This is a genomic window from Bacillus sp. 7705b, from assembly GCF_002289525.1.
Lineage (GTDB): Bacteria > Bacillota > Bacilli > Bacillales > Bacillaceae > Bacillus > Bacillus halotolerans.
Map to the genome: position 1 here is coordinate 57672 of NZ_NSDH01000048.1, position 57671 is coordinate 115342.

62 protein-coding genes, 1 riboswitch and 1 other annotated feature (2 of these 64 cut by a window edge) are annotated in these 57671 nt (G+C 44.2%); of the genes, 19 read left to right on the plus strand and 43 right to left on the minus strand.

The genetic code is table 11. The features are described from left to right. The 10 genes from CJU60_RS18300 to CJU60_RS18345 all read right to left on the minus strand — a co-directional run. Window positions 1–13, minus strand: the 5' end (the start) of a protein-coding gene (locus CJU60_RS18300) for an extracellular solute-binding protein (protein ID WP_024122547.1). Its footprint begins 1478 nt before the window's first position; only the first 13 of its 1491 coding nucleotides appear in the window; its start codon is at window positions 11–13; its stop codon lies off the left edge, out of view. A 23-nt stretch (window positions 14–36) separates the two neighbouring features. Further along, the gene (locus tag CJU60_RS18305) at window positions 37–897 is read right to left on the minus strand and encodes a carbohydrate ABC transporter permease (protein ID WP_081638357.1); all 861 of its coding nucleotides are present in this window, start codon (window positions 895–897) and stop codon (window positions 37–39) included. 204 nt (window positions 898–1101) lie between these two features. Continuing rightward, window positions 1102–1872: an NAD-dependent epimerase/dehydratase family protein gene (locus CJU60_RS18310; protein ID WP_095714547.1), complete on the minus strand. Its 771-nt coding sequence runs from the start codon at window positions 1870–1872 to the stop codon at window positions 1102–1104. Window positions 1873–1958: 86 nt separating this feature from the next. Next, on the minus strand, window positions 1959–3143 hold the full coding sequence (bioI, locus tag CJU60_RS18315; RefSeq protein WP_095714548.1) for a biotin biosynthesis cytochrome P450: 1185 nt from the start codon (window positions 3141–3143) through the stop codon (window positions 1959–1961). 89 nt (window positions 3144–3232) lie between these two features. Next, window positions 3233–4240 carry a biotin synthase BioB gene (bioB, locus tag CJU60_RS18320; protein ID WP_095714549.1) on the minus strand — a complete coding sequence of 336 codons (1008 nt, stop codon included), beginning with the start codon at window positions 4238–4240 and terminating at the stop codon, window positions 3233–3235. 2 nt (window positions 4241–4242) lie between these two features. Beyond that, window positions 4243–4938 (minus strand): dethiobiotin synthase, encoded by a 696-nt coding sequence (gene bioD, locus CJU60_RS18325; RefSeq protein ID WP_095714550.1) that lies wholly within the window; start codon window positions 4936–4938, stop codon window positions 4243–4245. Beyond that, complete coding sequence (bioF, locus tag CJU60_RS18330; protein WP_095714551.1) at window positions 4935–6107, minus strand: 8-amino-7-oxononanoate synthase; 1173 nt, start codon at window positions 6105–6107, stop codon at window positions 4935–4937. Before bioF ends, bioD begins: the two co-directional genes overlap by 4 nt. Beyond that, window positions 6097–7443 carry an adenosylmethionine--8-amino-7-oxononanoate transaminase gene (gene bioA / locus CJU60_RS18335; protein ID WP_095714552.1) on the minus strand — a complete coding sequence of 449 codons (1347 nt, stop codon included), beginning with the start codon at window positions 7441–7443 and terminating at the stop codon, window positions 6097–6099. Before bioA ends, bioF begins: the two co-directional genes overlap by 11 nt. Continuing rightward, window positions 7415–8209, minus strand: a complete 795-nt coding sequence (bioW, locus tag CJU60_RS18340) for a 6-carboxyhexanoate--CoA ligase (protein ID WP_095714553.1) — start codon at window positions 8207–8209, stop codon at window positions 7415–7417. The genes bioA and bioW overlap by 29 nt, the downstream gene beginning before the upstream one ends. 267 nt (window positions 8210–8476) lie before the next feature. Continuing rightward, window positions 8477–9376, minus strand: a complete 900-nt coding sequence (locus CJU60_RS18345; protein WP_095714554.1) for a dienelactone hydrolase family protein — start codon at window positions 9374–9376, stop codon at window positions 8477–8479. Window positions 9377–9622: 246 nt separating this feature from the next. Here CJU60_RS18345 and CJU60_RS18350 point away from each other — a divergent pair, with 246 nt between their 5' ends. Genes CJU60_RS18350 through melA form a run of 5 tightly spaced genes read left to right on the plus strand, consistent with a single transcriptional unit; the run spans window position 9623 to window position 15020 of the window. After that, window positions 9623–10681: a LacI family DNA-binding transcriptional regulator gene (locus CJU60_RS18350; RefSeq protein ID WP_024122556.1), complete on the plus strand. Its 1059-nt coding sequence runs from the start codon at window positions 9623–9625 to the stop codon at window positions 10679–10681. A 10-nt stretch (window positions 10682–10691) separates the two neighbouring features. Further along, window positions 10692–11969 carry an ABC transporter substrate-binding protein gene (locus CJU60_RS18355; RefSeq protein WP_095714555.1) on the plus strand — a complete coding sequence of 426 codons (1278 nt, stop codon included), beginning with the start codon at window positions 10692–10694 and terminating at the stop codon, window positions 11967–11969. Continuing rightward, entirely contained in the window at window positions 11962–12873 is a 912-nt protein-coding gene (locus CJU60_RS18360) for a carbohydrate ABC transporter permease (RefSeq protein ID WP_095714556.1), read from the plus strand. Before CJU60_RS18355 ends, CJU60_RS18360 begins: the two co-directional genes overlap by 8 nt. Beyond that, a complete protein-coding gene (locus CJU60_RS18365) occupies window positions 12870–13700 on the plus strand; it encodes a carbohydrate ABC transporter permease (RefSeq protein ID WP_095714557.1) in 831 nt (276 codons plus the stop codon). Before CJU60_RS18360 ends, CJU60_RS18365 begins: the two co-directional genes overlap by 4 nt. Before the next feature lie 21 nt (window positions 13701–13721). Further along, a complete protein-coding gene (melA, locus tag CJU60_RS18370; protein WP_024122560.1) occupies window positions 13722–15020 on the plus strand; it encodes an alpha-galactosidase MelA in 1299 nt (432 codons plus the stop codon). Between the two features lie 24 nt (window positions 15021–15044). Here the strand turns inward: melA and CJU60_RS18375 are convergent, their stop codons facing one another. The 3 genes from CJU60_RS18375 to CJU60_RS18385 form a co-directional block, all read right to left on the minus strand. Next, the gene (locus CJU60_RS18375; protein WP_024122561.1) at window positions 15045–15356 is read right to left on the minus strand and encodes a rhodanese-like domain-containing protein; all 312 of its coding nucleotides are present in this window, start codon (window positions 15354–15356) and stop codon (window positions 15045–15047) included. 116 nt (window positions 15357–15472) lie between these two features. Then, window positions 15473–17887: a leucine--tRNA ligase gene (gene leuS / locus CJU60_RS18380; RefSeq protein WP_095714558.1), complete on the minus strand. Its 2415-nt coding sequence runs from the start codon at window positions 17885–17887 to the stop codon at window positions 15473–15475. 110 nt (window positions 17888–17997) lie between these two features. Then, window positions 17998–18212 (minus strand) — a binding site (T-box leader). 103 nt (window positions 18213–18315) lie between these two features. Continuing rightward, window positions 18316–18651, minus strand: coding sequence for a DUF4257 domain-containing protein (locus CJU60_RS18385; protein ID WP_003223352.1), 336 nt, complete (start codon window positions 18649–18651; stop codon window positions 18316–18318). A gap of 402 nt (window positions 18652–19053) precedes the next feature. Between CJU60_RS18385 and ytvA the strand changes: the two genes are divergently transcribed. Further along, window positions 19054–19839, plus strand: a complete 786-nt coding sequence (gene ytvA, locus CJU60_RS18390) for a YtvA family blue-light photoreceptor (RefSeq protein ID WP_095714559.1) — start codon at window positions 19054–19056, stop codon at window positions 19837–19839. A 30-nt stretch (window positions 19840–19869) separates the two neighbouring features. Here ytvA and CJU60_RS18395 read toward each other — a convergent pair whose 3' ends face one another. Beyond that, window positions 19870–21063 (minus strand): MDR family MFS transporter, encoded by a 1194-nt coding sequence (locus tag CJU60_RS18395; protein ID WP_095714560.1) that lies wholly within the window; start codon window positions 21061–21063, stop codon window positions 19870–19872. A 189-nt stretch (window positions 21064–21252) separates the two neighbouring features. On the opposite strand from CJU60_RS18395, the gene CJU60_RS18405 reads away from it, so the two are divergent. Continuing rightward, window positions 21253–21999 (plus strand): LMBR1 domain-containing protein, encoded by a 747-nt coding sequence (locus CJU60_RS18405; RefSeq protein WP_095714561.1) that lies wholly within the window; start codon window positions 21253–21255, stop codon window positions 21997–21999. 36 nt (window positions 22000–22035) lie between these two features. Here the strand turns inward: CJU60_RS18405 and bceB are convergent, their stop codons facing one another. The 12 genes from bceB to CJU60_RS18460 form a co-directional block, all read right to left on the minus strand. After that, window positions 22036–23976: a bacitracin ABC transporter permease BceB gene (gene bceB, locus CJU60_RS18410; RefSeq protein ID WP_095714562.1), complete on the minus strand. Its 1941-nt coding sequence runs from the start codon at window positions 23974–23976 to the stop codon at window positions 22036–22038. Next, entirely contained in the window at window positions 23966–24727 is a 762-nt protein-coding gene (bceA, locus tag CJU60_RS18415; RefSeq protein WP_095714563.1) for a bacitracin ABC transporter ATP-binding protein BceA, read from the minus strand. The genes bceB and bceA overlap by 11 nt, the downstream gene beginning before the upstream one ends. 101 nt (window positions 24728–24828) lie before the next feature. Next, complete coding sequence (locus tag CJU60_RS18420) at window positions 24829–25833, minus strand: sensor histidine kinase (RefSeq protein WP_095714564.1); 1005 nt, start codon at window positions 25831–25833, stop codon at window positions 24829–24831. Further along, window positions 25826–26521 (minus strand): two-component response regulator BceR, encoded by a 696-nt coding sequence (bceR, locus tag CJU60_RS18425; protein WP_095714597.1) that lies wholly within the window; start codon window positions 26519–26521, stop codon window positions 25826–25828. Before bceR ends, CJU60_RS18420 begins: the two co-directional genes overlap by 8 nt. 99 nt (window positions 26522–26620) lie before the next feature. Beyond that, window positions 26621–27931, minus strand: coding sequence for an ABC transporter permease YtrF (gene ytrF / locus CJU60_RS18430; RefSeq protein WP_095714565.1), 1311 nt, complete (start codon window positions 27929–27931; stop codon window positions 26621–26623). Next, window positions 27921–28616, minus strand: a complete 696-nt coding sequence (gene ytrE, locus CJU60_RS18435) for an ABC transporter ATP-binding protein YtrE (RefSeq protein WP_095714566.1) — start codon at window positions 28614–28616, stop codon at window positions 27921–27923. The genes ytrF and ytrE overlap by 11 nt, the downstream gene beginning before the upstream one ends. A 14-nt stretch (window positions 28617–28630) precedes the next feature. Next, window positions 28631–29608, minus strand: coding sequence for an ABC transporter permease YtrD (gene ytrD / locus CJU60_RS18440; protein ID WP_095714567.1), 978 nt, complete (start codon window positions 29606–29608; stop codon window positions 28631–28633). 28 nt (window positions 29609–29636) lie between these two features. After that, the gene (gene ytrC / locus CJU60_RS18445) at window positions 29637–30623 is read right to left on the minus strand and encodes an ABC transporter permease YtrC (protein ID WP_095714568.1); all 987 of its coding nucleotides are present in this window, start codon (window positions 30621–30623) and stop codon (window positions 29637–29639) included. Continuing rightward, entirely contained in the window at window positions 30617–31495 is an 879-nt protein-coding gene (gene ytrB / locus CJU60_RS18450) for an ABC transporter ATP-binding protein YtrB (RefSeq protein ID WP_095714569.1), read from the minus strand. Before ytrB ends, ytrC begins: the two co-directional genes overlap by 7 nt. Further along, the gene (ytrA, locus tag CJU60_RS18455) at window positions 31488–31880 is read right to left on the minus strand and encodes a GntR family transcriptional regulator YtrA (protein WP_024122575.1); all 393 of its coding nucleotides are present in this window, start codon (window positions 31878–31880) and stop codon (window positions 31488–31490) included. Before ytrA ends, ytrB begins: the two co-directional genes overlap by 8 nt. A 33-nt stretch (window positions 31881–31913) precedes the next feature. Next, on the minus strand, window positions 31914–32051 hold the full coding sequence (locus tag CJU60_RS21470; protein ID WP_141243802.1) for a hypothetical protein: 138 nt from the start codon (window positions 32049–32051) through the stop codon (window positions 31914–31916). 156 nt (window positions 32052–32207) lie between these two features. Next, window positions 32208–32480, minus strand: coding sequence for a YtzC family protein (locus CJU60_RS18460; RefSeq protein WP_010331570.1), 273 nt, complete (start codon window positions 32478–32480; stop codon window positions 32208–32210). 161 nt (window positions 32481–32641) lie between these two features. Between CJU60_RS18460 and mnmL the strand changes: the two genes are divergently transcribed. Next, entirely contained in the window at window positions 32642–33610 is a 969-nt protein-coding gene (mnmL, locus tag CJU60_RS18465) for a tRNA modification radical SAM protein MnmL/YtqA (RefSeq protein WP_024122577.1), read from the plus strand. Beyond that, entirely contained in the window at window positions 33607–34191 is a 585-nt protein-coding gene (mnmM, locus tag CJU60_RS18470; protein ID WP_095714570.1) for a tRNA 5-(aminomethyl)-2-thiouridylate-methyltransferase MnmM, read from the plus strand. Before mnmL ends, mnmM begins: the two co-directional genes overlap by 4 nt. Here the strand turns inward: mnmM and tbcS are convergent. Together tbcS and CJU60_RS18480 are read right to left on the minus strand one after the other, a co-directional pair. Further along, window positions 34181–35284, minus strand: coding sequence for a tetraprenyl-beta-curcumene synthase (gene tbcS / locus CJU60_RS18475; protein WP_095714571.1), 1104 nt, complete (start codon window positions 35282–35284; stop codon window positions 34181–34183). The two genes, mnmM and tbcS, sit on opposite strands and share 11 nt — an antisense overlap. An 18-nt stretch (window positions 35285–35302) precedes the next feature. Continuing rightward, the gene (locus CJU60_RS18480) at window positions 35303–36082 is read right to left on the minus strand and encodes an alpha/beta hydrolase (protein WP_095714572.1); all 780 of its coding nucleotides are present in this window, start codon (window positions 36080–36082) and stop codon (window positions 35303–35305) included. 50 nt (window positions 36083–36132) lie between these two features. Between CJU60_RS18480 and CJU60_RS18485 the strand changes: the two genes are divergently transcribed. After that, entirely contained in the window at window positions 36133–36648 is a 516-nt protein-coding gene (locus CJU60_RS18485) for a gamma carbonic anhydrase (protein WP_095714573.1), read from the plus strand. A 255-nt stretch (window positions 36649–36903) separates the two neighbouring features. Here CJU60_RS18485 and alaP read toward each other — a convergent pair whose 3' ends face one another. The 3 genes from alaP to metK all read right to left on the minus strand — a co-directional run bounded on the left by alaP (window position 36904) and on the right by metK (window position 41682). Next, window positions 36904–38295, minus strand: coding sequence for an alanine permease AlaP (gene alaP / locus CJU60_RS18490; protein WP_095714574.1), 1392 nt, complete (start codon window positions 38293–38295; stop codon window positions 36904–36906). Window positions 38296–38431: 136 nt separating this feature from the next. Next, window positions 38432–40330, minus strand: coding sequence for an asparagine synthase (glutamine-hydrolyzing) (gene asnB, locus CJU60_RS18495; RefSeq protein WP_095714575.1), 1899 nt, complete (start codon window positions 40328–40330; stop codon window positions 38432–38434). Between the two features lie 149 nt (window positions 40331–40479). Then, complete coding sequence (metK, locus tag CJU60_RS18500) at window positions 40480–41682, minus strand: methionine adenosyltransferase (RefSeq protein ID WP_010331578.1); 1203 nt, start codon at window positions 41680–41682, stop codon at window positions 40480–40482. Window positions 41683–41850: 168 nt separating this feature from the next. Then, window positions 41851–41990: riboswitch (SAM riboswitch) on the minus strand. Window positions 41991–42187: 197 nt separating this feature from the next. On the opposite strand from metK, the gene pckA reads away from it, so the two are divergent. Then, entirely contained in the window at window positions 42188–43771 is a 1584-nt protein-coding gene (pckA, locus tag CJU60_RS18505) for a phosphoenolpyruvate carboxykinase (ATP) (protein ID WP_095714576.1), read from the plus strand. Between the two features lie 39 nt (window positions 43772–43810). On the opposite strand, the gene CJU60_RS18510 is transcribed toward pckA, so the two are convergent. Together CJU60_RS18510 and CJU60_RS18515 are read right to left on the minus strand one after the other, a co-directional pair. Beyond that, window positions 43811–44053: a DUF2584 domain-containing protein gene (locus CJU60_RS18510; RefSeq protein ID WP_024122585.1), complete on the minus strand. Its 243-nt coding sequence runs from the start codon at window positions 44051–44053 to the stop codon at window positions 43811–43813. 51 nt (window positions 44054–44104) lie between these two features. Next, the gene (locus CJU60_RS18515; RefSeq protein WP_095714577.1) at window positions 44105–44878 is read right to left on the minus strand and encodes an alpha/beta hydrolase family protein; all 774 of its coding nucleotides are present in this window, start codon (window positions 44876–44878) and stop codon (window positions 44105–44107) included. Between the two features lie 149 nt (window positions 44879–45027). Between CJU60_RS18515 and CJU60_RS18520 the strand changes: the two genes are divergently transcribed. The 3 genes from CJU60_RS18520 to CJU60_RS18530 are packed head-to-tail and all read left to right on the plus strand — an operon-like array spanning window position 45028 to window position 47614. Further along, the gene (locus tag CJU60_RS18520; RefSeq protein WP_095714578.1) at window positions 45028–46032 is read left to right on the plus strand and encodes an ABC transporter substrate-binding protein; all 1005 of its coding nucleotides are present in this window, start codon (window positions 45028–45030) and stop codon (window positions 46030–46032) included. Between the two features lie 12 nt (window positions 46033–46044). After that, window positions 46045–46827 carry an ABC transporter ATP-binding protein gene (locus CJU60_RS18525; protein ID WP_024122588.1) on the plus strand — a complete coding sequence of 261 codons (783 nt, stop codon included), beginning with the start codon at window positions 46045–46047 and terminating at the stop codon, window positions 46825–46827. Continuing rightward, window positions 46802–47614, plus strand: a complete 813-nt coding sequence (locus tag CJU60_RS18530) for an ABC transporter permease (protein WP_024122589.1) — start codon at window positions 46802–46804, stop codon at window positions 47612–47614. Before CJU60_RS18525 ends, CJU60_RS18530 begins: the two co-directional genes overlap by 26 nt. 23 nt (window positions 47615–47637) lie before the next feature. Here CJU60_RS18530 and ytkD read toward each other — a convergent pair whose 3' ends face one another. The 3 genes from ytkD to CJU60_RS18545 form a co-directional block, all read right to left on the minus strand. After that, window positions 47638–48114, minus strand: coding sequence for an RNA deprotection pyrophosphohydrolase (gene ytkD, locus CJU60_RS18535; protein ID WP_024122590.1), 477 nt, complete (start codon window positions 48112–48114; stop codon window positions 47638–47640). 212 nt (window positions 48115–48326) lie between these two features. After that, window positions 48327–48731 (minus strand): phage holin family protein, encoded by a 405-nt coding sequence (locus CJU60_RS18540; RefSeq protein WP_024122591.1) that lies wholly within the window; start codon window positions 48729–48731, stop codon window positions 48327–48329. Between the two features lie 158 nt (window positions 48732–48889). Then, on the minus strand, window positions 48890–49327 hold the full coding sequence (locus CJU60_RS18545) for a Dps family protein (RefSeq protein ID WP_010331587.1): 438 nt from the start codon (window positions 49325–49327) through the stop codon (window positions 48890–48892). Between the two features lie 124 nt (window positions 49328–49451). Between CJU60_RS18545 and ytzI the strand changes: the two genes are divergently transcribed. Then, entirely contained in the window at window positions 49452–49601 is a 150-nt protein-coding gene (gene ytzI / locus CJU60_RS18550) for a YtzI protein (protein ID WP_044153683.1), read from the plus strand. Here the strand turns inward: ytzI and CJU60_RS18555 are convergent. Together CJU60_RS18555 and CJU60_RS18560 are read right to left on the minus strand one after the other, a co-directional pair. Further along, window positions 49595–50038, minus strand: coding sequence for a FixH family protein (locus CJU60_RS18555; protein WP_095714579.1), 444 nt, complete (start codon window positions 50036–50038; stop codon window positions 49595–49597). The genes ytzI and CJU60_RS18555 overlap by 7 nt on opposite strands. A 121-nt stretch (window positions 50039–50159) precedes the next feature. After that, a complete protein-coding gene (locus tag CJU60_RS18560; protein WP_010331590.1) occupies window positions 50160–50633 on the minus strand; it encodes an S-ribosylhomocysteine lyase in 474 nt (157 codons plus the stop codon). A 127-nt stretch (window positions 50634–50760) separates the two neighbouring features. Here CJU60_RS18560 and yidD point away from each other — a divergent pair, with 127 nt between their 5' ends. After that, entirely contained in the window at window positions 50761–50988 is a 228-nt protein-coding gene (yidD, locus tag CJU60_RS18565; RefSeq protein ID WP_010331591.1) for a membrane protein insertion efficiency factor YidD, read from the plus strand. On the opposite strand, the gene CJU60_RS18570 is transcribed toward yidD, so the two are convergent. Together CJU60_RS18570 and CJU60_RS18575 are read right to left on the minus strand one after the other, a co-directional pair. Continuing rightward, entirely contained in the window at window positions 50985–51548 is a 564-nt protein-coding gene (locus tag CJU60_RS18570; RefSeq protein WP_024122594.1) for a beta-class carbonic anhydrase, read from the minus strand. The two genes, yidD and CJU60_RS18570, sit on opposite strands and share 4 nt — an antisense overlap. 110 nt (window positions 51549–51658) lie before the next feature. Then, the gene (locus CJU60_RS18575; RefSeq protein WP_010331593.1) at window positions 51659–51907 is read right to left on the minus strand and encodes a type B 50S ribosomal protein L31; all 249 of its coding nucleotides are present in this window, start codon (window positions 51905–51907) and stop codon (window positions 51659–51661) included. Window positions 51908–52108: 201 nt separating this feature from the next. Between CJU60_RS18575 and CJU60_RS18580 the strand changes: the two genes are divergently transcribed. Genes CJU60_RS18580 through CJU60_RS18590 form a run of 3 tightly spaced genes read left to right on the plus strand, consistent with a single transcriptional unit; the run spans window position 52109 to window position 54738 of the window. Next, entirely contained in the window at window positions 52109–53440 is a 1332-nt protein-coding gene (locus CJU60_RS18580; protein ID WP_024122595.1) for a cytochrome ubiquinol oxidase subunit I, read from the plus strand. Between the two features lie 42 nt (window positions 53441–53482). Beyond that, a complete protein-coding gene (locus CJU60_RS18585; RefSeq protein WP_024122596.1) occupies window positions 53483–54526 on the plus strand; it encodes a cytochrome d ubiquinol oxidase subunit II in 1044 nt (347 codons plus the stop codon). 53 nt (window positions 54527–54579) lie between these two features. Beyond that, complete coding sequence (locus tag CJU60_RS18590) at window positions 54580–54738, plus strand: DUF1540 domain-containing protein (protein ID WP_010331596.1); 159 nt, start codon at window positions 54580–54582, stop codon at window positions 54736–54738. A 22-nt stretch (window positions 54739–54760) separates the two neighbouring features. Here CJU60_RS18590 and CJU60_RS18595 read toward each other — a convergent pair whose 3' ends face one another. The 3 genes in view from CJU60_RS18595 to CJU60_RS18605 are tightly spaced (at most 5 nt apart) and all read right to left on the minus strand, a layout consistent with a single transcriptional unit that may run on beyond the window. Then, complete coding sequence (locus tag CJU60_RS18595) at window positions 54761–55648, minus strand: metal ABC transporter permease (protein ID WP_095714580.1); 888 nt, start codon at window positions 55646–55648, stop codon at window positions 54761–54763. Next, window positions 55638–56945 carry a metal ABC transporter permease gene (locus CJU60_RS18600; protein ID WP_095714598.1) on the minus strand — a complete coding sequence of 436 codons (1308 nt, stop codon included), beginning with the start codon at window positions 56943–56945 and terminating at the stop codon, window positions 55638–55640. The genes CJU60_RS18595 and CJU60_RS18600 overlap by 11 nt, the downstream gene beginning before the upstream one ends. Window positions 56946–56950: 5 nt before the next feature. After that, window positions 56951–57671: the 3' portion of a metal ABC transporter ATP-binding protein gene (locus tag CJU60_RS18605; protein ID WP_095714581.1), read on the minus strand. Its footprint extends 32 nt past the window's final position; 721 of the gene's 753 nt are visible here — the last part of the coding sequence; its start codon lies off the right edge, out of view; its stop codon occupies window positions 56951–56953.

Sequence of the window (57671 nt, forward strand, 5' to 3'; positions counted from 1 at the left end):
ATTTGTTTCCCATCATATCCCTCCGTTTCATATTCTTTATCCTTTGACAGACCCCAGCAAAGCCCCTTTTGCAAAATGCTTTTGAATAAATGGATAGACCAGCAGAACCGGAATGGTCGCTACGACTATTACTGCCATTTTGATCGTTTGCTCAGGCGGCGGGCTGCCCGAGCCCATTTCCGACATATCCCCTTGTACCCCGCTTGATACAATAACGATTTGGCGCAAAAGCACCTGAATCGGCCACTTAGCTGAATCATTTAAGTACAAGATCGCCGTCATATACGTATTCCAGTACGTCACCGCATAAAACAGTGAAATCGTTGCGATCGCTGGAAGAGACAGCGGCAGCACAATTTTGAAGAAAATCCCCAAGTCATTGCAGCCGTCAATTTTTGCGGACTCTTCCAGGCTCGCCGGGATGTTTTGAAAGAAGTTTTTCAGAATGATCAAGTTAAAGGCATTAATCGCTGTCGGCAAAATAAGGGCCCAGTAAGAATCGAGCAATCCAAGCGATTTGACCACCAGGAAAGTCGGAATCATTCCGCCGCTGAAGAGCATCGTAAATACGACGAGAAACATGAGCGGCTGCCGCCCAATTAAGTCGCGGCGGGATAAACCGTAAGCCATCAATGAAGAAAGAAACATGCTGACCGCCGTGCCTACAACTGTCACAAACACAGAAACGAGCAAGCTTTTATAAATGATATCTGTCGAAAAAATGTAACGATAGGCATCGAGCGAAAAAGTGGTCGGTATTAAAATGAATTTTTTCGAAACCACTTCCTCTACTGTGGCAAAGGATGCCGCAATGACATGAATAAACGGAAGTACGCATATTAAAGCGAACATCAGCAAAAATCCGTAAATCAAAATATCAAACAGGCGATTTTTCAGTGAATGTGCGATCGTTCCCACCCCCTTTGTAAGCGTTGTCATTTTGTTAAAACGAGCTGCAGCATGTGACGATATCGTGTCTAAAATGTAGCAAATGTGTGATTGCCATGTCTATAATCATTTGAACACTGTCCCTTGCCCAGCGGCATCGGAATTGGCTTGTAACCGATCATAAAAGAAAAAGAGCATAATCTTAGAAAATGATTATGCTCTGTTATTGCCGTTCTCTTCCTCTTTCAGAAGCTCAGCGGTATTAATTTGAGGCACAAACCCAAGCTCCTGAACCGCGGATTCTATCGACCACGGCTTGCCGGGATTGTCAGAGACGGCGTAATAAGTGCCGTAACGGATATTCGTTTCAATGGCTGCTTTAAAAATCGACAGCAAGTCCGGGTGGGAAAGAAGCGTTTTTTTCGTCCGGTCGTTCTCATGCAGTGTATCCATTTCATCTGTGACGACCGTTCCGATTCGAAGGTTGATGACAGAGAGCTTATTTTCCAGATAAAACAGGTGGCCGATATGTTCCGAGGTCAGCTTTAGGACGCCGTATAGATTTTTTGACAGCGGATAATCGTCGATTGTGATTTCCCGCCCTAAGAGCGAACGCCCGTCTTTTTCGTACACATCTGTCACATGATTGCTGCTGGCGAAAACAACCTTTGAGATGCCGAGCTCTGCTGCCGCGCGGCACAAATAGTAGCTTGCTCTATAAAAAATATCCGTCATTTTTTCAAATTCAGCTGTGTCCATGACATCGTATTTGATTTTGACAGCGAGTAAGTTCACGATCACGTCTGTATCTCTCGGAATCTTTTTCAATAGATCATCATAGTTTGACGCGTCTGCCTGAATAGCGGGTGCTAAGCCCTCGTAACGGTCTTTATCCAGCACCGTCACCTCGTACTCAGACATAAGCCCTTTAGCCAATATCCTCCCAATCACACCATTTCCGCCGGCGATCAGCACTTTTCTCATATGTTCACTCCCCTTTTTTTATAGATTGCCCATTTTCGCCGGGGACGACACGTTTTCAGCATTCACATGGCTTCCTTTAGCCTTCATTAAAAAATAACCGGCAGCTCCATAAGCGCTCTAAAACCAATTAGCTTCCGGTATCGCACTTCAGAAACAGCGAGCTGCAGGCCGGGCATGCGCTGCAGAAGAGTGTTAATTGCAATTTTTGCTTCTAGCCGTGCCAGTGAGGAACCTATACAAATATGGTGGCCCTGTCCGAATGAAAGATGGGGATTAGGGCTTCTGGTGATATCGAACTCATTGGCATGCGCGAATACTTTTGGGTCTCGATTGGCAGCCCCCAGCAGAATATAGACATGCTCCCCTTGTCGAATCGTTACGCCATTCATTTCAATATCTTCTGACGCAACACGGGCTGTCATTTGTGTGGGACTTTCATAACGTAAACATTCCTCAACTGCGGTATGAATCAGAGCTGGGTTTTCTTTGAGCTGCAAAAGCTGTTCTTGATGCTGCAGCAGACATAGAATTGAGTTGCTGATGAGATTCACTGTTGTTTCATGTCCGGCGATCGCCAGCAATATACACGTTGATGCCACTTCCTCTTCCGTCAGCTTATCAGCCTGCTCTTCCTTCAGCAGCATGCTGACCACGTCATGCTGCGGTTTTTGTTTCCGTTTTTGAATAAGCTCTCTAAAATACCCCCTCATCTTTACAGTGATCTGATTGCCATCTGTTAACACCTTTCTTGATCGGGTAAAATCAATCGTTTGAACAAGGCTTGATGCCCACTCTTTAAATTGATCCCTTCCTTCTGCCGGCACACCTATGATCTTAGCTATAATGCTGCTTGCCAAAGGAAAAGCAAGGTCAGAAATCAGCTCCATCTTTTTTTCCCCTTGCACTTGATCAAGCAACTGATGGACAGTTTCATTTATAAATGGGCGATAGCCCTCTGTCATTCTCGGAGTAAATACGCCGCTGACCGGTAGACGCAGACGCCTATGATCAGGCTGATTCTGAAACAGCATCATCTGCTTCTGGACATGATTTAGATCCTTATATTTCATAGACGTCTCGGGCAGCGGGACACGTGTTTTGAATCTGGTATCTTTCAGAATTGCTGCCGCTTCCTCATATCCCGTGACATACCAGCCTGGATACTTCAAAACATTCCCTTTATATAAAGGGTGTGCAGAACGTAATGTGTCGTAATAAGGATAAGGGTTTTTAAAAAACGCAGAAGGTGTAAGTGAAATTGGAATTGTCATATGCTCCCTCTCATGATTCTGACATCATCATTTTGACTCTATAAAAATAAAAGCAATCGACATGACACCGATTGCTTCTATTCTTGCTTTCAGCTATTTGCACTTAAACTGGCTTTCATTTCTTCGACCGATTCTACTTCAAATCCTAAATCACTCAGCATTTTATGATCCTCCGTCTCCTCCTGTCCGGAAGTCGTTAAATAATCTCCGACAAAGATGGAGTTGGCGGCATACAGCCCCAATGGCTGCAATGAGCGGAGATTGACCTCTCTTCCACCAGAAATGCGGATTTCTTTTGACGGATTGATATAACGGAACAGCGCCAGCACTTTTAAACAATACAGCGGGTTTAATTCATTTACGCCTTCTAATGGTGTGCCGTCAATCGCATGCAAAAAATTCACCGGAATGGAATCGGCGTCAAGGGCTTTCAAGCTTTGTGCGATATCGATGACATCCCGTTTCGTTTCCTTCATCCCGATAATGGCGCCTGAACATGGAGACATGCCGGAGGTTTTTGCAATCTCAACCGTATTGACCCTGTCTTCGTACGTATGTGACGTGGTAATGTTTGAATGATTTCTCTGAGATGTATTGACATTATGATTATAGCGGTCTACTCCGGCTGCTTTCAGCCGTTTCGCCTGCTCCGGCTTTAGCAGTCCGAGACACGCACAAATTTTCAGCCCATACGTCTCTTTTATTTCCTGTACCGCTTCTACGACCTGATCGACCTCTCTGTTGGACGGCCCCCTGCCGCTTGCAACGATACAATATGTACCTATGTTCAAATCATGCGCCCGCTTTGCGCCTTCCAGAAGGGTTTCCTTATTCACCATCCGGTAACTCTCAATCGGCGCTTTTGAAATGGCAGACTGGGAACAATAGCCGCAATTTTCCGGACAGAGCCCTGATTTTGCATTCATAATCATATTGAGCTTTACTTTTTTTCCATAAAATCGTTTTCTGATGTGAAAAGCTCCATGCATCAAAAGCAAGATGTCTTCATCTGGACAGTTTAAAATCGAAAGCGCCTCTTCGTTGGTCACCTCTGCTCCGTCCAGCACCCGGTCTGCAAGTTCCATCCATTGATTCATTTTCATGCCCCCACTCGATTGATCAGTAATGATAAATCTATATGGTCCTTCACCATATCCTGAATCGTTTCTTTTGTTGTGTTTATCAGCTTTGGCGTCACTCCTAATAGCGGCACACCGCATAAGCTCTCAATCATTTCAGGATTGGTTTTTTCATCATGATCAGGAGAATCACTGATTCCATTGATGACGATTCCGGCGATTGGAAGACCCATGCTTTTGGCATATTGAACAGTTAAAAAGGTGTGATTAATCGTTCCAAGATGAGGGCGTGCCACAATAATCACTGGAAGCTGTAACGCTTTTATGACATGACTGACTAAAAAATCCTCTCCCAATGGCACAGAAATCCCGCCCGCACCTTCTACGATGAAGCAATCATGTTTTTCTCTTATCCGCTCCCAATGGCGTACGACCTCTTCCATTTTGACAGCCTTTCCCTCCAGCTTTCCTGCAACGTATGGAGCTAGCGGCTCTTTGAATGCAAAAGGCGTAATCTCTTCATGTGAAAGACTCGTTTGCGACATCTCTTTCAGCAGGTTTGTGTCGCTCTCTGGATGATGAGGGGAGATCCCGCTTAGAAATGGTTTAAATACTCCGACATCCATCTTATTTTCCCGCAATAAGGCTGCAAGACCGCAGGATATCACCGTTTTCCCCACTTCTGTATCTGTTCCGGTTACAAAAAAACCTCTCATGAAATGATGTTCAGCTCCTTTCCGATTGAACGAAATGCTTCCAGCAAATGATCAATATCCCTCATACTGTGCCCAGCAGTGATGGTTAATCGGATACGGCTTTCTCCTGGCGCAACGGTCGGCGGACGAATGGCAGGGGCATAGATTCCTTTGTCCTGCAGTTTTTCAGCAAACGTGACCGTTTTTCGGGTATCGCCGATGACCACCGGAATAATCGGTGTATGATGCCCCTTCACCACATAGCCCATGTGCTTCAGATTCGTTTTGATCATCTGGATATAAGAATATAAAAGCTGTCGTTTTTCCTTGCTGGCCTCCATGATGTCTAACGCCTCATGGGCAGCTGCACAGCTTGCCGGCGGAATAGCGGTTTGAAAGATAAACGTTCTGGCATGGTTCAGCAGAAAGTCGATGAATACCGCTGAACCTGCAGCGAATCCCCCTTCCGCTCCGGCAGCTTTGCTTAACGTGCCGATGACAATGTCAGGACAAACACCGAAATGTTCACTCGTCCCTCCTCCTGATTCTCCCAAAACACCTGTTGCATGCGCATCATCAACGATCACGTAAGCATTGCAGCTTTTAGCAAGAGAGATGATCTGATCAAGAGGGGCAATCGTGCCATCCATGCTGAATACCCCGTCTGTTACGATAAAACGGCGCTGGTACCGCTGTGTTTCTTTCAGTTTTTCTTCAAGATCAGCCATTTCGATATGGCGATAAATGACCGTATCAGCCTTAGACAGGCGGCAGCCATCGATGATACTTGCATGATTTAATTGATCACTTAAAATGACGTCCCCTTTTTCAGGTAACGAAGAAAGGACACCGACATTGGCTAAATAGCCGCTTGAAAACAGTAAAGCCGCTTCTGTCCGTTTAAAGCCGGCAATCTTTTTTTCGAGTTTTTCATGCCAGATCGAATTGCCCGTCGTTAAACGCGAGCCGGTGCTTCCTGCTCCAAATTGCTGCAGTGCTTCTTGAGCTGCAGAGATCAAGCGGTTATGGTTTGCGAGACCTAAATAATTGTTTGACGACCAGACCGTTTGATTTTTGCCATCAATCGTCACCTCCGGAATTGGAGGCCCATTCATTGTTCGCAGTGTACGGTATACGCCGGCTCCCTTCGCTTTGTCTAACCGGCGGCTTAACCAGCTGTCAATGCTCAAGGCTGGTTACCTCTTGGATTGCTTCTTTCATAATAGACACCATTGCTTCGAGCTCTTCAGCTGTGCTGGCAAGCGGAGGCAGAAATGCAATTACATCGCCGAGCGGTCGCGTCAGCATCCCGAGCTCTCTCATTTTCAAAGAAACTTTGTACCCCACTCGCCGATCAGCAGGATAAGGCCGTTTGGTTTCCTTTGACTGAACAAGCTCTGCGCCGCACATAAAGCCGAGCTGCCGAATATCCCCAACGTGAGGAAGTGCATGCAGGTCTTGAAGAAGTAAATGGAGCTTTTTACTTTTTTGCGCGACTTGTTCAACGATGTTTTCAGATTCAAATAATCTCAGGTTTTCAAGAGCAACCGCACAGCCAAGCTGATTTCCTGTATAGGAGTGACCGTGGAAAAAGGTTTTTTGTTCTTTGTAATCATCGTAGAATGCATGGTAGATGTCTTCGGTGGCAAAAGTGACAGCTATCGGCAAATAGCCTCCTGTAATGCCTTTGCCGGCAGCCATTAGATCAGGCTGAACATTTTCGTGCTCACATGCAAACATTTTCCCCGTACGCCCAAAACCAGTGGCAACTTCATCAACAATCATTAAGACATCGTAAGCTGTACAAAGCTCGCGCACACCTGCCAAGTATCCTTCCGGCATCACAATCATGCCGGATGCTCCTTGAACCATTGATTCAATCGAAAGTGCTGCAATTTCGTGATGGTGTTCCTTCAGCAGCTGTTCAAGCGCATAGAGACACTCATCACGGCTCTGCACAGGATCGCCGCTTTCAGAGCGGTATACATAAGGGATCGGAGCTTTATAACTATCAAACATTAACGGGCCATAGACGTGGTGGAACAGTTCAATTGAACCGACACTGACGGCACCGATCGTATCGCCGTGATACCCATTTTTCATTGCAATAAATTTTTGTTTCTCAGGCTTCCCGATGTTCTTCCAATATTGAAACGCCATTTTAAGAGCAATTTCCATCGCTTCTGCACCGCTGTCCGAATAAAAAACACGCGTCAGCTTCTCCGGACTGATCTCGATTAAGGTCTCGGCAAGTTCAGTCGCCGGAACGTTGGCCATGCCCAATAATGTGGAGTGAGCAATTTTGCCAAGCTGTTTTATGATGGCCTCATCTAATTCCTTTTTGCGGTGCCCGTGCACATTAAGCCAAACGGAAGAAAAGCCGTCATAATATTCCTTGCCGTTAATGTCTTTTACTTTGATTCCGTTGCCGCTTTCGATGATCAAGGGATGTTCATCATAGTCTTTCATTTGAGTAAAAGGCAGCCAAAGATGTTTTTTACTTTTTTCTATCAAATCTTGAGTCATCATCTTCCTCCCACTCTATCAAAATAGGCTGCTTCTCGAGATCATTTATGTATGTGTTTACATTTACAGAGCCGTCAGCAAAAAAGATTCGGCAGCCCTCTTCAGTCCCGTATTCTTTCATTGCTGTAATACGCTGATAGCCCAATTTTTTACCCGCGACGTAGCCTGTTATGTAATCAGGGTCATCTGACCAGCATAATTCTGCAACAGTTGCCGGATGCTCACTCACCTTTGAAGCAAGTGCAAGAGCCTCTTTTATTCTTGAATTGGACGGCATGTTATTGCGAAGCGCCCAATTTTCAAAATTGGCGTCTGGCCAATCCATTCTGGACACCCGCACACCTTTTTCGTGTGTTTGATCAATTCGTTTGCCAGTGTGAATATCAAACACCACCGCTCCCCTGATACCTGACCATTCAGACATTTGTTGATATGCTTTTTCAATCACTTTTCTTGGAACACCCGCTCTCTCCAATAAGAAACGGGCAAGACTTTGTCCCTCTTCCGGGGATTCCACTTCATTTGTCTTCATTGCTAATGGATGAATCGTCTTTACCGGCTCATGAACCTCTTCAAATTGAATTTGCATAAAATCCGGTTTTCCTCTAGAGTGAGATAACCCTTTTTCTAATAAGGCATTCACCGTACATTTCATATTATCGAACGTGATGAGCCGTTCTCCTCCGGATATATGCTTTCCTCCATCTTCGTGAGACCCATTCATAGAAGCTCTCATTCTGACACTGTAAAATGTTTCTTCTTGCATACCTTCTCGCCCTTTCAGCTTTGATTACAGAAGAAAGTATTCTATTTGTTAACCATTTATAAATTTAGGTTAACAAATAGAATACTATTATGTATACACAATTCTGTCAATATCAGAACGCCATTTCCTCATAAACAAAATCTATTTATCATGTATATTCCTGATAACTGTATTTCCACTAGAAAAAGAAGAGACGGGCAGATGCTCGCCTCCTTACCTGTTTAGAACCATTTCAGAAAAACACGTAAAGTCTGCCCTTTTTCACTGTCACAGCCACTTTTTCAAAAACTGCAGAGCTTCATGCCTCATCATAGCTGTTTCAAAATGCCCTGAAGCGGAGCGCACCATACGGTAACAATCAGAAGCCCCTTTTTCAGCATACAAAGCTGTTAATTCTTTTTCGATTTTGTTCACTCCCTCAGCGGGTGTTAGCCGATCATGTATGCCGGCAAGACTAAGATGCGGTCGCGGTGCGATCAGGCTTTGGATATCTGATGCAGAAAAGTGCTTGGCAAGAGACGGAACGTAATAATAAAAGCCATGCCGGTCAAGGTTCTGTGTTTCAATCAGTACATGATGGTCAACCTGACTGCATAAATCCGCACATGCCTTAATCCGTTCATCAAGCGCCGCTGTCCACCAAGCCATCAAGCCCCCCATAGACATGCCGATCGTTCCGATTCTGTCAGGCTGAATATCAGGGCGGCTCTGCACATAATCAATGGCTCTTATACTGTCGTAAATCATCATGCCCCACATCACCCTGCCCGTCAGAAGCATCTCTTTAAAAATCTCGCTTTCTGATTTTCCCCGTCTGTCTCCAAATCCCCAATGGTCGATTGCCAATACGCCATATCCGAGAGAAGTCAGCTCCCGAGCAAAAGAAGGCGCTTTCAAATAATCCGCTCCCTCAAGCAGTTCACTTTTTCCCCGTTCATACTGCCCGCCATGCGAATGCTGAAATAATATAACCGGGCACCGTCCTTTTGCGGCTTTCGGCTTCACAAAATATGCAGGCACCTTTTCAAGCCCATTTATATCAAGCAGCAGCGTTTCAATTATATATCCCTCTTTTTCCTCAATACGCAGCGTTTCCGCCCCCGTATGCTTCCGATCAGGTAAATCACCAAGCAATCGAAACAGCAGCTCTCTTTTTTCGTTACTCATCCCATCACCCTTCCTTCTTCGCTTATCTTCAATGTACGAGACGGATTTGTTATTCCCTTTATTTTTCACACAGTATATAGAAACAAAAATCGTAGTTTACTAAACTTTTACTAAATATAACAAAATATTCTGAAATTCATTATTGTAACCGCTTACTTTCATATGATAGTATCAATTTATCAAAAACGTATGAGTAAAATATTTCTTTTATTTTAGTAAATCTCATTCAAATGAAAGGGAGTAACCATGGTTCGTATAAAAGATATCGCCTTAAAAGCGAACGTTTCAAATGCTACTGTTTCGAGAATTTTAAATGAAGATCATTCGCTTTCTGTGGCTGGTGAAACGAGACAAAGAGTGATCAGTATCGCTGAAGAGCTAGGCTATCAAACTGTCGCTAAACGCCGAAAAGCCCGCGGACAAAAACAGCGCGCCCAGCCGCTTATCGGGGTGCTGAGCTGCTTATCTCCCGATGAAGAACGGCAGGATCCTTATTTTTCTTCTATTCGCAAAGGAATTGAAAAAGAATGCTTTGAACAGGAAATTTTCATTACAAACTCCATCCATCTCGGTTCCTTCCAGGAGCATATTTTTCGGGAATTAGACGGTATCATTGTTATCGGCCGTGTCCATGACGAAGCCGTTCAACATATCAGCGGCCGATTGGAGCATGCCGTATTTATCAATCATTCTCCCGATCCGCAGATATACGACTCGATTGGGATTGATTTTGAAGCCGCCGCACGCCAGGCAATTGATCACCTTTTCGATTTAGGTTACCAACGATTAGGCTATATCGGCGGGCAGGAGAAGGAGCATACACTGAGGGACGGCCAAAGCATTCGCAGAACAATTGAGGACAAACGCCAGACTGCCTTTTTGCAGTCCGCCCATCCTCAGCCTGAACACGTCCTGGTCGGCGATTACAGCATGCGCGAGGGCTATCGCCTGATGAAAAAAGCCATCACTCAAGGCAAGCTGCCTGAAGCCTTTTTTATCGCAAGTGATTCTATGGCCATCGGCGCATTGAAAGCACTTCGGGAAGCCGATCTGCATGTGCCGCGGGATACAGCCATTGTCAGCTTTAACGGCATTGAAGAGGCCGAGTTTGCCAGCACACCTTTAACCACGGTGAAAGTGCATACAGAGGAAATGGGCCGCACAGGCGTAAAACAGCTTCTCGACCGCTTTAACGGCCGAACAATTCCTCATCAAGTCACCCTGCCGACAACACTGATCATCAGGCAAAGCTGCGGATACACAGCTAAGGAGGTGACGCAAGACAAACGTTCATCAAGATCATAAGGAGGAAAAGATGAAACACATATTTGTTTTATTTCTCTCTCTTATTCTGCTGATTCTGCCGGGTTGCTCATCTGAAGAAAGCGCTGCAGATACGGGCAAAAAGACGTTAACCATTTATTCTACGATGTCAACGGACAGTGAAAGAAACACATTCAGAAAACTAGCCTCAGCGTTCGAAAAGGAAAGCGGCATTCGCGTCAGCATTCATTTCCCAGGCAATGACTATGAAAATATGATGCGTGTCAGAATGGCCGCCAATGATCTGCCTGATCTCTTTGATACTCATGGCTGGGGGAAAATCAGGTACGGGGAGTATACAGCCGATCTCCGGGATATGAACTGGACTCAGAATCTTGATCCAAATTTAAACAGCATCCTTAAAAACAAAAGCGGAAAGGTATACGCATATCCGATCAACCAGGCAAAGGACGGCCTGGCGTACAACCGCAATATGTTAGACCGTTTCGGCATTGACCCGCCGGAAACGATGGATGACTTTATAAAAGCACTGAGAACGATTAAAGAAAAAAGCAATGGAGAAATCGTTCCTTTCTGGTTCGCCGGATATGACAAAAGCTCTTTCGCCCAATATTATGACCAATTCGCAACACCTCTTCTCATCACAGATCCTGCCCATAATGAAAAGAAACAGCTCATTGACGGCACCTTCAAGTGGAGCAAATTTACTTATCTTTCAGATACCCTCAAACAAATGCAGAAAGAAAAACTCATCAATATCGATGCCGTAACAGCAAAAAAATCACAGCTCATTGAGTTAATGGCTCAAAACAAAATTGCTTTTACCATGCAGGGCGGCACCCTCGGCCAAGACGTCGCCCAAATTAACCCGAATGTAAAGGTTGGGATTATCCCGACACCAGCTATTCACTCCGGTGATGACCCGATATGGATTGGAGGCGAGCGCTATACCCTGGCAGCATGGAAAGACTCGCCTCATTTAAAGGAAGCAAAGCAATTTATCGCATTTATGGCTCGTCCCGCCCATGCGAAAGAAATGGCTGAAGCCACATCGCTTCCTTCAGGGCTGACCAATGTAAAAGCTGATATTTTCTATGCCAAAGACTATCAGCATTATCAGAACATGAAAGTTGAGCCCTATTTCGACCGATTGTACCTGCCGAACGGGATGTGGGATGTAATGGGAACGGTCGGCCAGGAGCTTGCGGCAGACATTTTGACACCCAACGAGATTTCTAAAAAGCTGGGAAGAGAATATAAACGACTCCGGGAGCAATCTGGAACACAGGGAGCTGAAAACAATGAGTGAGATCGCAAGAGATGTTCATGTGAAACAGGTCAAGCCGAAAAAACAATCCTCACTTTGGTGGATGTATATTCCGGCTCTGCTCTCCGTTTTGATCTTCATGATTTATCCGTTTGTAAAAGGCGCTTTTATCACCTTCACAAATTGGAACGGATTTTCTCAGGTTTATCAGTGGGTCGGTTTCGCTCAGTATGAAAGGCTGTTTGCGGATCCCGACACATGGCATATCTTAAAAAACACGCTGCTATACGGACTCGGCAGCACCTTTTTTCAAAACGGCATTGGGCTTCTGTACGCCCTGCTATTAAATCAAAGCATAAAAATGAAAGCGATAACAAGGACCATTGTGTATTTGCCGGTTATGATCAGTCCGCTCATTATGGGCTACATTTGGTACTTTTTCTTTTCTTATGACGGAGGCGCGCTTAATGACCTGCTTGGCGTTTTCGGCATCACCCCGATCAACGCGCTCGCCAGTCCGTCTTCGAACCCATGGATCATCGTCATGATTAACACGTACCAATATGTCGGCATCGCCATGATTGTCTATTTGGCAGGCTTGCAAAGCATTCCGAAAGATTATTATGAAGCAGCGGAAATGGATGGCGCGACACGGGGCCAGCAGTTTTTTGGCATCACCCTGCCGCTGTTAATGCCTTCGATCACGATCAATATGGTCATCAACATTATCGGAGGCTTAAAGCTGTTTGACGTGATAATTGCGCTCACTGCAGGCGGACCCGGAAACGCGTCGCAATCGATGTCAACGTTTATGTATGACCTGTATTTTAAACGGCAGGATGCCGGATATGCTGCGACACAAGGCATATTTATGGCATTTGTCATTTTGATCATCAGCTTTTGCGCGCTTGCGTACTTTAAAAGAAAGGAGACGGAAATGTCATGAGAGCCGCCCGCTCAAACAAACTGCGGTTTATTACACTCCTCGCTGCCATTGTAGCCTGTGCGCATTTCATTCCTTTTTACATTCTGCTGACCACTTCATTGAAAGAAAAAGGAGATTACAGTTCCAAATGGCTGTTTCCATCTGACATTTCCTTTCAAAATTTTTCTGAGGCATGGGAGCGCGCTTCACTTGGCAACTCGTTTATCAACACAATCATCATCACAGGTGTTTCGGCATTGTTATTAATCATATTCGGCTCACTGGCCGCCTATCCTCTTGCCCGGCGGGAAACCAAGCTGAATAAAGCCGTTTTCGCGCTGCTGATTTCAATTATGATCATCCCTCCGTTAACGTCCATGGTGCCTTTGTACAGAATGGTCGTGGACGCCGGCATGGTCAACACACACGCAATCGCCATTTTGATCAATACAGCGGCGTATATGCCGTTAACCGTGTTTTTGTATTCCGGCTTTATCCGTTCAACCATTCCAAAAGAGCTTGAAGAAGCGGCAAGAATGGATGGAGCGGGAATGCTGAAAATCTTTTTTACGATCGTATTTCCTTTGCTGAAGCCGATCACTGCCACCATCTGTATTATTTCCTGTGTCTTTATATGGAATGACTATCAATTTGCGATTTTCTTTTTACAGGATCAGAAGGTGCAGACACTTACTGTCGCAATGGCCGGGTTTTTCGGAGAAAACGCCAACAATCTGCATTTGGTCGCCGCGGCTGCCATCATGGCAATGCTGCCGATGGTCATTCTGTTTCTGGCGCTGCAAAAATACTTTATTGCCGGGCTATCATCAGGCGCGGTAAAAGGATAATGAAATAAAGGAGGAACCGACATGAAAAAAATCACATTTATCGGTGCAGGGAGCACAATTTTCGCAAAAAATGTTTTAGGAGACTGCTTGTTAACGGAGGCGTTAAATGGATTTGAATTTGCGCTTTACGACATTGACCCAAAACGCTTGCAGGAATCTCAGCTTATGCTCGAAAATTTGAGAGACCGCTATAATCCGAGCGTGGTTATCAACAGCTATGACGACAGAAAACTGGCTTTGCAGCAAGCGGGCTATGTGATTAATGCCATTCAGGTCGGAGGCTATAAACCAAGCACAGTCATCGATTTTGAGATTCCTAAACGATACGGATTGCGGCAGACGATTGCCGACACAGTGGGCATCGGCGGGATATTCAGATCACTCAGGACAATCCCCGTGTTATTTGATATCGCAAGAGATATTGAGGAAATGTGTCCCGACGCCTGGTTTTTAAACTATACAAACCCAATGGCCTCCCTGACTGGCGCTATGCTTCGCTATACGGATGTGAAAACGATCGGGCTCTGCCACAGCGTCCAAGTGTGCACAAGAGATTTATTTAGATCTCTCGGTATGGAGCACGACGGGATTGAAGAACGAATCGCAGGCATCAATCATATGGCATGGCTGTTGGAAGTGAAAAAGGACGGCGCTGATTTATATCCCGAAATCAAAAAGAGAGCGAGAGAAAAGCAAAAAACAAAGCATCATGACATGGTGCGATTTGAATTGATGGATAAGTTCGGTTATTACGTCACGGAATCATCAGAGCACAACGCAGAATACCATCCTTATTTTATTAAGCGGAATTATCCTGAATTGATCAACGAGCTGCAGATCCCGCTGGACGAATATCCAAGAAGATGCGTGAAACAGATAGAAGATTGGGAGAAAATGAGGGATGACATTGTTAACAATAAAAACCTCACCCATAAACGCTCAAAGGAATATGGCTCAAGAATAATAGAAGCAATGGAAACGAATCAGCCGTTCACCTTCGGAGGAAACGTCTTAAATACCGGACTCATCACAAACCTTCCTTCCAAAGCAGTAGTTGAAGTGACATGCGTCGCCGACAGAAAAAAAATAACCCCATGCTTTGCCGGAGAACTTCCTGAGCAGCTCGCAGCGTTAAACAGAACGAATATCAACACACAGCTGATGACCATTGAAGCTGCTGTTACACGAAAAAAAGAAGCTGTCTACCAGGCAGCCATGCTTGACCCGCATACAAGTGCGGAGCTGTCCATCAATGACATTATTTCTATGTGTGATGATTTATTTGAAGCGCACGGCGATTGGCTTCCAGCATACAAATAAAAAAAACTAGGGGTGATCTCTCCCCTAGTTTTTCGGTTTCGTTTCGCCTTCCCAGGCCATCATGCCGCCTTCTACGTTGACTGTTTTAAAGCCTTGCTCATCCAAATACCTGCAGACATTCATGCTGCGCATCCCTGATCGGCAGATAAAAGTGTACTCTTTGTCTTTATCGAGGGTGTCCATTTTTTCAGGAATATCCCCCATGCGAATATGAACCGCTTGCGGGATCATGCCTTCCGCAACCTCTTCATCTTCTCTGACATCAATCAAATACAATTCTTCATCCGCCTCGATTTTTTCTTGCAAAGCAGCTGTGCTGATTTCTTTTATTTCCAAAGAAAACACTCCTATTCACCAATAATCATGTTCAGTATATCAAAGTCAGCTGGACGATTGCTATTTTGAGACTGATGAAAAAAATCCCCTTTTTGACAAAGGGGATTTTTTCAGGATTAGTTTGCCACAATATTGACAAGCTTGCCCGGCACCGCGATGATTTTACGAATGGTTTTGCCTTCAAGCTGCTCTTTGACCTTTTCATCTGCTTGAGCAAGCTGTTCGAGCTGTTCCTTCGTCGCATCTGCAGGAACCTGTAGTTTCGCTTTCACTTTTCCGTTCAGCTGAACAACGATTTCAACTTCGTCGTCAACAAGTTTTGCTTCATCATATACAGGCCAAGCCTCATATGCAATCGTACCGCTATGGCCCAATTTCTCCCACAGCTCTTCCGCGAGGTGAGGCGCGATAGGAGAAAGAAGCTTCACAAAGCCTTCCATATATTCCTTCGGCAGCTCTGACGCTTTATAGGCTTCGTTGATAAAGACCATCAGCTGAGAAATACCTGTGTTAAAACGCAGGCCCTCATAGTGGTCTGTCACTTTCATGACTGTTTCATGATAGACGCGCTCCAATGTTTCACCGGCGCCTTCAACGATTTTGCCATTAAGCTCACCGCTGTCTTCAACAAACAAGCGCCATACGCGGTCAAGGAAGCGGCGTGCGCCGTCTAAGCCTGATTCAGACCAGGCAATTGAAGCATCAAGCGGTCCCATGAACATTTCGTACAATCTCAGCGTATCAGCGCCGTGAGAGGCAACGATTTCATCAGGGTTGACAACGTTCCCTTTTGACTTACTCATTTTCTCGTTGTTTTCACCGAGAATCATTCCTTGGTTATACAGCTTTTGGAACGGTTCTTTCGTCGGCACTACCCCGATATCATAAAGGAACTTGTGCCAGAAACGGGCATACAGAAGGTGAAGCACAGCATGCTCCGCGCCGCCGATATACATATCAACCGGAAGCCATTTTTCCATTTTCTCAGGTGATGCCAGCTGATCCGGATTGTGCGGATCAATGTAGCGCAAGAAATACCAGCAGCTTCCCGCCCATTGCGGCATTGTATTCGTTTCTCTTCTTCCTTTTTTCCCTGTTTCAGGGTCTGTGACTTCAACCCACTCTTTAATGTTCGCAAGCGGTGATTCGCCGGTGCCGCTCGGTTTGATTTCGTTTGTTTTCGGCAGAATCAACGGCAGTTCTTCCTCCGGCACAGCTGTTGACGTTCCGTCCTCCCAATGAATGATCGGAATCGGCTCGCCCCAGTAGCGCTGGCGGCTGAAGAGCCAGTCGCGCAGACGGTAAGTGACTTTCTTTTCGCCGTTTTTCGTTTCTTCCAGCCAAGCGATCATTTTTTCAATCGCTTCCTGTTTATTAAGCCCGTTCAGGAAGTCAGAGTTTACGTGCTCTCCGTCGCCTGTGTACGCTTCTTCTTCCACGTTTCCGCCTTTCACGACTTCCTTGACTGGAAGGCCAAATGTGTTGGCGAATTCAAAATCACGCTCATCGTGACCGGGAACAGCCATGACTGCACCTGTTCCGTATGAAGCAAGAACGTAATCTGCGATCCAGATCGGCAGTTTTTCACCGTTTACAGGATTGATCGCATAAGCTCCCGTGAAGACGCCTGTCTTTGTTTTCGCGAGATCCGTGCGCTCAAGGTCACTCTTTGATTGAATTTCTTTGATATAAGCTTCGACAGCTTCTTTTTGCTCAGCAGCTGTGATTTTTTCTACCAATGCATGCTCCGGAGCAAGTACAGTGTATGTAGCGCCAAACAATGTATCAGGTCTTGTTGTAAACACCGTAAATGATTCATCATGTCCGTCTATGCCAAAATGAACGTGCGCACCTTCAGAACGGCCGATCCAGTTGCGCTGCATGTCTTTAATGCTTTCCGGCCAATCAAGCTCTTCCAAGTCATCAAGAAGCCTGTCCGCATAAGCTGTGATTTTCAGCATCCACTGCTTCATCGGGCGTCTTTCGACCGGATGGCCGCCGCGTTCACTCTTTCCGTCGATGACTTCTTCGTTGGCAAGAACCGTACCGAGTGCAGGGCACCAGTTTACCGGCACCTCATCAACGTAAGCAAGGCCCTTTTCATAAAGCTTTAAGAAAATCCATTGTGTCCATTTATAGTATTCAGGATCTGTCGTGTTGATTTCGCGATCCCAATCATATGAAAAACCGAGCGCCTGAATTTGGCGGCGGAAATTATCAATATTCTGCTTCGTAAACACTGCCGGGTCATTCCCGGTGTCGAGAGCGTATTGCTCAGCCGGCAGACCGAATGCGTCCCAGCCCATCGGATGAAGAACGTCATACCCCTGCATGCGCTTCATGCGGGAGAGGATATCCGTTGCTGTATAGCCTTCAGGGTGTCCGACGTGCAGACCCGCTCCAGACGGATAAGGAAACATGTCCAGCGCGTAAAATTTTTGTTTCTCATTATGATCAAGAGTGGCAAATGTTTTGTTTTCCAGCCAATAATTTTGCCATTTCTTTTCTATCTCTTTGTGCTGAAAACTCAAAGTAAAAACCTCCTTCTGATTGAATACGGCGTTTTATGGTTCAAGTATTGACGGGAAAGGGACAATTATATTCAGAATATTCCCAAACTAAAAAAAACTCCCTCATCCCTAAAAGGGACGAGAGACTTTCGTTTTCCCGCGGTACCACCCTCGTTAGCGCGGCAGACGCCGCACTCACTTGATACTTTTAACGCAGTTATGCGTCAGCGGCTTTTCACCGCTGCAACTCTGAGGTGAGTTCGGAAACAAACTTGATTGACTTTCACCAGCCGTCAACTCTCTGAAACAATATCTGCTTCTTACTGCTCCTCTTCATTGTTCTTATCGCAACCGTAATCTTAACTGTATTTTATAGAATTCTGTTCATAAGTGCAAGCAGGTTTGTATACAATGGGAATGTACCCTGAACGGGCGAAGATTGAGGACAATTATTCTGGTGGAGTTTTGGTTTGACGTTTCGACTCGGCCGGTTCGCCGCCGCTGTTCATTTCTCTTACAAAATCAAAGCTTCTGAGAACAGCTTCACCGCCGTAGCCTGAGATTATGGATAAGATGACAAGTTGAATTCCTGAATCGGGGTCAGCGGATAGTACAAGTAAAATGGAAGCCGTCATGCCGATAAACCAATCTTCCAAAAATCCAAGATAGATAAACCGCTTTGTCATCCTGGGTTTCTCCAGTCTGCCTCTCTTTTTCACATGACCGAGAATCCCCATGATTCCTCCAATTACACAAGCAATTAATACCTGATGCAGCATCTTCATCATCACCTTCCTAAAGCCCTTATTTCGTAAAGCGACTTCAGGCCATCCAGCCCCCTTAAACGATTCCGATGATTTTCGATATCTACATACTGGCAAATCTGAAAAAAGCTTGTTTCTTCCATTATATGTGAACACATGATCGGTAAGCTTGATGCATTAGATTCATTTTTCACCCAGTGACATTTACCTAGTCACTTATTTAGCATGTAGAAACCTTTCCGTTCATATGTTCAAACTCTGTTCTTATTTTTAGTGTATACGAGGACAAGCCCGAATGACAAACAACAAACTGCGCTTGCTTGAATCAGAACATGTGTTGTGCTACGGTTACTGTAGAATTCATTAAAAAAAGGGGAATATCAGGCTTTCGCACAGCAAGCTGGCGGCCTAAGGGGGAATTATATGGGTAGTTTTCAATCATTCGGAATAAAAGGACAGCTGGACGTTATCAAAAAAGCGCTTGATCACGCGCGAGTCGGTGTAGTGATTACAGATCCTGCACTTGAAGATAATCCGATTGTCTACGTAAACCAAGGCTTTGTTCAAATGACCGGCTATGAGGCCGAGGAAATTTTAGGAAAGAACTGCCGCTTCTTACAGGGGAAAGATACAGACGCTGGTGAAGTGGACAACATCAGAGCCGGTTTACAAAATAAAGAGCCGGTTACAGTTCAGATTCAAAACTACAAAAAAGACGGAACGATGTTCTGGAATGAGTTATATATTGATCCGCTGGAAATAGAAGACAAAACCTATTTTGTCGGAATTCAAAATGACATTACCAAGCAAAAAGAGTATGAACAGCTTCTCGAGGATTCCCTCACAGAAATTACTGCACTTTCAACTCCTATTGTGCCGATTCGCAACGGCATTTCGGCTCTTCCGCTAGTCGGCAACCTGACAGAGGAGCGATTTAATTCCATCGTCAGCACATTGACGAATATTTTATCAACATCCAAAGATGATTATTTGATTATTGATCTATCAGGTTTGGCCCAAGTAAATGAACAAACCGCCGACCAGATTTTCAAGCTGAGCCATTTGCTGAAATTGACCGGAACAGAATTAATTATTACCGGCATTAAGCCCGAATTGGCCATGAAGATGAATAAACTGGATGCTAATTTCTCATCGCTGAAAACATATTCTAATGTAAAGGATGCCGTTAACGTACTTCCGATTATGTAAAAAGATCCCGCTCATCCGGCGGGATCTTTCTTATGAAGAAACTGAAGCCTGCTTATTCGCTTTATCAGCTGATTTTAATCGTTTGTCGTATAAAATCGTCGTGACTATGCTGATCATAAGCAAAACCAAAAGAGATAAAACGAGAGCGTGAATGCCGGAATGATCGACGAGCACGCCTCCGAACAAAGGCCCTATCATTCTGCCACCTGTCGCAGCGCTGTTCACAAACCCTTGATAAAACCCTTCTTTCCCTTTAGGCGCAAGCTTGTTGGCAATCGTTGGCACCGCAGGCCAAACAAGCATTTCTCCGATGGTCAAGATCACCATGGCAGCCAAAAACATTGGAAATTGCTTCGCAGTCAGCAGCATGCTGTAAGACACAATAAAAATGACAAAACCAATGATCATTTGCGCTTTTAGCGACTCAGCCCATTTTTTCACAAAAAAGCTGACAAGCGGCTGTCCAACCACAATTAAAATTCCGTTAATCGTCCACAGCACACTATATAAAGATAGAGACATTCCGATACTTTGCGTGTACGAGGCAATGGTGGTAGACCATTGAGAATATGCCAGCCATCCGAGCACATACCCGCTGCTCAATATGACCAGAGCCGTAAATTTCGCTTTGCTGCTTACAGCATCATAATCAAGCACAGACGTTTGGGACACATCCTTCGTCTGAATGTTTCGAAATCCGAAATATACGATAAAGAAAAAGACCACATACAGCGCGGCATTCGCCAAAAATACGTATGAAAACGAGAAAGACGCCACCACGCCGCCAAGCGCAGAACCGACGGCAACACCTGCGTTTTGCGCGACATAAATCGCATTAAATGCCCTTCTTCCCCCTTCTGGCCACACTGATCCAGCCATTGCGTAACTGGCCGGAAAAACAACACCTGAACCAAACCCTACAATTGTAAGCAACACAATATAAAACGGCCAATCATGAAAAAAGACGAGACCCACCAGACTTGCTAACGTAATCGCAATTCCGAGCATGATGGATTTGAACCCGCCGATTTTATCAAACAAAAACCCGCCGCATAAATTCCCTGCCACACTGGCGCCGGAATTCAGCATAAGGACAATCCCCGCGACCGTTAACGACTTTCCTAAATGATTATGAATATAGATCGTGTTAAGCGGCCATAAAAAGGATGCCCCCGTCACATTAATAAACATCCCTATCACTAAAATTTTCAATGCGCGCGGCATACTGATCCCCCTTTCTTATCTATAAAAGCTCATGAAAAAACGGAAACCTCAAAAGGCTCCGTACGAATCCAGTTATCATAGCACATTCATTCTATCTGTCTATCTCATATTTTTCAACAGATGAGTGTGAAAAAATCTAACAAATATTACTCAAAAATTGTAAAATAAATAGAAAAAGGGGAAAATTTCATGGAAATGGCATTCGCATTCCTCGGTTTTTTTGCATTTCTCTTTTCACTTGGCTATGGAGTATACCATCTCGTCAGATATGTGCTGAAAAAGGAAAAACGATTCTCTAAAAAACTCTTTTGGCCGCTTTTCATTGGAGGTCTCATTCTGCTCTTCACCGGAGCAGCTTTGTCAGAACCTGACGCTGCCGCAGCAAAGGCTGATAAAAAATATTCAGCACTAAACACTGAATATAAAAGTCTTAAACAAGAGCATGAAGCACTTGAGAAAGAGTATGAAGCCATCAGCTCTGAAGCAAAGAAACTGAAAGACGACACAAAAGATCAAGACAAGCTCAAGCAGCTGGAGAAAGAAAATAGTGAACTAAAAAAGACTCAGAAATCATTAAAAGCAGAAAATAAAGAACTTCAAGAAAAACAAAAACAGCTCAAAGATGATACCAAAACAGCAAAGGCTGAAAATGAAGCCCTTCAACAAGATAAAACAAAACTTGAAAAGCAATTAAAAGAGGCACAAAACCGAACAGCCAGCACAAAAGAAAACAGCGAACATTCTTCAACCAGCACAAATAAAAGCAACGAAACCAGCTCAGCTGATACAGCAGAAGGCTGTCTTATCAAAGGCAGCAAAAACGGCATTTATCATACGCCGGGCAGTACATACTATGACCGGACGACAGACCCAGCTGAAATGTTTTGTTCAGTTGAAGAGGCTGAGGCAGCCGGGTATCGGGCGCCGAAACGATAAACAAAAAAGCTCCAGTTCTCTGGAGCTTTTACTGTTTTACAATGCCGACTTAATCACCTTTTTATAATAAAGAACCGACAGAATACCGAAAATAGAATAGAGTGCAGTATATAACACCATCACCATAATCATCGGCGACCATACCTCTGATCCGAATAAGAACCAGCCGGATTGTACGGCAAAGTAACTGTGAAAGAGGCCGATCACCAATGGAATGCCGAAGTTATACATTTGTTTGATGCGTATCCCCTTCAACAGGTCGCCCTGTGTAAAACCGAGTTTTCTTAGGATGGTATAATTCGGTTTTTCTTCTTCACTTTCACCCATTTGTTTAAAGTAAAGGATACACCCCGATGTGATGAGAAATGTTAATCCTAAGAAACCAACGATGAACATGACCATACCAAAAAGAGATTTTTGCGCAATACTTGTATCCAGCCTTGATAAATGTAGATCTTTCTTGTTGACCTTTTGAAAGAGCTCATTTGCTTTTTCAAGCTGATCTCCATGTTTCATATTGATGCCGATAAATTCAGATTGCGCCAGCTGAATGCGAGGGTCTTTATCTTTATTCAGCTGTTTAAACAGGTTGTCATCCACTATGACTGCGGGCATTCCCCCGCTTGTAAACGTGTAGGATACAAGAAACTCTTCTCTTAATCCTTTATAGTGTAATGATTTTGTCTCATTCTTGCTTTTGACTTTAATGCTGCCGGAGTCTTTTAAAACCATTATCTTTTGCAGCAAGTCAGTATATCCTGAGAAAACCGCTTCCCCAGCCGCCACATCGACTCCTTTTACATCTTTATCGCTAACAACAGCGAGCTGTGTGTTGCTGGGATCGCTCTGCATCTCTTTCGAAGTTCCATCCATGATATTTGTGAGATCAAATGACGATTGCAGGACAGGCATTTCTTTTTTGACGTACGACATGTCATTTTCACTCAAACTGCTTTCAAATCGTTTGGCATCTTTCTCATTCATGAATGAAAAATCCGCCGCTACATTTTGTTCAGCAGTCTTTTCTGCCGAGTAATACGAAATATAAGCAAGGGATAACAGCCCGATGGCGAGCGCTGAAACGGTTGTGATAATTGTCAGAAGCAAAGCGTTCGATTTCATTCTGAACATAATCGATGACAGTGACAGAACCTCTGAGATATTCAAGTAGCCGCCCTTGCTTTTCCGAATGATGTTCGAGATAAACGTAACCGATCCTTTATAAAAGAGAAACGTCCCGATAATGACGGAACCTAAGATAAGACTCATTGCGAAAAACAGTTCGTTTATGGTCTTGAATTTTCCGCTAAATAGCTCGGAAGACACGTAGTATCCCGTTAAAATCAACACGATGCCCAGCGCCCCGATCAGCATCTGGAAAAAAGAGATTCTCTTCACTTTATCCTCAGTGGAAGACGTTACTTTAAACAAAGATAAAATGCTTTGTTTTTTGATAAACGTATAATTCATGATCATAATCAAAAGGTAAATGCCGCAGAACACAATGATTGTTTGAACCAAGGCTTGCTCAGAAAAATGCAGTTTCGCATCAGCTTTGACATCGACGATTTTGAACAAGATCATGAGCACAAGCTTTGAGATTGAAAATCCGGCAAAAACCCCGATGGCTAACGAGCCGAAATACAGCATGATATTTTCCGCACTTAAGATACGAAAGATTTTGTGCTTTGTCATTCCGATTAATTGAAACAGCCCGATCTCTTTACTCCGCCTTTTAATAAAAATGGTATTGGCGTACAAAATAAAGATTGATACAACAGCCACAAGCAAAATTGAAGCGGTTTTAATAGCCGCGGCGCCTTTTATGGAAGCTTTTACTTCATTAATGGCCGGGTCATATTGGAGTGTGACAAATGCGAAATAAAGCGCCACACTAAAGATCAAAGCAAACACATAAAGGTAATAATTCCTGATATTCTTTTTCAGATTTCGCAGTATGAGCTGATTAATGTTCATGCTGCACCCCGCCTAACACGCCTTGTGTTTTCATGATATCCTGGAAAAACGTCTGCCTGTCTTGGCCTCCTTTATTCAGCTGCGTATACATCAGGCCATCCTTAATAAAAATGACTCTGCCGCAGTAGCTCGCTGCAACGGGATCATGGGTAACCATAATAATTGTGGCGCTGCGTTTTTGATTGAGCTGGCTCAGCTTGTTTAATAGATCAGAGGCTGATTTTGAATCGAGCGCGCCGGTCGGCTCATCAGCGAAAATAATGCTCGGGTCATGAATAAACGCTCTTCCGGCGGATGTTCTCTGCTTCTGGCCGCCGGAAATTTCATTCGGGTACTTATCCCGCAATTCATAAATACCCAATTCCTTCGCCACTTCCTCAAACCTGCGGTTTGCTTCCTTTTTTGATATTTTCGTGATCGATAACGGCAGAAGGATATTTTCTTTCACGGTTAATGTGTCTAACAAATTGTAATCTTGAAAGATAAAGCCTAAGTGCTGTTTTCTAAATTCAGCCAGCTGCTTTTCCTTCAAGGACGTCATTTCGTTTCCGTTAATGTTGATCGTTCCGTGGCTTACCTTATCAATCGAGGACAGAACGTTAAGCAAAGTCGTTTTGCCCGACCCTGAAGCACCCATAATACTGACGAATTCGCCCTTTTCAATGTGAATATCGATGCCCTTCAGCACTTCCTGTTTATTGAGCTTGTTACCATAGCTTTTTCGAATTTTATTCGCTTCTAAAATCATCATATCCGTAGTCTCCTTTATATTGGATACTGTTATTATAAAAAGGATTGACGGGCTTTTCCTTCGATTAGGCGAACAAAAAAGAAAAGCATGTGACATTTTCGTCACACGCTAATGACACGTTCGAATTGATTTCGTTTCGGAAAGGTTAAAGTAAAGGTTGTTCCATCCCCAAGCTCTGAATGTACATCGATATCGATCAGCAACGGTTCTGCGGCTCTCTTTGCCAGATACAGCCCCATGCCCGTAGAAGACTGATTATGATGATCGGTTGTGGATGTAAACCCTTTATCAAAAATTCGTGAGACATCTTTCCTGTCAATGCCCCGTCCAAAATCTTTCACCTCAAGAACCTTCCGTTCGTCTTTTTCATAGCTGTTGATCACAATATCAGCGGCTTCACTGTATTTTACGGCGTTGGTCAGCAGCTGCCTGATGATAAAGGCCAGCCATTTCGCATCGCTCAAGACTTCCTCTGCCTCCAGCTGAATGTCAAAACCGATTCCTTTCTGTATACACCACGATTGCAAGTCTCTGATCTCTTTGATAATCAAGGGCTTAAGCTTGATCATCTCTAAAGACAGATCATTTTCGATAAAGGACATGCGCTTTTGATGAAGCTGCTGATCAAGAAGCAGATGGATGCGCAGCCACTCATACGATAGCTGGGATTTTAATGATGGGTCTTCCATCCGATCGATGATTAAATGCAGCGCTGTTAATGGCGTTTTGACTTCATGTATCCACGCCATCAGTTCATCTTTTTCATTTTCTAATGCCAAGCGATTCCGCAATGCAGATTGCTTCAATTGTTCCGTTTGTCCGGTGATGCTTTTTTCAATCATCTCTTCAAACGGCGTCTCCGGTTCACTTATGACTGTGACATCAAGATTATTTTCCCATTCTTCGAGGCTTTTATAGAATGCGATTTCTTTCCGAAAACGGATGATAACAAACACAACAAAGATCAAGACACACAAATAAACAATATAAAGAACATTTTTAAATGGAATAGACGGATCAACAAAGGCTATCAGCAAAATCAGAATTTGCTGCAGCAAAAATGCGGCAATCCAGCTTCGTCTTTCGATGAGGAATGCTTTAATCATAGAAATGATCCTCTTCCTTCGCCATGTAGCCTTGGCCGACCTTCGTCTCGATATATGTTCCAAGCTGCAGTTCGTCCAATTTTTTCCGCAGGCGGTTGACATTGACGGTCAGTGTATTATCGCTGACAAAACGCTCATCATTCCACAAGCTTCTGATCAGCTCTTCCCTGCTGACGATCTTGTTTTTTTGTTCTATTAGCTGTTTTAGAATGAACATTTCATTTTTAGTCAGTTCAACAGAACCTTCGTCATTGCTGACGAGGTTCTGCTCTGCGTCTATGGCAGCCCCGCACCATGTTTTGATCGTGCTCGGCTCCGTATTATAATGATGCACGCGCCGGAAAATCGCTTGGATTTTCGCAATCAGCACATCAAAATGAAACGGCTTTTGAATAAAGTCATCCGCTCCCAGCTGCATCGACATGACCATATCAGCAGGGTGGTCACGAGAGGATAAAAAGAGAATCGGAACATTTGACCGGGAACGGATCAGCCGGCACCAATGAAACCCGTCAAATTTAGGGAGCTGAACATCGATAATGACGCAATCAGGTTTGATTGACGCAAATTCCTGCATTACTTGGCTGAAATCCTGTATGCCGTATACATCATAGGACCAACCCGTTAAGCGCTCCTTGATTTCATGAAACAGCGATTTATCATCTTCTATCAGCAAAAGTTTAAACAATGGACTCACCGCACTTTTTCCTTTTTTATGTCAAGTGTATAGCAAATCTTGTTGATGCGCTATACAGAAAAGCCGGCTGGTTCAGCCGGCTTTTTCTGATTACAATTCTCTTCTTAATGCTGTCAGCACGTTGGTTTTTGTTGCTTTTCGGGCCGGGTTCATACCCGAGATCACAGCGACACCGCCGCAAATCACAACCGCAATGATGACAAGGCTGAGCGGAATATAAGAAAACGTATAATTCAGATCGCCCGCTTCGCCTCCGCCTGTCGCCGCGAGAATCATCGGAACGGCAAGGTTGACAAGGTAGCTCACGCCGTAAGAAATGATAATCCCAATCACACAGCCTAAAATTCCGATATACGCGCTTTCCATCAAGAACATTCGGCGAATGATTGACGGACTCGCCCCAATCGCTTTCATAATGCCGATCTCCTGCGTTCTTTCTGTAACCGCCATCGTCATCGTGTTAAATATCCCAATGGCTGAAATGATAACCGCGATACATCCGACAAAGATCAGGCCGATTTTGAAGACCATGAAGAAGGTGTTGGCTCCTTCAAGCTCGGTAGTAACTGATGTGACATAGTATCCGTCATCTGTCAGATCATTTGTCAGCTGTTCCACATTCTCAAATTTATCAGCAAAAACGCCAATATTTTTTTCAACATTCCCGCCCTTGAAGTCCAAAAATTCCGAAAAGTCCTTCTTGAATTGATCACTAATAAAGATGTTTGAATCCTCCATCCAATCTTGAGATGGTTTTTTTGTAATACCGACAATTTTAAAGTCATATGTTTTTGTTTTCGTAACATCCCCTGTTTTAGGATCTGTTTTTGATACACTTAATTCAATCGTTTTGTTCAGGATGTCTTTCGTATAACCCTTTGGTTCTTCTATATCTTCGGGGTTTCCTTTTGCTTCTTCGATTTTTTTGTTATATGCTTCAGATTCTTTTTTCGTCAATAATCTCTTTGCAAAGTCGTATCCTACTACGATTTCATTTTCCGACTTTGCGACTCTTCCTTTTTCTAATTCCATATTGGCCTTTAATTCATCATTCATATTGGTAAAGATAAGATTAGAGCTTTCATTTGTGCGATTGCCTAAAGTTGCTTTGTTTGGCTCATACACTTGCGTTCTTTCTACAACTGACCTTACATGATCATACTTCTCTAAATCAGCTTTTTTAATAGGCTTATCCCCTTCCTTGCCCATTACACTGACTTTAGTCACAATTTGCTGGCTCATCGTCATATCTGTGATTGTCTTTTGAATCCCGAATCCAACCGACGACAGCACAACCAAAAACGCACACGCCATTGTTGTCGCAAGAATTGTCATAAAGACGCGGAGCCTGTTTTTCTTCATATTTCTTCTGATAAAATGAACCTGATCCTTAAATCTCAACGGTAATACCTCCTTTTAACACACCGTCATGCAGCTGGAATTTTGAGTGTCCGATTGAAGCCACTTCATCGTCATGGGTAATAATCACAAATGTAATACCCCGCTCACGGTTCAGCTGCTGAATCAATTCAAGCACTTCCTGCTCCGTTTCTGAATCTAGACTTCCCGTCGGCTCATCCGCTAAAATAATCGATGGATTTAAAATCAGCGCTCTCGCAATGCTGACACGCTGCTGCTGGCCGCCTGACAGTTCATTAGGATAGTGAGCAGCATGGTTTTCAAGACCGACGCGTTTCAGCATGTCCTGTACCTTTTTCTTGCGCTCAGACGGTTTGATCCCTTTTAGCGCCAGCGGCATTTCGACATTTTCATACGTCGTTAAGCCCGGGATGAGCTGAAAGCTTTGAAAAATAAACCCAAAGTGTTCAAGGCGGAACTGCGCCCATTCCTTTTCATTAAAGCCCGTGACATCAGTTCCGTTAATCACAATACGCCCTTTTGTCGGTGAGATGTAGCCTGAAATCAAATTCAGAAGCGTTGACTTCCCCGACCCGCTTCGTCCGACGATACAGGCGATTTCTCCTTTCGCAACAGTCAACGAGACATCTTTTAAGACAGGCACTTCATTCTCACGGCCCTTTTTTCCGATCGTGAAGGAATGGTTAATATGCTGAACATCAATCATCTTTTCTCTCTCCCTTATAAATGTTTTGTTTTTTTATAAATCGCAAAATAGCTGATAAGAAAACCAATCACGGCGCCAGCAGCCATACCAAATATGTAGCCGGCGAAGCTTTCCGTTGCGGCAAATCCAAAATACCCGAAGCCCATGATTCCAATGATAATGACAATGACCTGTACCGGGCGGTCAAGCGTTTTCCACAAAAAGAAATATCCGTTCCGTTCATTAGATAGTTTGACAAAACTGATGTAGCCGATGATGTAAAAGATGATCGTCATGATGGCCGGAATCACTAAATAATACGGAGAATCCTCAACCCATTTCGAGTCTATATAGATTATCGGGACCAAATACTGTGCCCATTTGAGTACTGGACCATGGATAAAATCGATTGACACTCCTAAAAGGATCTCGATGTTGATCGCAGGCAGGCTGATGAGTAAAAACGGCGAAATGGCCACGGTAAATGAGACTAAAAGCTGTGCGAAAATATTGCCCGTCAAAGTTCCTCCAGCCATAACCAAAGAATAAGCCAGCATGCTAACAATGATCATTCCCAAGCTGTAGTTGTGAAAATAAACGGCCTGATCAGGCTTCAAAAACAAAATCTGCAAAACAGATAAAACATAACCTATGAGTTGCGGTATCACAATCACCATTCCGCCAGTCAAGAACTTCGCGTTAAATATCTGCCCTCGTGTATAAGGAAGGCTTAATGTAAAGTCAAAGTAGCCCTTGCTTCGTTCAATCCCAAGCTGGCTGACCGCCAAAACCACACCCCAAATCCAAAATACTGAGATAAATGTACTGTTTAAATAATCAACGCTGAATACGCAGGGGCCGACCCAATTTTCTTTTCCAGTGACACAGCCTTGATAGATGAGATACATATTTAAAATTGATAAAGGATTACCCAATATAAAAACCAAAATGGTGATAACTAAGGCGACTTTATTCTGCCGCCACTCTTTGTATAGCAGTCCGGAATCCGGCAACTCACTCACTCCAAACCTAAGGCATTTCTTACACTTTTGTTTTCTTATAAATAGAGAAGTAGCTCACAAAGAATCCAGCCACTGCCCCAATGATCATCCCCAAAATATAACCAATAATGGAATGTCCGGTATAGTATCCAAATAAACCAAATCCAAGGATGCCGAAAGACATAACTAAAATTTGCACCGGACGATCTAATTTGTTCCATAAGAAAAAGTGTCCGTTCCGTTCACTTGGAAGCTTTTTGAAGCTTATAAAGCCAATCAAGTAAAATAGCATGCTCATTACGGCTGGAATCAATAAAAGATATTTACTGTTAGTCAGCCATTCATTTACAACGTAACTAATCGGTACTAGGTTCGATAAATTGCTTGCCAGAGAGAAATAACTCTCAGGGGAAGGGAACATTTCCCATATATTCACATCAAAAACAACTTCAAGGTTTCCAACCGGCAATGCAATCATTAAATACGGCAATATAGCTGCAGAAAACGCCGTTAACAGTTGGGCAAAAGCATTTCCAGTCAACGCTCCGGAGGCCATCACCAGTGAAAAAGCCATAAAACTAATCACGATTACTCCAACGCTGCTATGCTCAAAATAGTAGACGTGTTCAGGGCTATAAACAAGAATTAGCAGCCATGCAAGTAAAAAGCCAATCAATTGAGATAGCACAATCACAAAACCGCCTAACCAAAATTTCGTCTGGAAAATTCGGCTTCTGTTATACGGAAGGCTTAATATAAAATCCATCGTGCCTCTCGAACGTTCCATTCCCAGGAAGCAGACCGCCAAAATGACACCCGGCACCCAGTTGATATCTATCAGATTGCTTATGGAATAATTCACAATGAAATCACAATATTGCGGGTCTTGGTGATCAAGACACCCTTGATAAGACAAATACGTATTCACAATAGAGAGCGGATTTGCCAGCACCAAAAACACAATACTTAACAAAATCACCACTTGATTCTGCTTCCACTCTCGATAGAGGAGACCTCGGTCTACCATCTCCGCTTCCCTCCAAACTTCGCAATGAATACTTCTTCCAAGTTGACAGGAAGCTCGTTCCACACTTTTGGCTTCAGCTCTCTCAAAAAGCTCTTGTTCTTCTCATCGCTTTTCGGAATCAGCACCGTGTAAAACACACCGGCCTGATCAAGCATCGGAATGTTTTGCTCTCTGATCGCCAGATTGACATCTTCATCAAACGCCATTTGAATTTTGATGTATTCTTCTTTTAATTCATCAAGATCCATTACATTTGTCAGTCTGTTATCTTCGAGAAAACCAATTCGGTTGCACATCCGTTCAATGTCCTCAAGGCGATGGGAGGTGATCAGGATGCTCGTATCACGCTCAGCCACTTCATCAACCATCAGCTGCAGCACATCATGTCTTGTTACCGCGTCAATACCGTCCGTCGGTTCATCAAGGAGAATCAGTGCCGGTCTCGCTGCAAACGACAGAACGAGCGACAGCTGTTTTTTCAAACCTGTCGACAGCTCGCGGTATTTTTTCGTTTCTGGAATTTCATATCTGTTCATCAGCTCATTCGCGTACGTGACATCAAATTTCGGATAAATTCTTCTTAGGATATCGACTAGCTGCTTGTATGTATACTTGTCGTAAAAAGGATTTTGAACGGGCATGTAGATGATATTCTGTTTGACCTTCGGATGCTTTTTGATTTCTACGCCATCAAATAAAATCGTCCCGCTGTCGGCGAAAATGATTTGCTGGATTAAGCGAAGCATTGTCGTTTTGCCTGACCCATTGCGGCCGAGCAGCCCGAAGATTTCTCCTTTTTCAATTGTTAATGAAACATCTTTTAATACTTGATTTCCGTCAATCGTTTTTGACAGCTGTCTTAATTCAATCATCGCTCTTGCCCCCTTTCACATCAGCGCTGATTTCCTTTATCCATTCTTGCAGTTTATCCAGCTCAACCCCCGCATAATGTGCATCGATGATGAGCTGTTTGAGTTGCTCTTTAATCATCGTCATCTTCCCTTCAACCAGTGTCGTTTTTGCATTTTCCGATATATAGGTCCCTCTGCCACGCAGCGTTTCAATAATACCCTCTCGCTCAAGCTCTTTGTACGCTTTGCTGACAGTATTCGGATTCGCAATAATGATCGTCGCCAATTCTCTGACAGAAGGAAGCTTATCACCAGGCTTCATGATCCCTTTCAAACAAAGCTCTTTCATTTGCTGAATAATTTGTTCGTAAATGGGCGTTGAGCTTCTTGGATCGATTTGAATCATTTACTTCCCTACTTTCTATACGATCTGAACCTTTCATAAATAAAATGGATCAATTATACTTTTTTGCCATTCAAAACCGATCATAACGAGTACAAGAAAAAAAGAACAAGCGATCACAGATGCCGCGATCAGCATTGGCACGTTACGTTTGTTTTGTTTTTTGTGTTTCATAACTGCCTCCCTTAATTTCAATATATAAATGACTTTTTCATCAGTGTCTATAGTGTATTACTTCAATTAGTACACTCAATACAATAAATACTTTACTGTGCAAAGTCAATCCTTTTTTTACAAAAAAAACGGACCCTTATCAAAAGGGTCCGTTTCTTACACATCAAGAGGGTGCTGCAAGATCATATTATTTTGCAAAGCTTGAAGCTGAAGTCTCATTCTGTACAGCTGTTCTCTCTGCTGATCATTTGATGACAGCCATAGTTTATTCAAGGCATTTACCGCATTTTCAATCTGCATTTGCGCATCACTGTATTCTTGGTCGTTATAATGCTCTTGTTTAGAAGCGATTTTCAGCTGTTCTTCAGCATAATCATACGCCTGCATACATTGTTGGAGATGTTCATCTACTGATTGTCTTGTTGCCACAGTAACCCCTCCTCTTGGTAATGGAAACAATCCATCATCCATAGTGTAGCCTCATCCGACACGATTCAATAAAGAAATTTATGGTCGATATTCATTTGTTCTCATATGAAATGCGTGCTACAATTTTAGGATGCAATTGTACGCAAGGAGGCACATTAATCGTGATTCAGAACAATCCTTTTCCTTATTCAAATACGGAAAAACGCTATCATACATTAAATTATCATCTCAGAGATCATTTCGGGCATAAGGTATTTAAAGTAGCGCTTGACGGCGGCTTCGACTGCCCGAACCGGGACGGCACTGTCGCTCACGGCGGCTGTACCTTTTGCAGCGCTGCGGGATCCGGTGATTTTGCAGGAAACCGGGCCGATGATTTAATGACGCAATTCCACGACATTAAAAACCGCATGCACGAAAAATGGAAGGACGGGAAATATATCGCTTATTTCCAGGCTTTCACCAATACGCATGCTCCGGTTGAAGTGCTGCGAGAGAAATTCGAGTCTGTTCTCGCGCTCGATGATGTGGTCGGCCTTTCAATCGCCACACGTCCAGACTGCCTGCCGGACGACGTTGTTGAGTATTTGGCAGAACTGAATGAACGCACATATCTTTGGGTAGAGCTCGGGCTTCAGACAGTTCACGAACGCACAGCTCTTCTGATCAACCGGGCACATGACTTTGACTGCTACGTTGAAGGTGTGAATAAGCTAAGAAAACACGGCATACGCGTCTGCTCACATATTATCAATGGACTTCCTCTTGAAGACCGGGACATGATGATGGAGACGGCAAAAGCAGTGGCAGATTTGGACGTACAGGGTATTAAAATCCATTTGCTGCACCTGCTAAAAGGCACGCCGATGGTGAAACAATACGAAAAAGGAAAGCTGGAATTTCTCTCTCAAGACGAATATGTGCAGCTCGTCTGTGACCAGCTTGAAATCATCCCGCCAGAAATGATCGTACACCGTATCACTGGTGACGGGCCGATTGAATTGATGATTGGGCCGATGTGGAGTGTGAACAAATGGGAAGTGCTTGGCGCTATCAATAAAGAACTTGAAAACCGCGGCAGCTACCAAGGTAAGTTCTTTCAGCGTCTTCAGGAGGAATCAGCCTTATGATCCTGAAAAAAATTCTTCCCTACAGTAAAGAGCTGCTGAAAATGGCCGCAGGGGACGGAGACATCGTTGTTGACGCCACAATGGGGAACGGGCACGACACCCTGTTTTTAGCTGAGCTTGTCGGTGAAAACGGCCATGTATACGCATTTGATATACAACAATCAGCAGTGGCCAGTACGAAGGAGCGGCTCGGTGACACCTATCAAAACCGGACAACTTTATTTCATAAAAGCCATGACAAAATTGCTGAATCACTTCCGCAGGAAACACACGGGAAAGTGGCGGCCGCTGTGTTTAACCTCGGCTATCTGCCAGGCGGGGACAAATCGATTACGACAAACGGCAATTCAACGATTCAAGCAATTGAACAGCTTCTCAGCATCATGAAAGATGAAGGCCTGATTGTTTTGGTCGTCTATCACGGCCATCCGGAAGGTAAAGCTGAAAAAAACGACGTGCTCGACTTTTGCCGGGACTTGGATCAGCAAACAGCCCGTGTCTTGACATACGGATTTATCAATCAGCAAAATGACCCGCCGTTTATTATTGCTATCGAAAAAAAAGCTCAAATCAGCAAATGATTTGAGCTTTTTTCTTTGAGTTTTTCATCCAGGCCATTTTTTGAAACTTTCTGTAGGCTCTGCCGTTGATATAAAAGAAAAAGGAGGTTTTTCCGCTTGCTTTGATCAGCTTTTTCGCGAGCCGGCCCATTTCCTTTTGGCCCGCCACTTTATCATCAGACAAATAGACACCCAGCAAGCCGCGGTTGATTAAGCGGTGGAAGTTTTCGTGCGGAATGCCGTGCAGATGTTCATCGGCTTTCTGAATAAAGTGCTGCAGCCGATTCATCATTTCTTCATGTGACTGATAATACGAGCAGAAATTCAAGTCCCCTTCAAGCAAGTCCTCCTCCTGGTCAATCAAATAATCAAGCAGAATATGAAGACCTTGTATGTAAGGAAAATAACTGTTGCGGATTTTTTTTGCGGTGCTTTCAGTAAAATCGGGCTGAAACGAATATGCGACAAGACAGAAAATGCCTAGCGTGGAGCCTGCACAAGCTGAGAATTCATACCATTCCATCTCGGGAAGCTCTGATTCATATTGGGTAAACCACTTTTCAAGGCGCGGGACACGCTCATGCTCAACAACGTGCTTATGCACCTGCAAATCGCAATAATAGCCGCAAAGCTCAAGCAGATAAGGTTTAATCATGTCGTAGTGTTCAATAGAACCGAGGACTCGCTGGCACGTTTTCACCAATTCCTGCAAATATCCGTTGTCATCCTGCTCGTCCCTGAATTGATAATAATTTTGCGGTTCAGCTCCCACTGTCAATGCGTCCTGCATAGAGGTATGAAGCATTCGAAAATCTTCCGGGTCAAGTGATGTGCTGCGGTCGCACAAATTGTCCAGGTAATCGCTGATCGTTTGGTATGCGATGATGAACTCAACACATTTCTGCTTATGATTTCCTGACAATAAAGCCAATATGCCGCCGCCTTCGCAGTGAAACGTTTTATCTCGAATACTTGCGGTTGCCTGTGCTTTTAATTCACTGTTTTTAATTGCTTCTGATTTTTGCTTCCATATGTTCAGCTCTTGATGAACGAGCGGAAAAATATCACGATATACTTTTGCCATCAGTCCAAAAGGATGTTCCGGTACTGTCAACACATGCACCCCCCTAGTTCATATATATTGATCAGTAAATGCTCTTGCGGCTTTAAAAACGGCTTCTCTTTCCGGTTCATTAAATATTTCATGATAAAGCCCTTCCCATTCCCTATATGACTTATTGTGGGAAGCAACCCCTGAAAACCACTTGATGACCTTCGTTTTATCGACCAGCTTGTCATCTCCGGCCTGCATGACCAAAAGCGGCACCCTCAGAAAAGCCTCTGTCGGCACCATGGCAGACTCAAGAGTTTTTAACAGCTCTCTGTACCATCTGACAGAAACCTTCGTCACAAAAAGGGGATCGTTCTGGCCTGCTTCGATGACATCTTCGTTGCGTGTCGCCATATCAATCGATAATCCTGAATCAACTTTAAGCGACGGAGCAATGACATTCAGCCCCTTTGATGCAAGATCAAGCACTTTATTGACTTTAATTTGCAGCCCGAGACACGGTGATGATAAAATAATTCCCGTAATGCGGGGGTTTCTCTGCTGTTTAAACCATTCAATCGCAATCAGGCCGCCCATGCTGTGGCCGAGAAGAAAAACAGGCAGCTCAAAGGTTCGCGCTTTATCTATCCAAGTATCTACTTCATCAATGTATTCTTGAAATGAGCGAATATGACCTCTGGCCCGGGTGGTTGTCCCTTGTCCCGGCAGATCACCCATTACAACGTGATAACCCGAAGATCTCCACATTTCACTCAGCCATTTATAACGTCCATGATGTTCACTTGCCCCGTGGATCATAACAATCACTGCCACAGGTCTGTCTGCTTTCCAGGTCCACATGCGGTTCACCTCATACAAAAATTAAATAGAGAAAGAAGGATGAAAGATATATGATTTACCCTTATAAGGAATACACGCCGGAAATCCACCCAACGGCTTTTGTAGCCGATAATGCAACAATTACCGGTGATGTGGTCATCGGGGAACAATCCAGCATTTGGTTCTCGGTTGTCATAAGAGGCGATGTAGCCCCGACCAGAATCGGTAACAGAGTCAATATCCAGGATTTAAGCTGCCTCCATCAAAGCCCGAATCGGACGCTTCTCATTGAAGATGACGCCACGATAGGCCACCAGGTTACACTCCATAGCGCCGTGATCCGCAAGAACGCCTTAATCGGCATGGGTTCAATCATTTTAGACGGAGCCGAAATCGGTGAAGGCGCATTTATCGGTGCCGGCAGCCTTGTTCCGCCGGGAAAAATCATTCCGCCAGGCCATCTAGCCTTCGGCCGCCCGGCAAAAGTCATCCGTCCTTTGACGGATGAAGACCGAAAAGACATGCAGAGAATACGGTCTGAATATGTAGCAAAGGGTCAATATTATAAATCACTTCAGCAAATGTAAGACCAGCTTCGTTTTACTTTACCATTTTTCAAAATATTATTTAAGCGATAACCATCGCTGACCCGAACCAAATGCAGTTCGGGTTTTTAATTTTCCATAAAACGTTCACATGTAAAAATGAACATGTGACTTTTATCTTATCATAAAAAACAAGACGCCACTGTAAGCAGTCTCTGCAAAAAACATATTCCTATTCTCTGCTCTCTATGAGCAGCTTTACTTAAACAAAAAAGAGCCCTCCGGGAGCTCTTTTTGTCAGCTGATCTGTTGTTCAGTTGACACAGCTGCGTTTTTCTTATGAAAGCCTTTGCCATAATAGACGGCTATCAAAATCAGAAACCAAATCGGACCGACAATTACGGCGACTCTTGTTTCCGGGCTATAAGCCATCAGGATAATGACAAATGCTAAAAAGGCCAAAGATAAATATGACGTGAACGGGTAAAAAGGCATTTTGTATTTTAATTGCTTTTGATCCTTTGGCTGCATGCCTTTACGATATTTGATCTGAGAAAGCAAGATGATCGCCCACGTCCAAATCGCTCCGAACGTCGCAATGCTTGTGACCCAAGTAAATACCTTCGCAGGCACGACATAGTTTAACAGCACACCGACTAATAACGCACCCGCAGAAGCCAGTACGGCTTTACCCGGAATGCCGCCTTTGGTCAGCTTACCGTATGCTTTTGGCGCCTCGCTCTGCTCCGCTAAGTTAAAGAGCATACGTCCGGTGCTGAATATGCCGCTGTTGCAAGAAGACAGCGCTGCCGTCAGAACGACAAAGTTAATGATGCCTGCCGCATATGGAATCCCCACTTTTTCAAACGTGAGTACAAAAGGGCTTCCTTGTGAGCCGATTTCCTGCCACGGATAAATGGACATGATAACAAATAAAGCACCGACGTAAAAAATCAGGATACGCCAAAATACCGTATCAATTGCTTTCGCTAATGATTTTTGCGGATTTTTGACTTCGCCGGCCGTCACCCCTATCATCTCAATGCCTAAATACGCGAACATCACCATTTGAAGTGACAATAAAACCCCTTTTATTCCATGAGGAAAAAATCCGCCGTTGCTCCACAAGTTGCTGATGCCAGTCGCAATGCCTCCATTGCCGACTCCTGCAATGATCATTAATAAACCGACAGCAATCATAGAAAGGATCGCGACAATTTTAATCAATGCGAACCAAAACTCCAGCTCTCCATACGCCTTTACGGCCAGGAAATTGACACCAGTCATAATCACCAGTGCCGACAATGCCCAAATCCAATTGGGCACATCCGGAAACCAGTATCCCATATAAATTCCGACAGCGGTGATTTCCGCCATACAGGTTACAACCCATAAGAACCAGTAATTCCACCCGGTTAAGTAGCCTGCGAGCGGACCTAAGTAGTCACGCGCATACCTGCTGAAGGAGCCCGCGACCGGCTTTTGAATCGCCATTTCCCCAAGCGCCCTCATAATAAAAAACATAATCAGGCCGCTGCAGGCATATGCCACCAAAATACCCGGCCCTGCTAATTGAATAGCTGATGCAGAGCCAAGGAAAAGTCCCACTCCTATGGCAGCCCCTAAAGACATCAAAGAAATATGCCTTTCTTCCAGACCGCGATGCAATTCTTGTTTTTGTTTTTGCATGTTCCCTTCTCCCCTAGAAAAAAATATCATTACATCATTTTTCTGAATATTTCACACGAATGTGCAGGGTAATCAATGATGATGGAGAAATACTGGTATAATAACAAGGCTTTCGACGAATCGAAAGCCTTATCTGTTAGACAAAGATGACTTCTTTAGGCTGATGGCTCAGCTCTTCAGGCATATACCGTTTTTCGATATTGATGCTGTGCCAGATCATAAAGATGAGCACTGTCCAAATTTTACGGCTGTTATCAGCCTTGTCGGCACAATGGTCTTCAAGAAGCTGAAGAACGTAATCCTTATGGATATAAGCGTCCGTTTGGCTTTCCTGAATAATACTGCGCACCCATTCGTTCATTTCGTTTTTCAGCCAATGACGGATCGGTACAGGGAAACCGAGCTTTTTGCGGTTTAATACATGATCCGGCACAATGCCTTCAGCAGCTTTGCGAAGGAGATACTTAGTCGTACCGTTCTTTGTTTTCAATTCATCAGGAATTTTAGAAGCAACGTCAAATACGACTTTATCAAGGAACGGCACACGCAATTCCAAAGAATTCGCCATCGTCATTTTATCCGCTTTTAGCAAAATGTCGCCTCGCATCCAAGTGTGGATATCGACATACTGCATTTTGTTAATATCGCTGTATGAGCTGCTTTCTGTAAAGTAAGGCTTCGTCACATCGCGATACGAAAGGCTCGAATCATAGTGCTTCAGCAGCTGTTTCTTCACGGATTCTTCAAAGATCTTCGCGTTGCCGATATAACGCTCCGGAAGCGGAGTGCAGCCGCGCTCAAGCAAGCTCTTTCCTCTCATTCCCTCAGGCATAACGGCCGCTACGTGCAGAAGCATCTTTTTCAAGCCGGACGGAATGCGTTCAAACGGTTTAAGAGAAAGCGGTTCACGGTAGATGTTGTATCCGCCGAACAGTTCGTCCGCACCTTCGCCAGATAACGCAACCGTTACGTGTTTTTTCGCTTCTTTCGCCACGAAATACAATGGAATCGCAGCCGGATCTGCAAGCGGATCATCAAAGTGCCATACGATTTTAGGAAGCTCGTTCATGTATTCTTCAGGTGAAATGATTTTGCTGATATTTTCAATGCCCAGTGCAGCGGCAGTTTCTTTCGCTACATCAACTTCACTGAAGCCCTGCTGTTCAAATCCGACAGAAAATGTTTTCAAGTTTGGATGAAATTCTTTCGCAACGGATACAATAAACGAAGAATCGATTCCGCCTGATAGGAATGAACCGACAGGCACATCACTTCTCATATGAACGTTTACAGAGTCATAGATAGCGTCTCTGACTTCTTTGACAAGTTTATCTTCTTCCGTCTGAACAGGCTGGAAGCGCGCCTTGAAATACGTTTTGAATGTGATATCACCATCAGGGCGGATTGTAAACTGAGAACCCGGCTCTACTTTTTTCACATCAATATCAAGCGTACTTGGCTCAGGAACGAATTGGAAAGACATATACTGCTGTAATGCTTCTTTATCTATTTCAATATCATTTTGGGCTGCCATTAAACTTTTTCTCTCTGAGGCAAAATAAACCTGATCATTGATCGTTGTGTAATACAACGGCTTAATGCCGAATGGATCTCTTGCTCCATAAAGAACATGATCGTTTTTATTCCAAATCAGAAAGGCAAACATGCCGCGCAGCTTGGAAGCCGCTTCTTCTTTATAGTGACGGTAAGTCGCAAGAAGAACCTCTGTGTCAGAATCTGTGTTGAAAGTATATCCCTTTGCTTCAAGCTCTTCTCTCAGTTCGATATAGTTATAGATTTCCCCGTTAAAAATAATCCAATATTTTTCATCTTCATATGATAAAGGCTGTCCGCCATTTTCCACATCAATAATGCTGAGCCGTCTGAATCCGAATCCAACGTGCTCATCATGGTAATATCCATCACTGTCAGGACCGCGGTGAACGATCATTTGGTTCATTTGTTTGATTAGTTCTTCTTGATCAGCGGTTTGAGTTAACGGATGCTTGTTAAAAACCCCGACAAATCCACACATAGTATTGCCTCCATATTTAAAATTGTCATCATTGAACCCCTATTTATAGACGCTGTGAACAGTGTTTGGTTTCACAGTTATGTAAAAAAATAAACATGGATACATCGATAAAAAAGGGAAAGCCGCTTAACCAGTAAGCGGCTATAAAATTATTCTCCTAACGCTTCTTTACGCAGCTGTTCCGCTTTGTCTGTACGCTCCCACGGAAGGTCAACATCGTGGCGTCCAAAGTGGCCGTACGCAGCAGTCTGTTTGTAGATCGGACGGCGTAAATCAAGCATTTTGATAATGCCGGCAGGTCGTAAATCAAAGTTATTGCGCACAACTTCAATCAGTTTTTCCTCCGAAGCTTTTCCGGAACCGAATGTGTTGATTGAGATAGACACAGGCTGTGCAACACCGATCGCGTAAGCAAGCTGCACTTCGCAAGAATCTGCAAGCTCAGCCGCAACGATGTTTTTCGCAACGTATCTTGCAGCATAAGCAGCTGAACGGTCTACTTTCGTCGCATCTTTACCAGAGAACGCGCCGCCGCCGTGACGTGCGTAGCCGCCGTACGTATCAACGATGATTTTACGTCCTGTGAGCCCCGCATCCCCTTGAGGTCCTCCGATGACGAAACGGCCTGTAGGGTTAATGAAGTATTTTGTTTCTTCATCAATTAATTCTTCAGGAACAACCGGATTGATGACATGTTCTTTAATGTTGCGCTGAATTTGCTCAAGCGTAATTTCAGGGTGGTGCTGAGTTGAAATAACAATCGCGTCAATGCGGACAGGTTTGTTATTTTCATCATACTCAACCGTTACCTGTGTTTTGCCGTCAGGGCGAAGGTAAGGAAGAACATCTTCTTTACGCACTTCACTCAAGCGGCGGGCTAATTTATGAGCAAGTGAAATCGGAAGAGGCATGAGCTCTTTCGTTTCGTTGCACGCATAACCGAACATTAAACCTTGGTCACCCGCTCCGATTGCTTCAATTTCTTCGTCGCTCATTGTGCCTTCACGGGCTTCAAGCGCTTGGTCTACACCCATCGCAATATCAGCAGACTGCTCGTCAATTGATGTTAAAACTGCACAAGTTTCCGCATCAAATCCGTATTTTGCACGTGTGTATCCGATTTCTTTAATCGTTTCACGAACCGTTTTTGGAATGTCAACATACGTAGAAGTTGTGATTTCTCCGCTGACAAGAACCAAACCAGTTGTCACAGACGTTTCACAAGCAACACGCGCGTTAGGGTCTTTCTTTAAAATTTCATCTAAAATGCTGTCAGAAATCTGGTCACAGATTTTATCCGGATGCCCCTCCGTAACAGATTCTGATGTAAATAAACGACGATTTTTACTCATGATTTGCTTCCTCCTGCACAAGGCCTCCCGAAAGACCTTATATATATGATACGGAACTCGCTCCCTCTTATACAATGTTACGTTTATATTAGAGATGTTAATTGGCATATTTATGAAATAAAAAAACCTTTTCCGTTCGAGGAAAGGGTTTGGTCTTTGTGCCTTTCACTCTTATCGCTCAAGGAATCATTCAACCTTGCATCAGGTTAGCACCTTGGTTGTCTCACACAATTTGAACATAATGAATAATAGAGAAACCGGTTGCTGGGCTTCATAGGGCCTGTCCCTCCGCCAGCTCGGGATAAGAGTATCCGCTCAATGAAATATCTTATCGTAAAAGGGTTTGCAATGTCAATATGAATCAGGAGAAATAGACGCCTTTATTGCGGAAAACAATGGAAATGCACACACAAAAAACGATAAATAGTATAGACTATTTGAAAATATATGTTATACTAATTCACAATTAGCAAAACACAAATAAAATGATAAAGGAAGGTTTCTTATGAACTCAGTTGATTTAACCGCTGATTTGCAAGCCTTATTAACAAGTCCTAATGTGCAGCATAATTTATCTGCAGCTCAGCTTACAGAAAAAGTACTTTCCCGCAACGAAGGCATTTTGACATCCACGGGTGCCGTCCGGGCGACCACAGGCGCTTACACGGGACGTTCGCCGAAGGATAAATTTATTGTAGAAGAAGCAAGCACAAAGAGTAAGATTGATTGGGGTCCGGTGAATCAGCCTATTTCCGAGGAAGCATTTGACCGGCTGTACACGAAAGTTGTCAGCTATCTGAAACAACGTGATGAGCTGTTTGTTTTCGAAGGATTTGCCGGTGCTGATGAAAAATACAGACTGCCGATCACGGTCGTTAATGAATTTGCATGGCACAATTTATTTGCCAGACAGCTGTTTATCCGTCCTGAAGACAATGATAAAAAAACAGTCGAACAGCCGTTTACCATTCTTTCCGCTCCGCATTTCAAAGCGGACCCAAAAACAGACGGCACACATTCAGAAACCTTTATTATTGTTTCTTTCGAAAAGCGCACGATTTTAATCGGCGGAACGGAGTATGCCGGAGAAATGAAAAAATCGATTTTCTCCATCATGAATTTCCTGCTGCCTGAGCGAGATATTTTATCCATGCATTGCTCCGCCAATGTCGGTGAAAAAGGCGATGTCGCGCTTTTCTTCGGCCTGTCGGGAACAGGAAAGACCACCCTTTCGGCGGATGCTGACCGGAAACTGATCGGTGATGATGAACACGGCTGGTCGGATACTGGTGTCTTCAATATCGAAGGCGGATGCTATGCCAAGTGCATTCATTTAAGCGAAGAAAAGGAACCGCAGATTTTTAAAGCGATTCGGTTTGGATCCGTTCTCGAAAATGTTGTTGTAGATGAAGATACGCGTGAAGCCAATTACGATGATTCCTTCTATACAGAAAACACACGTGCCGCTTACCCGATTCATATGATCGACAACATTGTCTCTCCGAGCATTGCGGGCCACCCGTCAGCGATTGTATTTCTGACGGCTGATGCATTCGGCGTTCTGCCGCCAATCAGCAAGCTGACGAAGGAGCAGGCTATGTACCACTTCTTAAGCGGTTATACGAGTAAACTAGCCGGAACCGAACGCGGCGTCACGTCTCCTGAGACGACATTCTCCACATGCTTCGGTTCACCGTTCCTTCCGCTCCCGGCTCATGTATACGCGGAAATGCTCGGCAAGAAAATCGACGAACACGGCGCAGACGTTTACTTGGTCAACACCGGCTGGACCGGCGGCGGCTACGGCACAGGCGAACGCATGAAGCTTTCATACACACGGGCGATGGTAAAAGCAGCGATTGAAGGCAAATTAGAAAATGTGCAAATGACCACTGACGATATTTTCGGCCTGCACATCCCGGTTCATGTTCCGGGTGTTCCCGATCATATCCTTCAGCCGGAAAACACGTGGAATAACAAAGAGGAATACAGAGAAAAGGCTGTGTATCTGGCAAACGAATTCAAAGAAAACTTCAAAAAGTTCACAAATACAGATGCCATCGCACAAGCTGGCGGGCCTCTCGTTTAAAAAAGCAAAAGCCAAGAGCAATTAAGCTCTTGGCTTGTTTTAATTGACTGTATGCAAAGAAGTCAGCTTGTACGTAATGATTGTCCGCCCGTCTGTCCATTCAAGCTTCTGCACTTCGGCTGTGCCTGACTTTTCACCAAACTTTGTTTTGCTGACATCCATCGGAATCTCCATTGGATAAATGCGATACCCGTCTTTCTCTAATCTGAATATATTTTCATCTATGCGAACTTCTTTTCCTTTTGTCACAATCAATGTATTAAATTCAACAGGCATTCCCAAATTGAAATCCCCTTTCGTTCTCTTTTTTCTATATCATAACATATTTCACCGTCAGCGGTTTTTCATCCACTGCGTGAGCTGCCGCACAATACGCCGGTTTTCCTTCGGCGGAAAATAATGTGTGAATGTACTGTAGTACCACGTCTCTACAGGCTTGTGCAGCTGTTTTAATTTCTCCTCAAATAAATACGAATGCTGAATGGAAACGTTTTGATCTTTTTCTCCGTGAATTAATAAAACGGGTGCCTCAATTTTGTTCACTTCGTCAAAAGGCGTTCGCCATTTGTATTCGTCAGGCACCTTTTTCGGCGTTCCCCCAATCACTCTTTTCATCATTCTTCGTAAATCCTGCCGCTCTTCATATGTAAGAATCATATCACTGACGCCTCCCCACGAAACGAATGAAGCCGCATGCCGTCCCATTTCAATCGCAGTAAGCATTCCCATTATGCCGCCTCTGGAGAAACCGAAAATATGAATTCTGTTCTTTTTCACTTGCGGATGCTGCTGGAGCAGGCGAAAAGCGGAAAAAGCATCCTCTCTGTCTTCTCCTGCAAAATCCTCGTTGCCCTCCCCTCCCTGATTCCCTCTGTAAAAGGGGGCAAATACAACAAATCCTTGGGACGCAAACTGGATAATTCGGCCCGGTCTGACCATTCCAACACTTTTAATACCGCCGCGCAAATATAAAAATCCGTCATATTGCCCAGGTGCCGCCGGCTCCGCCAGCAGCCCTTTCACTTTTAAGCCATTTGAAAGGTAGCAGATGGTAAACAAACGCACATGCCGGCTCGGCGACGGAAATCTTCTTTTCTCAACAATCAATGCTCCCGCCTCCTTTTTTCTTTATTCTTTCCTGCCTTTAAAAATAAATCCTGTAACCCGGATTAGGCATTCACACATTTTTATACCCATCATACGATATGTAAAGCAAAAAAGGATATTAACTTAATGCTAAATAAGGAGGTTGTCATGTGAACAAATGGTTAAGGCTGGGCTGTTTCTGCGTTTGCAGTGTGTTTCTCATCATTGCCCTGAGCGCTTGCAAGCAGGAAGCAACACTCACGAAAGTAAAAGTAGCCGAAGTGACCCATTCCATTTTTTATGCACCTTTATATGTTGCAGAATCTAAAGGCTTTTTCAAGGATGAAGGCCTTGATGTCGACGTCAATACGACCTGGGGCGGCGATAAAACGATGACTTCGCTTCTTTCAAACGGCTCGGACATTGCTCTTGTCGGATCAGAAACATCCATTTATGTCGAATCGCAAGGGGCTAAAGACCCTGTCATTAACTTCGCACAGCTGACTCAGACAGACGGAACGTTCCTTGTCGCAAGAGAAGATGCCGAAAATTTCAGCTGGGATCAGCTGAAAGGAAAGACTTTTCTCGGCCAGAGAAAAGGCGGTATGCCGCAAATGGTCGGCGAGTATGTGCTGAACCAACATCACATTGATCCGCATAAGGATATTGAACTCATCCAAAACATAGACTTCGCCAATATATCCAATGCCTTTGCTTCTGGAACCGGTGAATATGTCCAGCTTTTTGAACCGACTGCTTCACTCTTTGAAAAAGAAGGCATCGGCCGCATCGTTGCTTCGTTCGGAGAAGAATCAGGCCAGGTTCCTTATACAACATTTATGGCAAAACAAAGCTATTTAAAGAAAAACGAGGATACAGCCGTCAAATTCACGAGAGCTATTTATAAAGCGCAGCAGTGGGTGGAAAACCACTCAGCGAAGGACATCACAGAAGCGATTAAAAATGAATTTGACGATACAGATCCCGATGTCATCGAAACGTCCATTGAACGCTACAAAAAACAAAATTCGTATTCTCCAGACCCGCTCCTCAACGAAAAAGAATGGGAACTGCTCCAAACGATTATGGATCAGTCGGGTGAACTGCCAAAGCATATACCATACAGTCAGCTTGTGAACAAACACATCGCCGAAAAAGTCACCTCGGAAAAATAGGAGGCGCCATCTATGTCTTTTTTACATGTCGACCATGTAACTCATACTTATTTTTCTATTAAAGAAAAAACGACGGCCGTACAGGACATTCATTTCGATGCCGAAAAAGGCGATTTCATCTCATTTCTCGGTCCGAGCGGCTGCGGAAAAACAACACTGCTTTCCATAATTGCAGGCTTAATTGAACCTTCGGAAGGCAGAGTTCTGATTGAAGGCCGCGAGCCGAATCAAAAAGAACATAACATTGGCTACATGCTTCAGCAGGATTACTTATTTCCCTGGAAATCCATTGAGGAAAATGTGCTCCTCGGTTTAAAAATTGCCGACACGCTTACTGAAGAAAACAAGGCCGCAGCACTTGGTCTTTTGCCGGATCTGGGTCTCGTTGATGTTGAAAAGAAATATCCTAAGGAGCTGTCAGGCGGGATGAGGCAGCGGGCCGCGCTTGCAAGAACTCTTGCCCCAAACCCAAGTCTGCTTTTGCTGGATGAGCCATTTTCCGCGCTTGATTTTCAAACGAAGCTGTCTTTGGAAAACCTCGTTTTCCGCACATTAAAGGAGTATCAAAAAACAGCGGTGCTTGTCACTCATGATATAGGGGAAGCGATTGCGATGAGTGATACCATCTTTTTATTTTCTAATCAGCCGGGCACCATTCATCAAATTTTTACCATCCCTAGAGAATTGGCTGCGATGATGCCTTTTGACGCCCGTCAGGAGCCATCCTTCCAGACGCTGTTTCAAACGATATGGAAGGAGCTGAATTCTCTTGAGAAACAGCAAAGAAACAATTGATCTGCTTCATGAGCAATTTCAATTTAAACAGAAAAAAGAGAAATGGAATGTGCATTCTTTTCAGCTTGCGATATTTATCCTCTTTTTCTCCGGATGGGAAATCGCAAGCAGACAGAGCTGGATTGATCCTCTGATCTTCAGCTCGCCGTCAGCCGTATGGCGTTTACTGATTGAAAAGGTTGCTGACGGCTCATTGCTGTCGCATATCGGCGTTACTTTATTTGAGACCGTGCTTGGCTTTTTGCTGGGGACTTTCCTTGGCACGTGTCTTGCCGCGTTGTTATGGTGGTCCAATCGGCTTGCCAGGATATTAGATCCGTATCTGGTCATTTTAAATGCGATGCCGAAAGTGGCGCTCGGACCTATTCTGATTGTTGCGCTCGGTCCCGGCTTTGTCAGCATCATCGCGATGGGAGCGGTCATCAGTGTCATCATCACAACCATCGTCGTTTATACCGCCTTTCAAGAGGTGGATGAAAACTATATTAAAGTAATGAAAACATTCGGCGCAAACAAGTGGGTTATTTTTAAAGAAGCGATTCTTCCCGCATCTTCGCCCGCTATTATTTCAACCCTGAAGGTAAACGTCGGTTTATCGTGGGTCGGTGTCATCGTAGGCGAGTTTCTTGTTTCAAAGGTCGGATTAGGATACATGATTATTTACGGATTCCAAGTCTTCAATTTTACACTCGTCTTCTTAAGCCTGTTGATCATTGCTGTATTTGCCACCCTGATGTATCAGGGCGTAGAACTGTTAGAAAAGAAATGGACGAAGGGCAGAACATAAAAACCCGGCGGATAGCCGGGTTTTTAGTTGATCCATCCCGCTTCTTTCAGTTTTTTCAAACTGATGGGAAGCACAGAATCCTTCATAATAAAGCTGAATTTTTTATTACGGGGCAAGTTTTCCGGAAGTTCATGAAACAGAACCGGCCCTTTCGTTTCAAAGTAATCGCTTTGCTTTTCAAGTTTCTCTATATCTGCAAAATATATATTCTTCACAATAACCTTTTCTTTTCCGAGAACTTTATACTGTCCGAGATACTTGAGGCTTTTCACTCTCGCCCCTGTTTCTTCCTTTACTTCTCGAAGCGCCGCCTCTTCCGCGCACTCCATCGGTTCCACTTTCCCGCCCGGAAACTCAAAGCCTCTGTCCTCATGTTCTGTCAAAAGCCATTTGTCACCAAAACGGCAGATGACCCAGACATGCTTCGGGCTGTCCGAAAAGGGCTGATTGTCAAAGGAGAGCTGAACAGTATTCTGATAATAATCTTTAAACTCGTACATGTTTATCCCTCAAATCCGTTCCTAGCTATCTTCCATACATCATACCACAGTTACGTTTCTTCGGAAGCTTTTTATCAAAAAATAAGGGAAACCCAGCACGCCATCCGGATCTGAAACGATAGACCAGCTCGTACAGCTTTTGGCCGCAGCTCTTGTCAAAATGTAAATGACTGACGCTCTGGGCTTTATTATGACCCGCGAACAGATAAAAGTTACGGTTTGCGCCTGAATTTATTTTTTAACGTTTCTAATAGATCCACAAGCATTTCCGGAACAGGTATACCGAGAGAGCTGGCTGTCACGACAATTTGCACAGATTCATAAAGAATATAAAACATAATGGCCAAGTCACGTATTGATCCCTGTGTATTCAGCAGCTGGTCAAAAAAGTGGCAGACAGAGATCAGAGCCAACGTAACTAATTTTTTGACGAAACGGGCAAAAACCTTCTTGAACGCCAGTTTGTGAATAATCGTTTCCTTCAAGGTCGTACTGATAAATTCAATTGCCATAAGAGACAGCAGAATGAGGAGTGAGTACTGAAAACCTCCGAAGAAAAACCCCGCTGCTGAAACGCTGACTGCAAAAAACGAAAAGATGCCAAAGTCTCTATCCATTTATCCCAACATCCTTTCACAGAAACGGCCTTACCATATTCTATGGAAAGCACGCCGAACGGATTGGATTTTTCAGAAAAATGGACTAGTTGTCGCCTATTTTTGCGAGGCAAAATAAAAACCGGACATCTTCAAAGATATCCGGTCTTTCTTTTCTATTATCCAAGGTAAGCTTTCAGCATCCAGTTATGTTTTTCAATATTTTGGTGAATGGCAAGAAGCATGTCCCCTGTTGTTTCGTCTCCGACTTCATCAGCTAAGTCCATGCCGCTTTTCAGTTCTTCCGCGATGACTGTAAAATCATCATACACACTCTGAACCATTTGTTCTGCTGTTTCGTTTCCGTTCGCTTCTTTTACAGAAGCTGTTTCCAAAGATTCTTTCATTGTCGCGATCGGTTTTCCGTTCAAAGCCAAAAGACGCTCTGCCAAATCATCAATATAAGTTGCTGTCTCGTTATAAAGCTCTTCAAATTTTTCATGCAGTGTAAAGAAATCTTTCCCTTTTACATACCAGTGATAATTATGTAGTTTCACATACATGACTGTCCAGTTGGCTACTTGTTTATTCACGGCTTGAATCAATTGTTCTGACATATTATCTTCCTCCTTGTTTATATTAGGTGTATACCCTTCATATCGTACGCTAAAACCTTTATTTTACCCGTCTGTCACAATGTCTTCCACTATGTTACAATTATTGAAAACGGGAGGTGGAATCATGACGCTTCTCATCACGATAAGTATTTTGATTGTGCTGGCTGTTTTGCTCGTAAGTGTTTGGACGACTGTAAAAGCCTATAATGTAAAACACACGATTGATCCTCCTCAAGAAGGAAATGCTCCCGGTTCAGACCCAAAAGGTCAATGATGGTGTGATTGCTCTTCTTCAGGTTGCTTGGTGGCAGCATCGGCATCTCCGACTTGGACTTTTAAGGTCGGCATGCTGTGCTGTTTTTTTGCAGTTACATGAGATTGGACAGTGTATACGCCATCTTCCTTAAACTCTGTCTCAAATCGATATACGCCATCTTCCTGTTTGGCTTTAAACATCTTGCTGTCGTTTTTTTCTCCGTCTTTCCATACCTCAAACTCCACTTCATCAGCATCTGTCACCGCTTCATCTCCGTAAGAAACCGCCGCTTCATAAGCAGCATTCTCTCCCGGCTTCACTTTTTCCGGTCCGGTGAGTTTTACATCTAATACCTCAGGCGTCTCAGCTGCTGTATGTGCTTTATTCGCCTCAGATCCGCACCCGTTCAGTAAAAAAACAGCAGAAAAAAGTACTGCAGCGACCATCTTTTTCATTCCATCACCCTTTTCGTCGTTTACCTCAATAGTAGCAAACGCTTACAGCAAATGGTATACAAAATCTGTAACGTCACAAAAAAGACCTTTTTGCTTTCGGGCAAAAAGGTCTTTTTTCTATTTAGCCAAATACTTTTAGCAATTCTTCTTTATCCTGTGACAGCCAGAAACGCATCAAACGTTTTGCGCCTTCCAGGTCATGAAGCTTCGCCTGGCCGCACTGCTTTTCATTGGCAGCCGGAATTTCGGTAATTTCTACAGCTTCCTTCATTGTGTCTTCAAGCAAGTCAACGATTTCCGCAGGAGTCGGCTCTCCGCTGACAACAAGATAGTAGCCGGTTTGGCAGCCCATTGGCGAAATATCAATAATATCAAAATGATCATATTTCTCAGCATGAGTGCGAATCGTAAATGCTAGCAAATGCTCAAGTGTATGGATCGTATCAGGCTTCATCGCCTGTTTATTCGGCTGGCAAAAACGAATATCAAATTTATTTACAACACCGTCTGTTCCTACTTTATGCACACCGCAATGTCTTACGTATGGGGCAACAACCGCATTATGGTCAAGTTCAAAACTTTCTACTGAAGGCATAATGGCACTCTCCCTTTTTTAAAAATGTATTTTTATTATAACATACCTTTCCGATAAGAATTATCGAATAACTTTTCAAACCGCGTTATTTTTTTTATACTTGCATCAGAAAGGTTGCTGAAGACACATGAAAACCATATTTATTGCTCTGATCAGAGGGTACCAAAAATTCATCTCGCCGCTGACGCCGCCAACATGCCGATTTTATCCGACTTGTTCACAATATGGAATCGAAGCCATTAAAACGCACGGCGCCCTTAAAGGCGGATGGCTGACTCTCATACGGATTTTGAAATGCCATCCATTTCATCCGGGCGGAGTCGACCCCGTCCCTGAAAAAAAGCGCAAAGATTAAGCGTTATAGCCGTTTACGACAACATCCAGTTTTCCTGTCTCAGGATCAATGACTAAACCATGGACAGGCACAGTTTCCGGGAACAGCGGATGATGTTTAATGACGTCCACGCTGTCTTTTACGCTCGCTTCCACTGAATCGAAGCTTTTAAACCATTGGTCAAAGTCAACTCCGGAGTACTTCAATGTTTCGATGCGTTCTTCCGGAATTCCTCTTTCCTTTATTCTATTAAGCATGCTTTCACTGCTGATTTTGCTCATACCGCAATCGTGGTGTCCGATTACACAGACTTCATCTGCGTTCAGCTCGTACACTGCAACCAGTAAACTTCTCATAATGCTTCCGAACGGGTGTGTAACAAGCGCACCGGCACTCTTTATAATTTTGATGTCACCGTTTCGCATATTCATCGCATGCGGCAGCAATTCAACCAAACGAGTGTCCATGCAAGAAAGAATCGCCATTTTTTTATCCGGGAATTTTGATGTCTGATACTTTTCATAATCTTTTTGTTCAATAAAAGTTTTATTAAAGTCAAGAATATCATTTAGAAGACTCATAGCGGTATTCCTTTCCGGTCTTTTTTCTTCAATATATCACAGCCTCTGCCTTTCGTCATCCTATCGGCAAGATGTTGAGGCCAGAAAAAAAGGCAAGCCCCGCGGCTGCCTCATTTTCCCATGTTATATCTTTTGTTGAACTGCTCGACTCTTCCGCCTTTTTCATTGAATTTCTGGCGGCCTGTATAAAACGGATGAGTATCTGAGCTTACCTCTACTTTAATAACCGGATATGTGTTTCCATCTTCCCACTCCGCTGTTTCTTCCGATGTTTTGGTAGACCTGCTCAAAAAGCGGTATCCGCTGTTTACATCCTGAAATATTACTTTGTGATTCTTCGGATGAATTCCTTCCTTCATGTCTATCTCTCCTTATTAAATCGTAATAATTACGTTTTATTTTATATCCTAACAAACATTTTGTCAATCTCCTTACAGGTTTCCCGATCTTTCGCTTCATAAACCTCATGCTTTTAAGAACAGGAAGAATAATCTAACCGAGGAAGCAAATAATAAACCCATATTACATACAGATCGTTTTGAGAAAGGTGGTTTATTATTGTGGATGATTTAGTTTTGGCTAGGAGTCTTTTTGGTACGACAATGGGCTTTCATATCATTTTCGCAACCTTGGGAGTCGGTCTGCCGCTCATGATTTTAATAGCTGAATTGATCTATCAAAAAACGAAGGATGACCATTATGCCATCATGGCGAAGAGATGGACAAAAGCACAGGCTGTTTTGCTGGGGGTCGCCATTCCGACCGGAACCATTGCCGGTACTCAGCTCGCGCTTTTATGGCCGGGTTTTATGGAAGTCATCGGCCGGGTCATGTCCCTGCCATTCCAAATTGAAATCTACGCTTTTTTTATCGAAGCCCTGTTTATGTCGATTTATGTATATGCCGCAGACCGCTTATCGCCGGTCATGAGGATTATCGCTGTTGTCTTTGTGCTGATCGGGGCCGCGGCGTCTGCCATTCTGATCACGAATGTCCATGCCTTTGAAGGAACCCCGGCCGGATTTAAAATTATAAACGGAAAGATAACTGACGTTGATCCGTGGGCCGCGTTTTTTAACCCAAGCTTTTTTGTAACCGCCGGCCATGTCGTTCTGTCTGCGTTCATGACAGGAGCCTTTATCGTTGCTTCTGTTGCCGCATACAAAATGATCCGGTCGAGAAAACAAGAAAACGTCTATCGCTTTCACCGGAAGGCCCTGCTGCTCGCGCTGACGATCGGCGGTATCTTTTCATTGATAACAGCCTTAAACGGCCACGAATCAGCACAGATGCTGCATGAATATCAGCCGGAAAAACTCGCCGGAGCAGAGGGCCTGTTTGAAACAAGATCCCATGCCCCGCTTGCAATCGGCGGATTTACCGATCCGGAAGAGGAAAAAGTGAAATGGGCAATCGAGATTCCGTGGGCATTAAGCTTTTTGGCAGCCAACAGTTTTGACACTGTTGTAAAAGGATTAAATGCGTTTCCGAGAGACGAATGGCCGCCGCTTTTTATCCACACGTTATTTAATGCGATGGTCGGTGTCGGAATGCTGCTCATTCTTTATTCCATTATCGGTGTCGTCTGGAGAAAAGTATTAAAGAAAGATCGTTTTCCAACCTGGCTGCTGTTGATTTTCATGACGGCCGGTCCTCTCAGCATTATCGGAATTGAATTCGGCTGGATTTTTGCTTGTACGGGGAGACAGCCGTGGGTCATCTATCATCTGCTGAAAACATCAGATGTCGTCACGACGACAGGCTCAATCGGTGTGCTCTTTCTGTTTTTCACATTTGTTTACGCCGTGTTGGGCGCAGCTGTCGTTTATGTGCTGCTTTACTATTTCAAAAAGCACCCTGTGGATGAGGATTTAAATACGGCGGAGTCTTAATAGCTTCGCAAGCAGGAAACTAAATGGAAGGAAGATCGACAAATGGACATTTCAACTGACGCTCTGATCGCCATCTCAATTATTTGGGGTTTTGTGTTTATTTACGCCGTCATGGCCACAATGGATTTCGGAGCGGGATTTTGGTCTATGATCTATTTAAATAAGGAGCATATGAAGGCGACTGATATCGCAAACCGCTTTCTGTCGCCGACTTGGGAGGTCACTAACGTCTTTATCGTGGCCATCGTCGTTGCACTTTTCAGCTTTTTTCCAGGTGCGACGTTTGTGCTCGGAACTGTTTTATTAATTCCCGGCAGCATTATTTTATTGCTTTTAGCAATCCGAAGCGGATTTCTCGTTTTTTCAAACACAGCGAAGGAAAGGAAATTGCTCAGATATATTTCCGGCATCTCCGGTTTTATTATTCCCGCTGTTCTGATTTTGGTTCTCCCGGTGACACACGGTGGATTTATCGAAAACACAGACGGCGTATACAGCTTGAATATGTCTACCATTTTGACAAGCCCAAACGCCTATTCATTTATAGGGTTTGCGATTTTAAGCACTTTATTTTTATCCTCCCTGCTGCTGGCGGATGTTTCGAATGTGGCTGAGGAACAGGACGCCTACACGGCGTACAGAAAAAGCGCCTTAATCACCGGCCCGATTTCGCTCCTATTTGCCGTATGCATTATGCTGACGATGCGGAATGAAGCAAACTGGCTTTATACTGGAATGATGAATGATTTTTCCTGGATTATTGCGTCGTTTATTACATTTATCATCGCAGGCATAGCTCTTTTTCTGCCTAACAAAAGCTTCGGCAAAAAGATTGGGAAACCCAGACTGGCGCTTGTCGCGATTGCGATACAGTATTTCCTGGCAAGCTACGCGTACGGCCGCGCCCACCTCCCTTATATGATTTATCCTGACGTGACGATCATGTCCGGTTTCACCGAGCCCGCCACGTTCAGAGCGCTGTTTATGACATATATCGTTGCATTCATTATCCTGTTCCCAGGCTTCTACTTCTTCTGGAAGCTGTTTATGAAGGATAAACGGTATATCCGCCAGCAGGAAGAATAGGGCCCAAGCCCTCCGGCTATACTAAGCTTGAACCTTTATAAGGAGGGGATGGCATGGACCAGAAAATCCTATGCGAGGTCAACAACTGTTCTTATTGGGACAAAGGCAACAGATGCACAGCCGATGCCATTTATGTTGTCAGCCATACTGGCGAGACTGCCGAAAACAGCCGGGAAACAGACTGCAAAACGTTTAAACCGCAAGATTTGTAAAAATCAAAAGAAAGAGCTGGCATCAGACAGCTCTTTCTTTTTCTGTTTTGAGCATTCTTATCTTTTTCGTCATCACTCCGTTTGACGGCGAAAATAAAAAGGCACCTGCATAAAAAACTCCTGTCATTGCCGCCATCGCTCCGGAGATGGAAACATTGAGCCATGTTGCGCAGATATAGCCCAATAGAGCTGACAGCCCTCCGATGACCGCGCTGATAATCAGCATATAAAGCAGCCGGTCCGTTAATAGATGGGCGGCAGCAGGCGGAACAATCAGCATCGCCACAACCAATATGGCGCCGACCGAATCAAAGGAGGCAACGGTCGTAAGCGACAGCATCCCCATCTGGAGGTAATGAATCAGCATGACCGGTATTCCGAGGGCCAAAGCCATTTGCGGATCAAACGAAGAAATTTTGAACTCCTTATAACACACACTGACCATCGTTATATTGAAAAGCAGCACAACAACCAGCATCCAAAACGCTTTTGGCCCGATGTCCACTCCGAATACCGTGATCGTATTCCATGGCACAAAAGCGATTTCTCCCATTAATGAATGTTCAATATCGAGATGGACATTCGCTCCATATACTGATAACAAAATGACGCCCACTGCAAATAAGGAGGTAAAAACAACGCCTATGGCGGCATCTGATTGAACCCCTTTGCTGTGAAGAAGCTGTACCAAAAATGCCGTTAACAGTCCCGACACGGCTGCACCGATGAACATAGGAATCCCGTCAAGGCTTTTTGTCACAAGAAAAGCACCCACAATTCCAAGCAAAACAGTATGGCTGATGGCATCAGCCAGCATTGCCATTCTCCTTAATACAAGAAATGTTCCGATCAACGCACAGCTGACACCGACTAGTATGCCCGTCACTATAATCCACGCTTCAAAGCTCATTGGCAATCTTCCCCTTCTCGATTTCAGGGTATGGCTGACGGAGCTCAGGCATCCTGCCATGCAGCTTCAAAAGTGAAAGAAGCCTATCTCTTGTAGCCTCAGGCAATCGGTCCGGCACAAAATCATCCTGATCCGCACCTGCTTTTTCTATATCCATTTCATGCATGAGGTACATTTCATACATCCGATATTTTAAAGCCGTCAGATAACCTTTTTCTATCCCAGCCTGTGTCACTTTCCAAACTCCGTTTTCAATCCGTACAACGTACCTCTCTTTTTCCAAATCATTCAAAACTTTATGACATGATGAAGGTGAAAGCCGCCTTTTCTTTCGTATACTTTCCTCCGTTACATATATTTCCTTATGTTCATACTGCTCAAAAATCGTCAGAAGCACCTGCTCCCGGTTTGTTTTTCTGCGCAGCCTTATTAATCTTATCCCTTTAGCAGCCAGTCCCCGCTTAGGTGCACAAATCATCGAAAAAAGAAAAATGATCGTTGCCGATAAAATCATCAAAGGCCCCGTCGCCATGCCCTCCATTGTTGTACTCAGCAATGTTCCGGACACGCCGCTGATCCCGCCTGTCATCCCGGCAATCACGATCATGCCCGTTAAACGCTCGGTCCAATATCTTGCGGCAATCGCGGGTGTAATGAGCATAGCTGCCATTAAGATGACACCTACAGTTTGAAGCCCTATCACAACAGCGCAGACAATAAGACAGGCCAAAAGTCCGTTTAAAAAATGTATCGGCAATCCCAATCCCTTTGCAAATGCGATATCAAAGGTGATGATTTTAAATTCCTTAAAAAAGACAGTACAAAGCAGCAATAAAACGGCGGATACTCCCGCAATAAGAATGATATCCTGTCTGACTAATGAAGCAGCCTGGCCGAACAGAAAGGAATCAAGTCCGCTTTGGCTTCCCGACCCCAGCTGCTGAATATATGTCAGCAGTATAATACCGACGCCAAAGAACACAGAGAGAACGATCCCAATTGCCGAGTCCTCTTTTGTTTTTGACAGCCGCGGTATCAGCTGAATCATCCACGTTCCGAGAAGCCCTGCAAGCGCTGCGCCGAGCAAAAAGAAAGGGAGCGATTTTTCTCCGGTGAACAGAAAAGCGAGACACACACCCGGCAGGGCAGAATGGGCCATCGCATCTCCGATTAAACTTTGTTTTCTAAGCAGCACAAAGCTCCCCAACACGCCGCTTGCTGCGCCGAGCAAAAGCGTCCCGGCCAACACCCACTGTGTATTCGGATGCTGGAGCTGCAGCCACAAACTTTCTATCAATGCGCTCACCCCTTATTACCTTCTGCCAGCACTTTATCTTTTAGAAATGTCAGCCTTCCTCCATACGTTTTTTGAAGGTTTTCAATCGTAAACACTTCCTCCCCCGGTCCGAAGGCGATTTTCCTTAAATGAAGCAGCAATATCCAATCGAAATAGTCTTCGGCGGTTTGCAGGTCATGGTGGACGACAAGTACGGTTTTGCCCTTATCCTTAAGCTCCGCCAAAAGAGTCATGATTGCCCGCTCCGTCGCTGCATCCACGCCGGCAAACGGTTCATCCATAAAGTAAATGTCGGCGTCCTGACAGAGTGCCCGGGCAAGGAATACCCGCTGCTGCTGGCCCCCTGACAGCTGGCTGATCTGCCTGTTCGCATAATCGAGCATGCCGACTTTTTCCAAAGCCGCTTCAGCCATTTCCGCGTCTGCCTTTTTCGGTCTTTTCAGCAAGCCGATTCGGCCATACCTTCCCATCAGCACGACATCGAGAGCGCTGGTAGGAAAATCCCAATCAACCGAACCTCGCTGCGGCACATATCCGATTCTTGTCCGCTGTTGTTTATAAGTTTCGCCGTAAATGGAGATGTCTCCTGAGGCACGGGGCACAAGACCGAGAATCGTTTTGATCAAAGTGGACTTTCCAGCGCCGTTCGGGCCGATAATACCGATTAATTTCCCCTCCGGCACCTGCAGCGAAATCCCTTGCAGAACGGGCTTTTTATCATAAGCG

Excerpts from the sequence above, each read along its gene's own strand:
- CJU60_RS18555 (WP_095714579.1), bottom strand. The coding sequence starts at position 50,038 with ATGAAAAAGATGGTCGCTGCAGTACTTTTTTCTGCTGTTTTTTTACTG.
- ytrB (WP_095714569.1), bottom strand. The coding sequence starts at position 31,495 with ATGATTGAATTAAGACAGCTGTCAAAAACGATTGACGGAAATCAAGTA.
- metK (WP_010331578.1), bottom strand. The coding sequence starts at position 41,682 with ATGAGTAAAAATCGTCGTTTATTTACATCAGAATCTGTTACGGAGGGG.
- ytrC (WP_095714568.1), bottom strand. The coding sequence starts at position 30,623 with ATGGTAGACCGAGGTCTCCTCTATCGAGAGTGGAAGCAGAATCAAGTG.
- yidD (WP_010331591.1), top strand. The coding sequence starts at position 50,761 with ATGAAAACCATATTTATTGCTCTGATCAGAGGGTACCAAAAATTCATC.
- asnB (WP_095714575.1), bottom strand. The coding sequence starts at position 40,330 with ATGTGTGGATTTGTCGGGGTTTTTAACAAGCATCCGTTAACTCAAACC.
- CJU60_RS18360 (WP_095714556.1), top strand. The coding sequence starts at position 11,962 with ATGAGTGAGATCGCAAGAGATGTTCATGTGAAACAGGTCAAGCCGAAA.
- CJU60_RS18420 (WP_095714564.1), bottom strand. The coding sequence starts at position 25,833 with ATGATTAAAGCATTCCTCATCGAAAGACGAAGCTGGATTGCCGCATTT.
- CJU60_RS18355 (WP_095714555.1), top strand. The coding sequence starts at position 10,692 with ATGAAACACATATTTGTTTTATTTCTCTCTCTTATTCTGCTGATTCTG.
- ytkD (WP_024122590.1), bottom strand. The coding sequence starts at position 48,114 with ATGTACGAGTTTAAAGATTATTATCAGAATACTGTTCAGCTCTCCTTT.
- bioA (WP_095714552.1), bottom strand. The coding sequence starts at position 7,443 with ATGACTCAAGATTTGATAGAAAAAAGTAAAAAACATCTTTGGCTGCCT.
- CJU60_RS18525 (WP_024122588.1), top strand. The coding sequence starts at position 46,045 with ATGTCTTTTTTACATGTCGACCATGTAACTCATACTTATTTTTCTATT.
- CJU60_RS18310 (WP_095714547.1), bottom strand. The coding sequence starts at position 1,872 with ATGAGAAAAGTGCTGATCGCCGGCGGAAATGGTGTGATTGGGAGGATA.
- CJU60_RS18590 (WP_010331596.1), top strand. The coding sequence starts at position 54,580 with ATGGACCAGAAAATCCTATGCGAGGTCAACAACTGTTCTTATTGGGAC.
- bceB (WP_095714562.1), bottom strand. The coding sequence starts at position 23,976 with ATGAACATTAATCAGCTCATACTGCGAAATCTGAAAAAGAATATCAGG.
- CJU60_RS18350 (WP_024122556.1), top strand. The coding sequence starts at position 9,623 with ATGGTTCGTATAAAAGATATCGCCTTAAAAGCGAACGTTTCAAATGCT.
- CJU60_RS21470 (WP_141243802.1), bottom strand. The coding sequence starts at position 32,051 with ATGAAACACAAAAAACAAAACAAACGTAACGTGCCAATGCTGATCGCG.
- CJU60_RS18365 (WP_095714557.1), top strand. The coding sequence starts at position 12,870 with ATGAGAGCCGCCCGCTCAAACAAACTGCGGTTTATTACACTCCTCGCT.
- ytrE (WP_095714566.1), bottom strand. The coding sequence starts at position 28,616 with ATGATTGATGTTCAGCATATTAACCATTCCTTCACGATCGGAAAAAAG.
- CJU60_RS18405 (WP_095714561.1), top strand. The coding sequence starts at position 21,253 with ATGGAAATGGCATTCGCATTCCTCGGTTTTTTTGCATTTCTCTTTTCA.
- alaP (WP_095714574.1), bottom strand. The coding sequence starts at position 38,295 with ATGCAAAAACAAAAACAAGAATTGCATCGCGGTCTGGAAGAAAGGCAT.
- CJU60_RS18585 (WP_024122596.1), top strand. The coding sequence starts at position 53,483 with ATGGACATTTCAACTGACGCTCTGATCGCCATCTCAATTATTTGGGGT.
- CJU60_RS18595 (WP_095714580.1), bottom strand. The coding sequence starts at position 55,648 with ATGAGCTTTGAAGCGTGGATTATAGTGACGGGCATACTAGTCGGTGTC.
- CJU60_RS18545 (WP_010331587.1), bottom strand. The coding sequence starts at position 49,327 with ATGTCAGAACAATTGATTCAAGCCGTGAATAAACAAGTAGCCAACTGG.
- bioI (WP_095714548.1), bottom strand. The coding sequence starts at position 3,143 with ATGACAATTCCAATTTCACTTACACCTTCTGCGTTTTTTAAAAACCCT.
- bioW (WP_095714553.1), bottom strand. The coding sequence starts at position 8,209 with ATGCAAGAAGAAACATTTTACAGTGTCAGAATGAGAGCTTCTATGAAT.
- CJU60_RS18345 (WP_095714554.1), bottom strand. The coding sequence starts at position 9,376 with ATGAGTAACGAAAAAAGAGAGCTGCTGTTTCGATTGCTTGGTGATTTA.
- bceA (WP_095714563.1), bottom strand. The coding sequence starts at position 24,727 with ATGATGATTTTAGAAGCGAATAAAATTCGAAAAAGCTATGGTAACAAG.
- ytrA (WP_024122575.1), bottom strand. The coding sequence starts at position 31,880 with ATGATTCAAATCGATCCAAGAAGCTCAACGCCCATTTACGAACAAATT.
- pckA (WP_095714576.1), top strand. The coding sequence starts at position 42,188 with ATGAACTCAGTTGATTTAACCGCTGATTTGCAAGCCTTATTAACAAGT.
- bioD (WP_095714550.1), bottom strand. The coding sequence starts at position 4,938 with ATGAGAGGTTTTTTTGTAACCGGAACAGATACAGAAGTGGGGAAAACG.
- CJU60_RS18570 (WP_024122594.1), bottom strand. The coding sequence starts at position 51,548 with ATGAGTCTTCTAAATGATATTCTTGACTTTAATAAAACTTTTATTGAA.
- melA (WP_024122560.1), top strand. The coding sequence starts at position 13,722 with ATGAAAAAAATCACATTTATCGGTGCAGGGAGCACAATTTTCGCAAAA.
- CJU60_RS18575 (WP_010331593.1), bottom strand. The coding sequence starts at position 51,907 with ATGAAGGAAGGAATTCATCCGAAGAATCACAAAGTAATATTTCAGGAT.
- bioB (WP_095714549.1), bottom strand. The coding sequence starts at position 4,240 with ATGAATCAATGGATGGAACTTGCAGACCGGGTGCTGGACGGAGCAGAG.
- CJU60_RS18560 (WP_010331590.1), bottom strand. The coding sequence starts at position 50,633 with ATGCCTTCAGTAGAAAGTTTTGAACTTGACCATAATGCGGTTGTTGCC.
- CJU60_RS18395 (WP_095714560.1), bottom strand. The coding sequence starts at position 21,063 with ATGCCGCGCGCATTGAAAATTTTAGTGATAGGGATGTTTATTAATGTG.
- CJU60_RS18485 (WP_095714573.1), top strand. The coding sequence starts at position 36,133 with ATGATTTACCCTTATAAGGAATACACGCCGGAAATCCACCCAACGGCT.
- CJU60_RS18540 (WP_024122591.1), bottom strand. The coding sequence starts at position 48,731 with ATGGATAGAGACTTTGGCATCTTTTCGTTTTTTGCAGTCAGCGTTTCA.
- mnmM (WP_095714570.1), top strand. The coding sequence starts at position 33,607 with ATGATCCTGAAAAAAATTCTTCCCTACAGTAAAGAGCTGCTGAAAATG.
- ytzI (WP_044153683.1), top strand. The coding sequence starts at position 49,452 with ATGACGCTTCTCATCACGATAAGTATTTTGATTGTGCTGGCTGTTTTG.
- CJU60_RS18480 (WP_095714572.1), bottom strand. The coding sequence starts at position 36,082 with ATGTGGACCTGGAAAGCAGACAGACCTGTGGCAGTGATTGTTATGATC.
- ytvA (WP_095714559.1), top strand. The coding sequence starts at position 19,054 with ATGGGTAGTTTTCAATCATTCGGAATAAAAGGACAGCTGGACGTTATC.
- CJU60_RS18385 (WP_003223352.1), bottom strand. The coding sequence starts at position 18,651 with ATGAAGATGCTGCATCAGGTATTAATTGCTTGTGTAATTGGAGGAATC.